The following is a 56,849-nucleotide window of genomic DNA, read 5'->3' on the forward strand; positions in this document are numbered from 1 at the left end:
CGGGCAAGGTGCAAGTGGTCGGCTACGACAACATCAATGCGATCAAGCCCATGCTCAAGGACGGTCGTGTGCTGGCGACGGCTGACCAGTTCGCCGCCAAACAAGCAGTATTTGGTATCGAGACGGCGCTGAAGATCCTCAAGAAAGAAAAAGTCGACAACGGTGCCAATGGCGTTATCGAAACTCCGGTCGAGCTGGTGACCAAGTAGTTATCCTGGCGACACAACGGTGCTCGCCCATTCGGGCGAGCGCATGGAGAGTTTTTTTATGTCCGTTTGCGACCCGAACGCTGTCCTGTCTGTCAGCGGCATCGGCAAGACCTATGCCCAGCCAGTACTGACCGGCATCGACCTGACGTTGATGCGCGGGGAAGTGCTGGCGCTGACCGGCGAAAATGGTGCCGGCAAAAGCACGCTGTCCAAGATCATCGGTGGGCTGGTGACGCCGACGACCGGGCAGATGCAATTTCAAGGTCAGGATTATCGTCCTGGCAGCCGTACCCAGGCGGAAGAACTGGGCGTGCGCATGGTGATGCAAGAGCTCAACCTGTTGCCGACCCTTTCCGTGGCCGAGAACCTGTTTCTCGACAACCTGCCCAGTCACGGCGGCTGGATCAGCCGCAAGCAGTTGCGCAAGGCGGCGATCGAGGCCATGGCCCAGGTTGGGCTCGATGCGATCGATCCCGACACCCTGGTGGGTGAACTGGGTATCGGTCATCAGCAGATGGTCGAGATCGCCCGCAACCTGATTGGCGATTGTCATGTGCTGATTCTCGACGAGCCGACCGCCATGCTGACGGCCCGCGAAGTCGAGATGCTCTTCGAACAGATCACCCGCCTGCAGGCTCGGGGCGTGTCGATCATCTACATTTCCCATCGCCTCGAAGAATTGGCGCGGGTGGCCCAACGCATTGCGGTACTGCGCGACGGCAACCTGGTCTGCGTCGAGCCGATGGCCAACTACAACAGCGAGCAACTGGTGACGCTGATGGTCGGCCGGGAGCTGGGCGAGCACATCGACCTTGGCCCGCGCCAGATCGGCGCGCCGGCCCTGACCGTTAAAGGCCTGAGCCGTTCTGACAAGGTCCGCGATGTGTCCTTCGAAGTGCGCAGCGGTGAAATCTTTGGTATCTCCGGCCTGATCGGGGCAGGGCGCACTGAACTGCTGCGGCTGATCTTCGGCGCCGATGCGGCCGACAGTGGCACCGTGGCGCTGGGCTCGCCGGCCAATGTCGTGAGCATTCGCTCCCCGGCCGATGCGGTGGCCCACGGTATCGCGTTGATTACCGAGGACCGCAAGGGCGAAGGCCTGCTGCTGACGCAATCCATCGCGGCTAACATTGCCCTGGGCAACATGCCGGAGATTTCCAATGCCGGTTTCGTCAATGGCAGCCAGGAGCATGCGTTGGCGCAGCGGCAGATCGACGCCATGCGCATCCGTAGCTCCAGCCCGACCCAATTGGTGTCCGAGCTGTCGGGCGGCAACCAACAGAAAGTCGTGATCGGTCGCTGGCTCGAACGCGATTGCTCGGTACTGCTGTTCGACGAGCCGACCCGTGGCATCGACGTTGGCGCCAAATTCGACATTTATGCGCTGCTCGGTGAGTTGACTCGCCAGGGCAAGGCGCTGGTCGTGGTGTCCAGTGACCTGCGCGAATTGATGTTGATCTGTGACCGGATCGGCGTGCTGTCTGCCGGGCGCCTAATCGACACTTTCGAGCGCGACAGCTGGACCCAGGATGACTTGCTTGCCGCCGCATTCGCCGGCTACCAGAAACGTGATGCGTTGCTCAACGAAGCAGCGCCTAGGGATCTTCCATGAAAACCGCATCTGCCGTCGCTAAATCGAATGGCAACTTCTATGGCTTGGGCACTTACCTGGGCCTGGCTGGCGCGCTGCTGGCGATGGTCGCGCTGTTCTCGGTCCTGAGCAGCCATTTCCTTTCCTACGACACGTTCAGCACCTTGGCCAACCAGATTCCAGACCTCATGGTGCTGGCGGTCGGCATGACCTTCATCCTGATCATCGGCGGCATCGATCTGTCGGTAGGGTCGGTGCTGGCGCTCGCGGCGTCGACCGTCAGCGTTGCCATCCTCGGCTGGGGCTGGAGCGTCTGGCCGTCGGCCTTGCTCGGCATGGCCGTGGCGGCGCTGGCAGGTACCGTCACCGGTTCGATTACCGTGGCGTGGCGGATTCCCTCGTTCATCGTTTCCCTCGGCGTGCTGGAAATGGCCCGAGGCCTGGCGTACCAGATGACCGGCTCGCGCACGGCCTACATCGGCGACTCCTTCGCCTGGTTGTCCAATCCGATCGCCTTCGGCATTTCGCCCTCGTTCATCATTGCCTTGCTGGTGATCTTCATTGCCCAGGCGGTGCTGACCCGTACGGTGTTTGGCCGCTACTTGATCGGCATTGGCACCAACGAAGAGGCCGTGCGTCTGGCGGGTATCAACCCCAAGCCCTACAAGATCCTGGTCTTCAGTCTGATGGGGTTGCTGGCGGGTGTGGCGGCGCTGTTTCAGATTTCCCGCCTGGAGGCGGCGGATCCGAACGCCGGCTCGGGACTCGAACTGCAAGTCATCGCGGCCGTGGTGATCGGCGGCACCAGCCTGATGGGTGGGCGCGGTTCGGTCATCAGCACTTTCTTTGGCGTGCTGATCATCTCGGTGCTGGCGGCCGGCCTGGCGCAGATCGGCGCCACCGAACCGACCAAGCGCATCATTACCGGCGCGGTGATCGTGGTGGCAGTCGTACTCGATACCTATCGCAGCCAGCGCGCCAGTCGGCGGGCCTGAATCATGGCGACGATCAAGGATGTGGCGGCGCTTGCGGGGATTTCCTACACGACCGTGTCCCATGTGGTGAACAAGACGCGGCCGGTGAGCGAAGAAGTGCGGCTCAAGGTCGAGGCCGCGATCAAGCGCCTGGACTACGTGCCCAGCGCCGTGGCCCGCTCGCTCAAGGCCAAGACCACGGCGACCATCGGCCTGCTGGTGCCCAACAGCCTCAACCCCTACTTTGCCGAGTTGGCCCGGGGGATCGAGGATCACTGTGAGCGCAACGGCTATTGCGTGATCCTGTGCAACTCCGATGACAACCCGGACAAGCAGCGCAGTTATCTGCGAGTGCTGCTGGAAAAGCGCATCGACGGCCTGATCGTTGCCTCCGCCGGTGGCGACGTCGGCCTGGCCGAGGGGTTGGCCAATGTGCGCACGCCCATGGTCATCGTCGACCGCGGGCTCGACGGCGTTGATGCGGACCTGGTGCGCATCGACCATGAGTACGGCGCGTACCTGGCGACCCAGCACCTGCTGGAGCTGGGTCATCGCGATATCGCCTTTATCGGTGGTCCGGCCGACACCAGCGTGGCGCAAATGCGCTTGGCCGGTTATTGCCGCGCGCTGAAAGAGTCGGGGATCGAATTGCCCGTCGAGCGCATGCTCGAGAGCGATTTCACCAGTACTGGCGGTTACCGCGCAGCCGCCCAATTGCTTGAGCATCAGCCGCCCACGGCCATTTTTGCCGCCAACGACATGATCGGCATCGGTGTGCTGCGGGCCGCCGCCGAGCGCAACGTGCGGGTGCCCAGCGAACTGTCGGTCATTGGTTTCGATGACATTCAAATGAGCCGTTATGTCTACCCGGCGTTGACCACGGTGGGGCAATCGATCCTGCAGTTGGGCGAGATGGCGGCGCAAGTGCTGCTGCGGCGTATTGCTACGCCGGGGCTTGCCACCGACCAGCGCATCGTGACGCCCAGCATTGTCTTGCGAGAGTCGACTGCGCCGCTGTCCGGTGCATTCGCCCAATACCGCTGAACCGAATTGAAGAGTAGTGATGTATGCCAGCAAAAGTAGTGGTAGTAGGCAGCTTGAACATGGATCTGGTGACCCGGGCGCCGCGTCTGCCCCGGGGCGGTGAAACGCTGATCGGCCAGTCGTTCTCGACCATTCCTGGGGGCAAGGGTGCCAACCAGGCCGTGGCCGCCGCGCGCCTGGGCGCGCAGGTGTCCATGGTCGGCTGCGTGGGCAGTGATGCCTATGGCCAGGAATTGCGCGGGGCGCTGCTGGCCGAGGGCATCGATTGCCAGGCGGTCGGCATTGTGGACGGCTCCAGCGGCGTGGCGCTGATCGTCGTCGATGACAACAGCCAGAATGCGATCGTTATCGTCGCCGGTGCCAATGGTGCGCTGACCCCTGATGTCCTCGACAGTGTCGATGAAGTGCTGCAAAGCGCCGATGTCATCATCTGTCAGCTTGAAGTGCCGGACGCCACCGTCGGCCACGCCCTCAAGCGAGGCCGTGAGTTGGGCAAGACCGTCATCCTCAACCCGGCACCAGCCTCCCATGCGTTGCCGGCCGACTGGTACGCCTACGTCGACTATCTGATTCCCAATGAAAGCGAGGCGGCGGTCCTCAGCGGGTTGGCGGTAGATTCCCTGGAAACCGCCGAAGCCGCCGCGACTCACTTGATCGCCGCCGGTGCCAGCAAGGTGATCGTGACGTTGGGTGCCCAGGGGCTGATATTCGCCAACGGATCGAGCTTCGAACACTTCCCGGCCCCGCGGGTCAAGGCTGTGGACACCACGGCGGCCGGGGATACCTTTGTCGGCGGCTTCGCGGCCGCCCTGGCCAGTGGTCAAAACGAGGTCGACGCGATTCGTTTCGGTCAGGTCGCCGCCGCCTTGTCGGTTACCCGTGCGGGGGCGCAGCCCTCCATTCCCACCTTGCTCGAAGTACAGGCTTTCAAATCATGAAAAAGACGCCGTTGTTGAACGTGGCACTGTCGCGGCTGATCGCCTCCCTCGGCCATGGCGACAAAGTGGTCATTGGTGATGCGGGCCTGCCGGTGCCGCCCCAGGTCGAGTTGATCGACCTGGCCCTGACCCAGGGCATTCCCGATTTTGTCAGCACCTTGAAGGTGGTACTCAGCGAAATGCAGGTGGAAAGCCATGTGCTGGCGGAGGAAATCTTCGATAAACAACCGTCGGCCCTGACGACGCTGGAGGCGCTGCATGCCGACGGTGCCCTGGGGACGCGGGAGTTGGTCAGCCACGAGCAATTCAAGCGGCTTAGCCGTGAAGCCCGGGCGATTATTCGCACAGGAGAGTGCTCGCCGTACTGCAACATCGTGCTGATCGCTGGAGTTACGTTCTAACCCTGTCAACCTTGCACAAGGAGTGCGCCATGCACCGCTATGCTCAGAAAATGCATCAACTGGTCCGGAGTCTGCTGCTTTTGTCCTTGATCACCGCTACGAGCGCCCAGGCGGCGGAAAAAATCGACCTGATCATCGACACCGATCCAGGGGCCGACGACGTGGTTGCCTTGCTGTTTGCCCTGGCGTCCCCTGAAGAGCTGCATATCCGTGCGCTGACCACCGTCGCTGGGAATGTGCGCCTGGACAAGACCTCCCGCAATGCTCGCCTGGCGCGGGAATGGGCGGGGCGCGAAGAGGTGCCGGTATACGCCGGTGCGCCGAAACCGCTGATGCGCACACCCATCTACGCCGAGAACATCCATGGCAAGGAAGGCCTGTCGGGTGTCACCGTGCACGAGCCAAAGAAGGGGCTGGCCGAGGGCAATGCCGTCAACTACCTGATTGATACCCTCAAGGCCGCCAAGCCCCACAGCATCACCATTGCGATGCTCGGCCCGCAGACCAACCTGGCCCTGGCGTTGATCCAGGAACCTGAGATTGTCCAGGGCATCAAGGAAGTGGTGATCATGGGCGGCGCGCACTTCAACGGTGGCAACATCACGCCGGTGGCGGAATTCAATCTGTTTGCCGATCCGCAAGCGGCCGAGATCGTCGCCAAAAGCGGCCTGAAGCTGACGTATCTGCCCTTGGATGTGACTCACAAGGTCCTCACCAGCGAAGCGCGCCTGAAGCAGATTGCCGCCGTGAACAACAATGCCAGCAAGCTGGTGGGCGATATCCTCAACGAGTACGTCAAGGGCGATATGGAACACTACGGCATGACGGGCGGGCCGGTGCACGACGCGACGGTGATCGCTTACCTGCTCAAGCCGCAACTGTTTACCGGGCGTTCGGTCAACGTCGTGGTGGACAGTCGCGAGGGCCCGACTTTCGGCCAGACCATCGTTGATTGGTACGACGGCCTGAAGGCGCCGAAGAACGCCTTCTGGGTGGAAAACGGTGATGCCCAGGGCTTCTTTGACCTGTTGACCGAGCGGCTGGCACGCCTCAAGTAATCGGCCTTGCTGCGCGCTCGCAGGTTGGCCTGCGGGCGCGTTAGCTTCAATCCACAGTGTCAATGATGCTCGGGTACCGTTCGAATGCCTGCTGGATGAAGTTGCGGGCGACCTCTGTTCCCAACTCTTTGACCAACAGTTCTATGCCGATGATCGCCAGTTCCTCCGGGCTGCCCGGGCTGTAGGAGCTGTGGCCCTCCGACCATTTGGCATTGATGGTGGCTTCGATGCTGACGGTGCTCATGGTGGGGCTCGCGAGTTGGAGGTCTGTGGGCTGAGTTAACCATTTTTGCCAAGGTTTTGGCACTGCGACTTAGGCATCAGGGAAGGGCTGTGCGACACTTGTTTTTTTGGATTTTCTGAAGGAGCCCTTGCCGTGCAGATCGATTTGAACGCGCCTGACGGGCTGACCTTGGAAGCGGTTCGTCAGTTGCTGGCGTCGGCCAGTGATGACGAGCACACCCAATTGCGGGTGACCAAGGGAGGGATCGCCTACTTGTCTTCGGGGGTGGTAGGAGGTGTCGACATTGACGGCTTGCTGTTTCGGCTTGAAACGTGGGCCAAGGGCTCGGGTTATGTCGGACGGGTCGCTGCCAGTGATGAGGTCTGGGTCACGCAGATCTACAATGCGTTGAAAGAGAACTGGCCGAATCCGCCCTTTGATTACATTGACGTTTACTGACTGTTATTCATATTCAGTCACGATTCATGTCTGAACACGGCTGTCGCGCTCAGGCAAACTGCCGGTTTTCCGGATGAAAGGCAGGCCGATAGCCACGGTGTTGAAACCTGGCGCTGTTTGGGCTGTCGCACGCTCTCTGTTTATTTATCAAGAAAAGGAGGCTTCATGCCTTGGAAGCTCGCGTCATTGAGTACTTTGCTGGCCGCCGCGTTCTTGAGCGGTTGCAGCAGCGGCCCCTCTGAGTCGACCCCTGACCCCGTGGCAACCGAGACCGGTAGTGGTCGTTGCGAAGCAAAGGCCGCCGAGTTCGCCATTGGCAAGCAGGCCTCGCCGCAATTGCTGGAACAGGCTCGCGCCCGCGCTGGCGCGCAGAATGCCCGGATCCTCAAGCCCAACGACATGGTGACGCTTGAGTACCGCTCTGACCGCTTGAATCTCAGTACCGATGCCAACCTGGTGGTCAATCGCGTGAACTGCGGCTGATCGTCGGTTTTCAATCGCCCATAAAAAACCCCGTCACATGGACGGGGTTTTTTTAGTGCGCCGAGAAATTACTCAGGGCGAACTTGTGCAGCTTGCATACCCTTTTGGCCTTTCTCAGCCACGAAGGAAACGGTCTGGCCTTCTTTCAGGCTTTTGAAACCGTCGCTTTCGATAGCTTTGAAGTGTACGAACAGGTCGTCACCGCCACCTTGAGGAGTGATGAAGCCGAAGCCTTTTTCATCGTTGAACCATTTAACGGTGCCGGTTTGGCGATTAGACATGGTGTATCTCCAAGAAACATATATTTTCAGTGTACTGTGCTGCTCAGGCCAACTGGGCACACCCGGGTATCATAGTCGAAATGTTCGATTTGGGAGCCCCCCGGACGCACTGTTTGCCAATCAGTCGTGTTTTCTTTACCGCCTTGACCGGCTGAAAGGCCCGGTTTTAAAGGCTTTCAGCGTAAAGTAAAGACGATAAAAAAAGCTGTAAAACCTGCATAAATTGTTTGAAAAAGCCCTTTTCAGGCGCTTTTTATGGGGTGAAAAGGAGGCAGTTGCCTCGGCCTGTCACTGTTTTTTCGCGTCGGGGTTGGCCTTGCACGTGGAGATCTGAGTCAGTGCCTTTCTCTGCAGATCCTCGCTGGCCTTATTGTCCATCAATGCCTGGATGTCCTTGGCTGGGTAGGACTTGATTGCATCGGCGCCACAGGCGCAATGGGCTTTGGCCGCCGCCGCGCCGATCTGGGGCGTTGCCGCCTGGGTGCACTGGGCCATGTATTTGTCACGCTCCCCCTTGGGCCAATCGGCATGGGCGGAAAGCGGAAGCAGCAGGGCGAGGGGGGCGACTACTGCGAACAATGTATTCAGACGCATGCGAAGATGCTCCTTTCGGGTCAATGTCTTGTTATCTGAGGCGTTGCGCTCGCTTCAGTTCAGCACTCTGGCATAAAAACCCTGGATTTACGCCCGCGGCAATCCGGACGCGGCGATGACCGTTCATCTGTGCTAGCATGCCGGGCTCGGGTATTTCCAGGCTCCGGAGGACGACAGGTCCCGGTAGCGGCAAATGCTCGAATAACCCTGATTTGAATCCCAGTCACTCTGGTTCGGTTTCCCGGTTGGCCGCAAGGCTCCTGCCGCTGTAAGGCAGGCGTTCGTCATTGAATGGCCTGGACTGGATCTTGTACTGGCTCATCCCAACCCACGTGACCTTTGGTAGGGGTCACCACTAGGAGAGGAGGCGCCATGCCAACTATTACTCTTCCCGACGGCAGTCAACGTTCATTCGATCACCCGGTTTCCGTAGCCGAGGTCGCCGCATCCATCGGCGCGGGCCTGGCCAAGGCCACCCTGGCCGGCAAGGTCAACGGCAAACTGGTCGACGCCAGTGACGTCATCGACAGCGACGCCACGCTGCAAATCATCACGCCCAAGGATGAAGAGGGGCTGGAGATCATTCGCCACTCTTGCGCACACCTGGTCGGCCACGCGGTCAAGCAGCTGTACCCGAGCGCGAAGATGGTCATCGGGCCGGTCATCGATGAAGGCTTCTATTACGACATCGCCTTCGAGCGTCCTTTCACGCCGGACGACATGGCCGCCATCGAACAGCGCATGCAGCAGCTGATCGAGAAAGATTACGACGTCATCAAGAAAGTCACCCCGCGCGCCGAAGTCATCGAAGTGTTCAAGGCTCGTGGCGAGGACTACAAGTTGCGTCTGGTGGAAGACATGCCGGACGAGCAGGCCATGGGCCTGTATTACCACGAAGAATACGTCGACATGTGCCGTGGCCCGCACGTGCCGAACACGCGTTTCCTGAAATCCTTCAAGCTGACCAAGTTGTCCGGCGCCTACTGGCGTGGCGATGCGAAGAACGAGCAGCTGCAGCGCGTCTATGGCACCGCCTGGGCCGACAAGAAGCAGCTGGCGGCCTACATCCAGCGCATCGAGGAAGCCGAGAAGCGCGATCACCGCAAGATCGGCAAGCGCCTGGGCTTGTTCCACACCCAGGAAGAGTCCCCGGGCATGGTGTTCTGGCACCCGAACGGCTGGACCCTGTACCAGGTGCTCGAGCAATACATGCGCCAGGTCCAGCGTGAAAACGGCTACCTCGAGATCAAGACGCCACAAGTGGTGGACCGCAGCCTGTGGGAGAAATCCGGGCACTGGGCCAACTACGCCGACAATATGTTCACCACCCAGTCGGAAAACCGCGACTACGCCATCAAGCCGATGAACTGCCCTTGCCACGTGCAGGTGTTCAACCAGGGCCTGAAAAGCTACCGCGAGCTGCCGATGCGCCTGGCCGAGTTCGGTGCCTGCCACCGTAACGAGCCGTCGGGTGCGCTGCACGGCATCATGCGCGTGCGTGCGTTCACCCAGGACGATGCGCACATTTTCTGCACTGAAGAGCAGATGCAGGCCGAATCCGCCGCCTTCATCAAGCTGACCATGGACGTCTATCGGGACTTCGGCTTCACCGAAGTCGAGATGAAGCTGTCCACTCGTCCGGAAAAGCGTGTCGGCTCCGACGAGCTGTGGGATCGCGCCGAAGCGGCGCTGGCCGCTGCCCTTGATAGCGCGGGCCTGGCGTACGACCTGCAACCGGGCGAGGGGGCCTTCTACGGTCCGAAAATTGAATTCTCGCTGAAAGATTGCCTCGGTCGTGTGTGGCAGTGTGGTACCTTGCAGCTCGATTTCAACCTGCCGATCCGTCTGGGCGCCGAATACGTGTCCGAAGACAACAGCCGCAAGCACCCGGTCATGCTTCACCGCGCGATCCTCGGTTCCTTCGAGCGTTTCGTCGGGATTCTGATCGAACACTACGAGGGTGCGTTCCCCGCGTGGCTGGCGCCGACCCAGGCAGTGATCATGAATATCACTGATAAACAGGCAGATTTTGCCGCTGAAGTCGAAAAAACTCTCAATCAAAGCGGATTTCGTGCCAAGTCCGACTTGAGAAATGAAAAGATCGGCTTTAAAATCCGCGAGCATACTTTGCTCAAGGTTCCCTTTCTCTTGGTTATTGGAGATCGGGAGGTCGAGATGCAGACTGTCGCTGTGCGTACTCGTGAAGGTGCTGACCTGGGCTCGATGCCCGTCGCCGAATTCGCTGAGTTTCTCGCGCAAGCGGTTTCCCGGCGTGGTCGCCCAGATTTGGAGTAATTATTATTAAGCGTGAAATGAGACAAGATAAACGAGCTGCACCGAAAGCCCCGATCAACGAGAATATCTCGGCACGCGAGGTTCGGTTAATTGGCGCTGACGGCGAGCAGATTGGCATCGTCTCGATTGATGAAGCGCTTCGTATTGCTGAAGAAGCCAAGCTTGATCTGGTAGAAATTTCCGCAGACGCAGTCCCACCGGTATGCCGGGTGATGGACTACGGCAAGTCGATCTTCGAAAAGAAGAAGCAGATTGCCGCGGCGAAGAAGAACCAGAAGCAGATTCAGGTAAAAGAAATCAAGTTTCGTCCAGGGACGGAGGAAGGGGATTACCAGGTAAAACTGCGCAACCTGGTACGTTTCCTGAGTGACGGGGACAGGGCCAAGGTATCCTTGCGATTCCGCGGCCGTGAGATGGCCCACCAGGAGCTGGGGATGGAACTCCTCAAGCGGGTTGAACAAGACCTGCTCGAGTACGGTTCGGTCGAACAGCATCCTAAGATGGAAGGACGCCAGCTGATCATGGTCATCGCCCCGAAAAAGAAGAAGTAATCAACAGGGCACGGCAGGCCTTGCGATTATGTTTATCAACTGAATGCGGAGTATCCGAACATGCCAAAGATGAAAACCAAAAGTGGTGCTGCTAAGCGGTTTCTGAAAACTGCTAACGGTATCAAGCACAAGCACGCTTTCAAGAGCCACATCTTGACCAAAATGTCGACCAAGCGTAAGCGTCAACTGCGCGGTAGCAGCTTGCTGCATCCGTCTGACGTGGCAAAAGTCGAGCGCATGCTGCGCCTTCGTTAATTTTTGGATCAAGAATAGAGGAAGTAACTCATGGCTCGTGTAAAGCGTGGCGTCATTGCCCGTAAGCGTCACAAAAAAATTCTGAAACTTGCTAAAGGCTACTACGGCGCGCGTTCCCGCGTATTCCGTGTTGCCAAGCAAGCGGTAATCAAGGCAGGCCAATACGCCTACCGTGACCGTCGTCAGAAAAAACGTCAGTTCCGCGCTCTGTGGATCGCTCGTATCAACGCTGGTGCTCGTGTTAACGGTCTGTCCTACAGCCGTTTCATTGCCGGCCTGAAAAAAGCGTCCATCGAGATCGACCGTAAGGTTCTGGCTGATCTGGCAGTGAACGAAAAAGCGGCGTTTGCTGCGATTGTCGAGAAAGCTAAAGCCACCTTGGCTTAAGTACCCCCGACAGTCACCAGGGCTCACCTCTGTGGGCTCGGGTGTTAAACGTCATAAATAGGGGAAGAGCCTTAAAGCTCTTCCCCTATTTTGTATCTGGAGTCTGTACATGGAAAACCTGGATGCGCTGGTCGCTCAAGCACTAGAGGCTGTGCAAAGCGCTGAAGATATCAATGCCCTGGAGCAAATCCGGGTTCTGTACCTTGGCAAAAAGGGCGAGTTGACCCAGGTGATGAAGACCCTGGGGAACCTGCCGGCCGAAGAGCGTCCGCAGGTCGGTGCGCTGATCAACGTTGCCAAGGAACGTGTCACAGAGGTCCTTAACGCGCGCAAGGCGTTGTTCGAGGAAGCGGATCTGGCTGCCAAACTCGCCGCCGAGTCCATCGATGTGACCCTGCCTGGCCGTGGCCAGACTTCCGGCGGCCTGCATCCGGTGACCCGTACCCTGGAACGCATCGAGCAGTTCTTCACCCACATCGGCTACGGCATTGCCGAAGGCCCTGAGGTCGAAGACGACTACCACAACTTCGAAGCGCTCAACATCCCAGGCCATCACCCGGCCCGGTCGATGCATGACACCTTCTATTTCAATGCGAACATGCTGTTGCGCACCCATACCTCGCCGGTACAGGTCCGCACCATGGAATCGCAGCAGCCGCCGATCCGCATCGTCTGCCCAGGCCGCGTGTACCGCAGCGACTCCGATATCACCCACTCGCCGATGTTCCACCAGGTCGAAGGCCTGCTGGTTGATCGCGACATCAATTTCGCCGACCTGAAAGGCACGATCGAAGAGTTCCTGCGGGTGTTCTTCGAGAAAGAACTGGCGGTGCGTTTCCGCCCTTCGTACTTCCCGTTCACCGAGCCCTCCGCTGAAGTCGACATGGAGTGCGTGATGTGCAGCGGTAAAGGCTGCCGTGTCTGCAAGCAGACTGGCTGGCTGGAAGTGATGGGCTGCGGCATGGTTCACCCGAACGTGCTGCGTATGTCCGGTATCGATCCGGAAGAATTCTCGGGTTTTGCTTTCGGCATGGGCGTCGAGCGCCTGGCCATGCTGCGTTACGGTGTGAATGACTTGCGCCTGTTCTTCGACAACGACTTGCGGTTCCTTGCGCAATTTCGCTAGGTCGCAGGCCCGTAACGAATCTATTAGGAGAGCAGGATGAAATTCAGTGAACAATGGCTGCGCGGCTGGGTAAGCCCGCAGGTAAGTCGGGACGAGCTGGTTGCTCGCCTGTCGATGGCCGGTCTTGAGGTCGATAGCGTCACGCCGGCCGCCGGGGAATTCAGCGGTGTGGTGGTGGGCGAGGTGCTGAGCACCGAGCAGCACCCGGATGCCGATAAACTGCGGGTGTGCCAGGTCAGCAATGGTCCGGAGACCTTCCAGGTGGTCTGCGGCGCACCCAACGTGCGCCCAGGCCTGAAGATCCCGTTCGCCATGATCGGTGCCGAGCTGCCGGGCGACTTCAAGATCAAGAAAGCCAAGCTGCGTGGCGTCGAATCCAACGGCATGCTGTGCTCCCAGGTCGAACTGCAGGTCGGTGAAGGCAACGATGGCCTGATGGAGCTACCGGCCGATGCGCCGGTGGGCCAGGACATCCGTGAGTACCTGGGCCTGGACGATGCGAGCATCGAAGTCGACCTGACGCCGAACCGTGGCGATTGCCTGTCCCTGGCCGGTCTGGCCCGCGAAGTCGGCGCGCTGTATGCCGCTGCGGTGACGCGTCCAGTGGTCGCGACCGTGCCGGCTGTGCATGATGAAGTGCGTTCGGTGGAAGTCCTCGCGCCGGCGGCGTGCCCGCGTTACCTGGGCCGCGTGATCCGTAACGTCGACCTGTCGAAGCCGACGCCGCTGTGGATGGTCGAGCGCCTGCGCCGTGCCGACGTGCGCAGCATCGACGCTGCCGTCGACATCACCAACTACGTGATGCTGGAGCTGGGTCAACCGCTGCATGCGTTCGATCTTGCCGAAATCAACGGCGGCATCCGCGTGCGCATGGCCGAAGAGGGTGAGAAGCTGGTCCTGCTCGACGGCCAGGAAGTGACCCTGCGCAGCGATACACTGGTGATTGCCGACCATTCCCGCGCCTTGGCGATTGCCGGCGTAATGGGTGGCGAGCACAGCGGTGTTTCGACCACGACCCGTGACGTATTCCTTGAAAGCGCGTTCTTCGACCAGATTGCAGTCGCTGGCAAGGCTCGCTCCTATGGTCTGCACACCGATGCCTCGCACCGTTACGAGCGTGGCGTGGACTGGCAACTGGCCCGTGAAGCCATGGAGCGCGCCACTGGCCTGCTGCTGGACATCACCGGTGGCGAAGCCGGCCCGATCATCGAAACCGTCAGCGAACAGCACCTGCCGAAGATCGCTCCGATCACTCTGCGTGCCCAACGCATCACTCAGATGCTGGGCATGGAAATGGACGCTGTCGAAGTCGAGCGCCTGCTCAGCGCCCTTGGCCTGGGTATCAGCGCTGATGGAGCAGGGCAGTGGCGCGTCGAAGTGCCAAGCCATCGCTTCGACATCAGCCTGGAAGTCGACCTGATCGAAGAACTTGCCCGCCTGTACGGTTACAACCGCTTGCCGGTTCGCTACCCGCAAGCGCGCCTGGCCCCACAGGCCAAGGCTGAAGCCCGTAGCGACCTGCCGGAACTGCGCCGCCTGCTGGTGGCCCGCGGTTATCAGGAAGCGATCACCTACAGCTTCATCGATCCGCGCCAATTCGAGCTATTCAATCCAGGTGTCGAGCCGCTGTTGCTGGCCAACCCAATTTCCAACGACATGGCGGCCATGCGCTCGTCGCTGTGGCCGGGCCTGGTCAAGTCGCTGCAGCACAACCTGAACCGTCAGCAGGATCGCGTGCGTCTGTTCGAAAGCGGCCTGCGCTTCGTCGGTCAACTGGACGGCTTGAAGCAAGAGCCGATGCTGTCCGGTGTCGTCTGCGGCAGTCGCTTGCCGGAAGGCTGGGCGCAAGGTCGCGATGTCGTCGACTTCTTCGACGTCAAGGCTGACGTGGAAGCGGTACTCGGCTTCGCCGGTGCGCTCGACGCGTTCACTTTCGTGCCGGGCAAGCATCCAGCGCTGCATCCAGGACAGACCGCACGGATTGAGCGAGACGGGCGAGAAGTCGGTTATGTCGGTGCCATTCACCCTGAATTGTCGAAAACCTTGGGCCTTGATCGTCCGGTCTTCGTTTTCGAGCTGGTTCTGGCTGAGGTCGCCCTGGGGAAAATGCCGAAATTCCAGGAGTTATCGCGCTTTCCTGAAGTGCGTCGTGACCTGGCGTTGCTGGCTGATCTCGACGTTGCATCCAGCGCTGTGCTGGAGGTAATCCGTGAAAATGCAGGCGAATGGCTCACGGACCTCAGGCTATTTGACGTGTATCAGGGTAAAGGCATTGATCCGCATAGAAAAAGCCTTGCAGTCGGCTTGACCTGGCAGCATCCATCGCGCACTCTTAATGACGATGAGGTGAATACCGCAACGCAGAACATCCTCACCTCGCTCGAAAACAGGTTGAACGCCACGTTAAGGAAGTGACGTATGGGGGCTCTGACGAAAGCTGAGATGGCGGAACGTCTGTATGAGGAGTTGGGCCTGAATAAACGGGAGGCCAAAGAATTGGTCGAACTGTTTTTTGAAGAAATCAGGCACGCTCTGGAAGACAACGAACAGGTCAAATTGTCCGGTTTCGGCAATTTCGACCTTCGGGACAAACGCCAGCGGCCTGGCCGCAATCCGAAAACGGGAGAAGAAATCCCGATCACGGCTCGCCGTGTGGTCACCTTTCGTCCAGGGCAGAAGTTGAAGGCCCGAGTTGAGGCTTATGCTGGAACCAAGTCATAACGACGAACTACCCGTCATCCCGGGCAAACGCTACTTCACCATCGGTGAAGTCAGCGAGCTGTGTGCGGTAAAACCACACGTGCTGCGCTATTGGGAGCAGGAGTTTCCTCAACTCAACCCGGTCAAGCGCCGCGGAAACCGCCGGTATTATCAGCGCCAAGACGTGCTGATGATCCGGCAGATCCGCGCGCTGCTGTACGACCAGGGGTTCACCATCGGCGGCGCGCGTCTGCGTCTCTCTGGTGATGAAGCCAAAGACGACACAACCCAGTACAAACAAATGATCCGCCAGATGATCGCTGAGCTTGAAGATGTACTGGTGGTGCTCAAGAAATAAATTTCTGCTTTTAAATACTTCCAGTTTTCAAAAGCTTGCGATATATTCCTGAGCGTTCCGTTGAGAAGCGGAACAAGATTCACGCCTAGTCGGGGCGTAGCGCAGTCCGGTAGCGCACTAGCATGGGGTGCTAGGGGTCGAGTGTTCGAATCACTCCGTCCCGACCATATAATTCAAAGGGTTGCGAGATTTTATCTCGCGACCCTTTTTTATTTTCTCGGCTTTACCCTATAAATCCTCAGATTGATCGACTAATGCCTAGCCCTCGCGGCGTTGCCGCTGCACCAGGTCGATCAGGGTGAGCACCATCATCCTGCAACAGCCGACCGCTACCGATTCACGGCCTCAGGCACCAGCAGCAACCCCGAAGCCAACGCGACAAAACTCTCCACCACTTGCTCAGACGCCCTGTGCGGATCATCGGCATTGGCGATCCACAAGGACGCGCCGAGCAGGGCGCCCATGATCAGGCGTGCCGTCGCTTCTGTGTTGACCGGGCGAATCGTCCCTTCGTCGATCAGCCGTTGGATGCTGCGTTGGGTGCTGCGGATACATGCGTTCTGGCTGGGCCATTGCGAGGGATCGCCCAGCACTGACGGCCCATCGAGGAACACGATGCGTTGGATTTCAGGTTCCAGGGACATCTTGATGTACGCGATGGATTCATCGATGAAGCCGTCCCAGATCGTGGCCGCCTCATCGATGATGACCGACAGGCGCGCCATCATTTCTTCGTCGATCTGGGTGATGACGGCCTGCAGCAACCCTTTCTTGTCACCGAAGTGATGGTATAGCGCGCCCCGGGTGAGCCCCGCTTGCGCGGTCAGATCGTCCATCGAACTGTCCGCATAGCCTTTCGTCGCGAAGGCTTTCCGTGCTGCCTTGATCAGCTTGCCGCGGGTCTCCGAAATCATGTCCGCACGCTTCTGCGCCATCGAGCGTTTTCCTCATCAAAAATTTAACATGCATTGCGTATGTCAGTTGACATACGTCGCGTATGTCGTATTGTTGCTCACATACGAGGCGTATGCAATCGACATGAAGATCTGTTTCTTCAGTGCCGATGACGCCGCTCTTCAGCACAGGATACCGAGCAATGTGTGAGCAGCGCGATCCCGAGAGTTCAGTCACCAGCGTCGGCCAGGGCAAAACCCTCGGGCTGATCGTCAATCCTGTTGCGGGCATGGGCGGTCCGGTGGGTTTGAAGGGCACCGACGGCCCCTACGTCCTGCTAGAGGCGCGACGGCGTGGTGCGCGGCCGGTCTCCAGCGAGCGCGCCGTGCTTGCGCTCAAACGCCTGGCTGCCTCGACCATACCTTTTCGCTTGCTCACCGGCTCTGGCGCGTTGGGCGAAGACGTTGCACGCGCCGCTGGTCTCGATCCTATCGTCGTCTACCGCTCAACCTCCGAATCGAGTCAAGCCGATGACACGCGGAGCGCGGCGATTGTCATGGCCTACGCCAATGTTGATCTACTGCTTTTCGCCGGTGGTGATGGCACGGCGCGGGATGTGCTGGGAATGGTCGGTGACCGGGTGCCGATCCTCGGTATCCCGACGGGCGTGAAAATGTATTCCGCCGTCTTCGGTACCAATCCCGAAAACGCTGGAAACGTTGCTGCACGCTTTGTTGCCGGCGAGCCTTCGGTGCGCTTTCGCGAGGCCGAGGTGATGGACATCGATGAAGCGGCCACGCGAAATGACCAGGTGTCGGCGCAGCTCTATGGCTACGCACGCAGCCCTTATGAACGTCTCCTCGTACAAAACGCCAAGTCCGGCTCTATCTCCAGTGACAACCTGGCGCTGGACGCTGCCTGTCGGCAGGTCGTTCGAGAGATGCAGCCGGGCTGCCTGTACCTGTTGGGGCCCGGCACCACCACGCGGCGCGTGATGACCGAACTCGGCCTGCCATCGACGCTGCTGGGTGTCGATGCCGTGCTGAACCGCGCGCTGGTGGGTTCTGACCTCAACGAGCACCAGTTGATCCGGCTGATGGAGGGCTATGAGGCCCGCATCATCGTCGGCGTCCTTGGTGGGCATGGCAGCTTGTTCGGCCGTGGCAATCAGCAGATCAGCGCCGAGGTCATCCGCCGGGCAGGGCGCGAGCACCTCATCGTGATCGCCTCGATGGACAAGCTGCTCTCCCTCGACGCCGGTTGCTTGCGCGTCGACACCGGCGACGCTCAAGTCGACGCCGCGCTCAGCGGCCATATACGCGTACACACAGGACCTGACCGGTCCGTCGTCTTCAGGGTTCGATCCTGACCATTTGTTCCATCCGAAAACCGAGGATAACCCCATGAGCAATCATGTCGCCCACCCCTACATGGCGAACTCCGTACCCGCCCTCAAGCAGGAGATGCTGGACTCCATTGGTGTCGACAGCATTGAGGCACTGTTCCAGCAAATCCCCGAGGAACATCGCCTGCAACGGCCGATCAACCTGCCGCCGGCACTGAACGAAAGTGAGCTGCGCCGACACTTGGTCAGTACGTTGTCGAAGAACAAGACCTGCGAGCAGAACCTCAACTTCCTTGGCGCCGGCTGTTGGCAGCACCACGTTCCGGCGGCCTGCGACGAGGTGGTACGGCGCAATGAATGGCTGACGTCGGTGTTCGGTGAGCCGAGTTCCGACCACGGGCGCAACCAGGCTTGGTTCGAGTTCTGCAGCCAGCTCGGCGAGCTACTGAATATGGACCTGGTCGGCCTGCCCGTGCGCAGTTGGGGTTGTGCCGCCGGCCACGCCATCCGCATGGCCACACGCATCACCGGGCGCAACGAAGTGGCGGTGGTCCGTGCCATCGACCCGGAGCGACTGTCGATCATTCGCAATTACTGCGAACCGGTCGACATGCCGAGCCACATCGTCGTACGCCTCGTCGACTATGACCCGAACACCGGTTTGCTCGACCTCGATCACCTGCGCGCCTCGATCGGTGCACAAACCGCCGCCGTCTATTTCGAAACCCCGTCCTACTTCGGGGTGATCGAACAACAAGGCGGCGAGATTGCGGCGATTGCCCATGCGGCGGGCGCCGAAGTGATCGTCGGTGTCGACCCTATCTCTTTGGGCGTGCTGGCGGCACCCATCGATTTCGGCGCGGACATCGTGGTCGGTACCACGCAGCCGCTCGGCGTGCACATGAATTGCGGCGGCGGCGTCAGCGGCTTCATTGCAACCCGCGACGAAGCACTCTATGCGCATCAGTATCCGACGCTGTTCATCAGCATCGCCGAGACCACCAAGCCCGGCGAATACGGTTTTGGCCTGAGCCTGTTCGAGCAATCGTCCTATGGCTTGCGTGACAAGGGTAACGACTGGACCGGCCACTCGGTGTACATGTGGGCCATCGCCAACGCCGTGTACATGGCGATGATGGGGCCGCAGGGCTTTGAAGACGTGGGCAAGGCGATCCTGCAACGGGCTCACTACGCCGCCAAATTGCTGGCTGAAATTCCAGGGGTAGGCGTGACATTCCCGTCCGGTTTCTTCAAGGAGTTCGTGGTCAATTTCGAGGCCACCGGGCTCAGCGTGAAAGACATCAACAAGCAGCTGCTCGCACTCGGGATCTTCGGCGGCAAAGACCTGACGCAGGACTTCCCGGAGCTGGGCGCCAGTGCCCTGTATTGCGTCACCGAGATTCACACCCAGGCAGATATCGAGCGTCTGACCGCTGCACTCAAAAAGGTAATCGCACAATGAACACCACACTCAAGGAATACCACGCCCCCGTCTGGAGCGAACCGGTCATTATGGAAATGGGCTATCCCGGCCGCCGCGGTGTGATTTTTTCCGATGTCGAAGCCGACGTTCAAACAGCGGTCGGCAGCGCCGCTGATTTGATTCCCGCGACCATGCGCCGCTCGCGCAAACCGGCGTTGCCGGAAATGTCCGAGCCCGAAGTGCTGTATCACTACTTGCGCCTGTCGCAGCAGACCCTGGGGATGATGAACATCAGCCTGTTCGGCACTTGCACCATGAAGTACAACGCGCAGATCAACGAGGCCATGGCCTGGCGTCCGGAAATCACCCACGTGCATCCCTATCAGGATGAAGACACCCTGCAAGGCGCGCTGGAAGTGGTGCATGGCATGGACACCATCCTGCGCGAGTTGTCCGGGATGGATCAGTTCATCTTCCAGGCCGGCGGCGGTGCCGACGCGGCCTACACCAGTTGCGCCGTGACCCGGGCCTACCATGCGTCCCGTGGGGAACTGGCCCAGCGTGACGAGATCATTACCACCATCCAGACACACCCCAGCAGTGCCGCGACGGCTGCGGCGGCGGGGTTCAAGGTCATCACGCTGATGATCGAGGAAAACGGCTATCCGTCGCTCGAATCGCTGAAGGCTGCCGTGTCCAACCGCACTGCCGCGTTGATGGTGAACAACCCCGACGACATGGGCGTCTACAACCCCGAGATGCGCGAATGGGTGCGCGTGGTGCATGAGGCCGGAGGCCTGTGCTTCTACGATCACGCCAACTTCAATGGCGCGATGACCAAAATCCGCGCCCGCGAACTCGGGTTCGATGCCTGCATGTTCATGCTGCACAAGACCTTCGGCGCGCCCAAGAGTGGCGTCGGCGGCCCCGCTGTGGGGGCTTATGGCTGCTCGGCGGAACTCGCCCCGTTCTTGCCTGCGCCCGTGGTCGCCTTTGACGGTGAGCGCTATCGCCTCGACCATGACCGTCCACAAAGCTGCGGCAAGATCCGCGAGTTCTGGGGCAATGTCCCGGTGATTCTCAAGGCCTACGCCTGGTCCCGCGCCATGGGGGCGGCGGGTATGGCCGAGGCCTCGGACATTTCCGTGCTGGCCAACAACTACATGGAAAAAGGCCTGCTGGCCATTCGCGGCGTCACCCGTTCCCATCCCGAGGCCACGAGTCCGCGGATGGAAATGACGCGCTACAGCCTTGAGCAACTCAAGGAAGACACCGGGGTGGATGTCCACGATGTGCAGAACCGCATGAGTGATTTCGGTATTGATCCGATGTGGAGCAGCCACCACCCGTGGCTGGTGCCCGAGCCGTTCACCCCGGAACCGGGCGAAATGTATGGCAAGGAAGCGCTGGACACCTGGATCGCGGTGCTCGCGCGAATCTCCGACGAGGCCTACTCTAATCCCGAGATCGTCAAAACCTCGCCGCATAACCAGGCGATCCACCGGCTCAAGAGCGCGCCACTGGAAGACCCGCAACACTGGGCCATGACCTGGCGCTCGTACGTGCGCAAGAACGATAAACGTACGGCTTGAACCAGCGGTTCACCGATGCAACGCCCCGTTGATCAGGCGGGGCCGTGATCCACACCTGTTCAGAGCCAACAATCAGCCATTGGAAGTGCCCCAGGCGTGCTACGCGGCTAGGGACTTCCCCACAGGAAAACCTCATGTCGATTTTCGAAACGGGCCTGGCGCCCTCGCCAGTCAATCATGTCGCGCTCTCGCCCCTGAGCTTCATCGAGCGCACGGCCTCGGTCTACGGTGAGTATCCGGCGGTGATCCACGGCGCGGTACGGCGCAACTGGCAACAGACTTATGAGCGCTGCCGGCGCCTGGCCGGCGCGCTCAGTGGGCGGGGTATCGGCAAGGGGGATACGGTCGCGGTGATGCTGCCCAACATCCCGGCCATGCTTGAAGCGCACTTTGCTGTGCCAATGATTGGCGCCGTTCTCAACACCCTCAATGTACGGCTGGATGCGCCCGCCATTGCCTTCATGCTGGAGCACGGTGAAGCCAAGGTGTTGATCACCGACCGTGAATTCCACGAGGTGATCCGTGAGGCCCTGAGCCTGCTGTCCAAGCCGCCTCTGGTGGTCGATGTGGACGACCCCGAGTATGGCGAAGGCCAAGCGCTCAGCGATCTGGACTATGAAGGCTTCCTCGCTGAAGGCGACCCGCAATTCGCCTGGCAATGGCCTGAGGACGAATGGCAAGCCATCGCCCTCAACTACACGTCCGGCACCACCGGCAACCCGAAAGGCGTGATTTATCACCACCGTGGCGCCTATCTCAATTCGCTGGGCAATCAGATGACCTGGGCCATGGGCAATCATCCGGTGTACCTCTGGACGCTGCCAATGTTCCATTGCAATGGCTGGTGCTACCCATGGACCGTTACCGCACTGGCCGGCACCCATGTGTTTTTGCGCCGCGTGGAGCCTGAGAAAATCCTCATCCTGATCAATCAACACCAGGTCAGCCACCTGTGCGGCGCGCCCATTGTGCTCAACGCGCTGGTCAACCTGCCGGACTCGGCCAAGGTCACTATCGATCACCCGGTAAACGCCATGGTGGCGGGCGCCGCGCCGCCGGCCAAGGTCATCGGTGCGGTGGAGGAAATGGGCATCAAGATTACCCACGTGTATGGTTTGACCGAGGTTTACGGCCCCGTGACCGTTTGTGCCTGGCACGCGCAATGGGATGAGCAACCGCTCGATGAGCGGGCGAAGATCAAGTCACGCCAAGGCGTGCGCTATCCGACGCTGGAAGGCCTGATGGTCGCTGATCCGCAGACCCTGGAGCCGGTGCCTTGCGATGGGATCAGCGTCGGCGAAGTCTTCATGCGCGGCAACACGGTGATGAAGGGTTACCTGAAGAACCCCGAGGCCACCCGTGAGGCATTCCAGGGTGGCTGGTTTCATACCGGCGACCTGGCGGTTCGTCACCCGGACGGCTATGTCGAAATCAAGGATCGTCTCAAGGACATAATCATCTCGGGCGGAGAGAATATTTCCACCATCGAGGTTGAGGGCGTTCTGTATCGTCACCCGGCGGTACTGGAAGCGGCGGTGGTCGCCCGTCCGGACGAAAAATGGGGTGAAACCCCATGCGCCTACATCACCCTCAAAGCCGACTGCCAGGATATTCGGGAAGCCGACATCATCCGCTTCTGTCGTGAGCATCTGGCAGGGTTCAAGCTGCCGAAAACCGTGGTGTTCAGCGAGTTGCCAAAAACCTCGACGGGCAAGATCCAGAAGTACGTGTTGCGCGACTGGGCCAAGGCACTCTGAAAAGGAACCCACTTGACCGATGACCGGCACTTTTCGCAATCGGGACACGCACATGGCTCGCCGCTCAGCGATGGACGGATTCATTACACCGCATCACAAATGAAGTTCCCCGCCACACCTTTATCCCCCGCCATGTAACTTCTTACCATCCACTCCATGTCGCCGCCCCGCCATTCCGGCGGGGGGCTCACTGGAGACTGTCCCATGCCTTTCATCAGCGTTCGTATCACCCGCGATGGCGTTACCCAGGAGCAGAAGGCCCAGGTGATCGCCGAGATCACCCGGACCATGCAGACGGTGCTCGACAAGGATCCGCGCCTGACCCACATCGTCATTGACGAGGTCGACACCGATAGCTGGGGCTATGCCGGTATGACCACCACGCAGTACCGCAAGCAGCTGGCGGAGTCGAAATCATGACGCGTACGGTCAGTATCGATTTCGTGTCGGACGTGGTGTGCCCTTGGTGCGCGCTGGCGGTAACGGCGCTGGATCAGGCGATTGGCAATCTCGCCGGCCAGGTTGCTGTCGAGCTGACGTTCAAGCCCTTCGAGCTGAACCCGGACATGCCCGCCGAGGGTGAAAACGCGGTCACGCACATGATGCGCAAGTACGGCCGCAGCGCCGAGCAGGTCGCTTCTCGCAATGAAATGATCATCGCTCGCGGCAAGGCCATTGGTTTCAAGTTCGATCTGGAAAAACGCAGCCACTTCTACAACACCTTCGATGCCCATCGCTTGTTGTTGTGGGCGGTGGAAGAGCGGCTTCAAGTCGCGCTGAACAAGGTTCTGACCAGGGCGTATTTCACCGACGGCCAGGACATCAGCGAACGGGAAACCCTGGTGCGCCTGGCCGGTGAGGCGGGGCTTTCCACGGCTGGCGCACGCAAGGTGTTGGCAGAGGGCACGTACGCCGTCGAAGTGCGGGAGCTGGAGCGTTTCTACCATCAGCGGGGAATCGATTCGGTGCCGGCAATGGTGGTGAACGGGCGCCAGCTGATTACAGGGTCACAGTCGGTCGAGCATTACGAAGAGGTCCTCCGGCAGCTTGCACAAGAGCCCGCCGAGGCCTGATTAAACAACTTATCCATCCATTTTTACTGAGCGAGAAATCATCATGAGTCATGCAAAAAAAGTCGTTGTTGTTACCGGTGCTTCCCAAGGCCTCGGCGCTGGCATTGTCGAGGGATTCCGTAAACTGGGCTATCAGGTGGTTGCGACTTCCCGGTCGATCAAGCCATCGAGCGATCCGGACATCCTTACCGTGGCCGGTGACATCGCCGATCCCGCCACTGCCGAGCGCATCATCCGCGAAGGCGTGGCCCGCTTCGGTCGCATCGATACGCTGGTCAACAATGCCGGGGTGTTCCTTGCCAAGCCTTTCACCGATTACACCCTCGAAGACTATGTAAACGTCGTGGCCACCAACATGGGCAGTTTCTTCCACATGTCGCAACAGGCCATCGCGCAAATGGAAAAACAAGGCGACGGCGGTCATGTGGTCAGCATCACCACCACGCTGGTCGACCACGCGGTGCAAGGCGTGCCCTCGGTGCTGGCCTCGCTGACGAAGGGTGGCATGAACGCTGCCACCAAGTCGCTGGCCATTGAGTACGCCAAGCGCGGGATTCGGGTCAACGCCGTTTCGCCCGGCATCATCAAGACCCCGATGCACAGCGAGGAAACCCATGCTGCACTGGGCAGTTTGCACCCGGTCGGCCACATGGGTGAAGTCGAGGACATCGTGGGCGCGGTCCTGTATCTGGACAGCGCGGCTTTCGTCACCGGGGAAATCCTCCACGTTGACGGTGGACAAAGCGCCGGTCATTGATCACGACAGAGTCGTTTCGCCACCCGGCAGGCGGCGCTTGGACATGTTTCAGGGTAAACCTGAGGCAGCCAAGGGTCGCCTGCACCAATCGTAAGAAGCCCCTACGAAAAAAACAAAGAGGCGCTGATCATCGATGGCTGAGGGATTCCCGATACTGCGCTTCATCGACTTCGGTCAGCGTTGCATAACCGTCGTAATGGTAGATTCGGTGCCTGTCACGGGCGTAGCGGTCATTCAGGAATTCGAGGGTGGCCAGGTCGATACGTTTGGCGCTCAGCGGACGTCGATGACAGAACAACTTGCGCGTACCCAGTTGCAGGAAATCGGGATGTGGTACGCGGACCTCATCAGGATCGAACGCCAGATCCAGCAGCTTGCCCTCCGAGAAGATCAATGTAGGACTGACCGCATAAGTACCAAGCATTCGAGTATTCGAGGGGTGGAGACGTTTTTTCGCCTCGCCGTAGTAATACACGGTGTCTCGATCCTTGGCCCAGCCATGCCCGCAGGACTCGAAAGAGGCCGCTTGTGCCTTACGAATCGGTTCCGGGGGATGGTAAAAAACCCGGTGACAGAACACGGTCTTGCCGTCGGTCAGGTAGGGTGAGCCGAGTGAGCGAAAATGCTCCGCCGATTCCGGGGAAAACCGTTCGGGTACTTCAGTGTCGGCATTATGGTATGGGATCAGATACAAGCCGTTGGCGTCGCCACACAGGTGCGTGTCCAATACTCTGAAACTCGCCGCGTCCAGCCCGCTGATAACGCGACCGTGGAAATACACCTGGCGGCCCAGCTCGAAACCGAGGCCGATGGCGCGTAAGGGCGCCGATTCTGCGTGCACTTGCGGCTCTTCAGGCAGTGCCTGTAAGCGGTGCCACCAATAGTCCTCCAACTGCGGATGTGCCTCGAAGTAAGGAGCCCATGCCTGTTGCATGGCCGCATCGATGACGCCGCCAGAGCCCAGCGGGCCGTGCTTGTCACCGACCAGCACGGGCGAGTAATCCTGCTCATTCTGATAGAGCTGGGTTACTACGAAGCTCTCTACGTCGACATCGAGGCGTTTTTGACGCCGGTAGACGTGCTGGTGATCACGGTAATAGTCGAACCCCAGGTGACGAAAACTCGGGCCATGGGCATCACGCAGACGGGTCCCGGCTGCGTAGACGTACTTGTCGTCCACGGCAAAATACTCATCCTCGCGTTCGCTGGCGCTGACCACGCGACCGCAGGCATCGAACGCCGGCTGCCAGCACTTGAGCAGGTGAAAATCGCCCACGTAGCGAATGGTTTTTCCGGTCAGATAATAGGCCCGTTGGTGGTCTTTGGCGTAGCGTTCGTTAAGCACGCTGAAGGTTGCCAGGTCGACATTGTCGATGCGGTAGAAGTATTCGTATGAAACGCTCGAGCCTTGCTGCGCTTGCACGATGATCGACTGTCCATCCGTTCCCCAGCGGCGGGCGAGCATCTGGAAGTCGTGCGGGTTGGCGATAGGCAGCGGCGAGCCGTCTTTCTGGTGCAAAGGCTTGAAGCCCTTGTAGACCTGATCGTCGATCACTCGATAGGACGGGTGATTGCAATAACGAACCCGGGCCGTGGCGCTGGCGATCCATTGCCCATGCAAAAAGATATTCTCGCCATCACTGAACAGCGCGCAAGCGGCAGTTACCGATGCCGGCGATGATTCCAACAGGGCAAGACTGTCGGGTCTTGCCTGTGGGATTTCAGTGATCGAGTATTCGCCCAACCAATAGGCGCCGGTTCTATCCCGCCAGTATTGGTAGCCCAGACTTTCCAGGCCCTTGTCGAAACGAAACGGTAGTGCATGAAGCACGTGGTAACCGTGGCGCTCCAGGTAAGCGGGAAGCAGGTAGTAATCCCGCAGCGTATCGCGCAGGACTTGAGGATTGCGTCGATGCCGCCAGACCGGCTGGCCGGCGAGCAAGGGGGAGGGCGGATAGTGCCCATCGCTGGCGCACTGGGCTAGCTCGCGGGGTTGCATGCCTTCAGGGTTGAGCAGGATGTACACATCAGGCACTTGCCCGTCGCCCAGCAGCGCACCGTCCATGAAGGCGAAGCCTTGATGCCATTCAAGGTTCAGCGGTTCCCAGTCAGCAATAGCCGTTTCTATGCTTGTCATGTTATTGCGACCTGAACGTCTGGTGGTTGGCCGAAGACGGCCTGACCAGTGTAAACAAATCCATGATCGCAATAGCTTGGCCCAATCTAAAAAGATTGGGCCTTTTCACGCCTGAGACAATGAAGCACCAGGCCAGTGGTCGACGCTGCCGTGATCAGAAGATGAACTTGAACAGCGCAATGACCACGATCAGGCCGATGATGAAAATGATGCCTACGGTACCGCCAAGGAATTTCAACATAACAGTGCTCTCATCAGGGGGGCTCAATCTTCTAGACCACCCTCGACAACGCTCGTTTCGTTGGATATTCACTCATGGGTAAATCAATGCACCGCCCAGGACCTTGGCACCGGAACATGCTCGAACTTTGAAATGGTCTTGATCCAATAGCGGCGATACTCAGTCTGGTCTGGCGCCAAGGGTTTGTGGGTTGACCAAGGATGTTCGGCCTTCAAACTGGCGCGGTAGGCCTCCCATTCTTTTTGCTCGGCCACTTCCCTGGCTTTGGCTCTGTCATCGAACCAACCCAGGACGTAGGCTTCGCCCTGATCCGTGCCGTGCGCTATCAGCAGATAAATGTCAGTCATTACGGGCCCTGCCTTCCAATCCTGAAACCCAGTCACTGGGGTCTTATCAGGGGTATCGGCCGCTGCTTGGTGTTTTTGAGATTTATTGATGAGTGGCGTGTCTGCGGACCAGGACGAGTCGGCAGGTTTAGAAGGTCTGCCCCATGGAAAACTGAAACACCTGTGTATCCGCGTTTTCAGGTGTGCGCACTGGAAAGGCCAGGTTGGCACTCAACGGTCCCAGCGGACTGTACCAAGTCACCCCAACCCCGACTGAACTGGCCATCTGGTCGAGGTCGACCCCGTCGCAACCCTGGGTGGTGCTCAGGTAACACTTGTTGGAGTACACGCTGCCGACGTCCCAGAAGACCGAGGTGCGCACGGATTTGTTGTCTTTGATGAACGGCATCGGAAACAGGTATTCCACGCCGCCAGTGATGAGGATGTTGCCGCCCAGTGATTCGGTGTCCCGGTCGGAATAATACTGCTGTCCTTCACTGGCGTAGGTGCCGGTGGCCGGGGTGCTGTGGGGGCCGAGGGTGCCGCTTTCGAAGCCACGCACCGAGCCCTCGCCACCGGCGGTGTAGTTCTCGTAGAACGGCAGGCCGTCGGTCGAGCCGTAGCTGTTGCCATAACCGAGCTTGGTATGGAAACGCAGTGAGGTGGCGTCGGTGACCGGCACAAAGGTCTGCCCGGTGTAGTCGAGCTTGTAGAAGCTCAGGTCGCTGCCCGGCACAGTCATCATCAGGTTGAGGTTTTGCGAGTGGCCGCGGCTCGCCAGCACGCCGCGGTTCAGGGTCGATTCCGACCAGCCGATAGTGGCCTTGAGGTTGGTGAACTCGCTGCCTTCACGTTGGATAAAGTCGTAGATCTCATCAGAGCTGTAGGTGCCTGCTTCGATGCTGTCATGTTGCGCCGTCACGCCGAAGCTCAAGCGTGAGGTTTCATTGATCGGGTAGCCCACTGTGGTCCCGGCACCAAAGCTATTGATGGAGTAGTACGAATTGTCGTCATCGTAGTACTCGTTGTAGTCGGTGGCGCTGTAGAACGCGTTGTAGCCCAGGCTCACGCCGTCTGGCGTGAAATAGGGGTCGGTAAAGCCGATGTTGTACTTGCTTTGATAAGACGAGCGGGTCAGGCCCAGGCTGGCATAGTTGCCAGTGCCGAGGAAGTTGTTCTGGGTGATCGAGCCGCCTAGGATCAGGCCGGAGCTCTGGGAGAAGCCGACGCTGGCGGTGATCGAGCCGGAGGCTTGCTCTTGGACGCTGTAGTTCACATCGACCTGGTCATCGATGCCCGGTACTGCCGGGGTCTCGACGTTGACTTCCTTGAAGAAGCCCAGGCGTTCCAGGCGGGTCTTGGACTGGTCGATCAGGTAAGTCGATGCCCAGCCACCTTCCATCTGGCGCATTTCACGGCGCAGCACTTCGTCCTCGGTCTTGGTATTTCCCCGGAAGTTGATACGGTTGACGTAGGCACGCTTGCCCGGATCCACGGCGAAGATGATGTCGACGCTATGGTCTTCAGTGTGTGGGGTTGGCACGCCGTTGACGTTGGCGAAGGTGTAGCCCTCGTTACCCAGGCGACGGGTGATCAAGTCCGAGGTCGTGGTCATGACTTTGCGCGAGAACACTTGGCCCTTCTGCACCAACAACAGTGACTTGATCTGCTCTTCAGGCACTTTCAGGTCACCGCTGAGCTTGACGTCGCGAACGGTGTATTTCTCGCCTTCAGTGATGTTGACGGTGATGTAGACGTGCTTCTTGTCCGGGGTGATGGACACCTGGGTCGAAGCGATGTCCATGTTGATGTAGCCGCGGTCCAGGTAGTAGGAACGCAAGCGCTCCAGGTCACCGGAGAGTTTTTCACGGGCGTACTTGTCGTCGTTCTTGAAGAATGACAGCCAGTTGGTGGTCTTGAGGGTGAATTGATCGATCAGCTCCTCATCGGGGAAAACTGTGCTGCCGACCACGTTGATGTGCTGGATGGCCGCGACAGTGCCTTCATCTATCTTGATTTTCAGGCCCACACGGTTACGGGGCTGCGCGATGACTTCGGCATCGACCGTGGCCGAGTAGCGCCCCTGGGCGACGTATTGACGCTGCAGCTCGTTACGCACACCTTCGAGGGTCGCGCGCTGGAAGATCTCGCCTTCGGCCAGGCCGGATTGCTTGAGGCCTTTCATCAGGTCTTCGGTGGAGATCGCCTTGTTGCCTTCGATCTCGATACTGGCCACTGACGGGCGCTCCACGACGGTGATGACCAGGACATCACCGTCGTGCCCCAGTTGGATATCCTGGAAGAAACCGGTCTTGAACAATGCGCGGGTGGACTCCACCAGGCGCCGCTCATCGGCGTCATCCCCCACGTTCAAGGGCAAGGCCCCGAATACGCTGCCGGCGGAAACACGCTGAAGACCGTTGATACGTATGTCGGAAATTTTGAAGCCTTGAGCGTGTGCAAGTGTGGCATTGAGCAGCAGTGCAGCCGAGCAGAGCAGGCGCGAAAATTTCATCAAGATCTTTATCCAGGACACATCGACAGGCAGCGTAGGCGGGCGCGGATATCTCACAGCGAGACGAGTAGCCGCGCAGCGAGCCGGCTGGTGGAAGTGCAGCATAAAAGCTCGGTGCGTTTGGTGCGGTTAACCCAGTGTCAAGTTAGGTAAAGGTTGGCTCACGGCGATGACGCTGTGCCATGCAAGGGCGATAATGCAGCCCCTCCACTCAAGAGCGTCCCATGATCCGCGTATTGCTTGTCGACGATGACCAGGAACTGACCGGAATGCTCAGCCAATACCTGGAGCGTGAAGGTTTTGAGGCGACGGCCGTGCATACCGGCGAGGAGGGCGAGGTCCAGGCGCTGTCCGGTCGCTACAGCATCGTGGTGTTGGATGTGATGTTGCCCGGGTTGTCGGGCATCGAAGTGCTCAGGCGCATTCGGGCGGTGAATCAGGTGCCGGTGGTGTTGCTCACGGCCCGTGGCGACAACATCGACAAGATCACCGGTCTGGAGCTGGGTGCCGATGATTATGTGCCCAAGCCCAGCTCGCCGGGGGAGCTGGTGGCGCGTCTGCGGGCCATCATGCGCCGGGTACAGCCGACGGATCAGCCCACCTGCGAAGTGATCAGGACCGGCCCGTTGGTCATGTGGCCCGGCAAGCGCCAGGCTCAATGGCATGGACGCGAACTGGCGGTGACCAGTACCGAATTCAGCTTGCTTGAAGAACTGGCCCGCTGTGCCGGGCAGGTAGTGAGTAAGCAGGATCTGTCCCTCAATGCCTTGGGGTGTCCCTTGACCCGTTACGACCGGCGCATCGACGTGCACATCAGCAGCATTCGCCACAAGCTGGGGCCACGCCCCGATACCAAAGCCTGGATTCAAAGCGTGCGCGGCCTTGGTTATTTGATGATCGCCGAACGATGAAACCCAGCCGGCTGTTCTGGAAATTGTTCCTGGCGTTCTGGCTCTCTACCAGCTTGACGTTTTTGGTCGGTTTGGGCTTGCTGGTAATGGGCAGTGCCAAGCCTGGGGATCCTCATCTGGAAACCATCCTGGCCAGTGAAGAACAGCTCCTGCGTCAGTTTGGTGTCGAGTCGGGTCGCCAACTCCTGGCGGTCTGGGAGCACCCTGATGACCAGGCCATTGGCGTATATGACCGAGCCGGTCAACTGTTGGCCGGGGAGGCGATTGCGCAACCGGCCTATGAGCGAGCGGTCGTCGGCAAGGACGGAGTCACGTTGTCGCTCAAATCTACCCATCCCCCGGGGCAGAAACGTGACAAAGGGCCGAGCCCCTGGACGCCTTTGATCATCGGCACGGTCATGAGTGCGCTGTTCAGCGGGTATATGGCGTTCTACCTGGCATGGCCGTTGGCGTATCTGCGGCGGGCCATGAGCGATGTGGCCCAAGGGCGCTTCGAAGCCCGGGTCAAGCCGATGATGGGCGCGCGCCGCGACGAAATCGTCGATCTGGCCGAGGACTGCGACCGAATGGCCAATCAGTTGAAACTGCTGGTAGAAGCCCAGCAACACCTGTTGCACGACATCTCCCATGAATTGCGCTCGCCGTTGACGCGCATGCAAGCGGCGATCGGGCTGCTGCAGCAGGATCCGGCGCGCCTGGAAATGGTGGAACGCATCGATCGCGAATCGCTGCGCATGGATACGCTGATCGAGGCCTTGTTGACCCTGGCGCGTATGCAGGGACGGCCTGAGAGTATCGAGCGCGAGCCCATCGACATCACCGAATTGCTGTCGGTGATCGTCGAGGACGCGCAATTCGAAGCAGGAATGAAAGGTTGCCGCGTCAGCCTGCAGGCGTGTCCGGCATTTGTCAGCCATGTCAGCGGTGAGTTGTTGTACCGTTGCTTCGAGAACGTCATTCGAAACGCGGTGCGCCATACCCGGCCGAATACGACGGTGCTGGTCGTGGCTGAGGCGAACCCCGAGGCAGGCTGCCTGACGGTGCAGATTACCGATCAGGGGCCGGGGGTTGAGAACGAACGATTGCAGGGCATTTTCCATCCGTTCGAGCGTGGCCTGAACGAGGCCAGTACCGGTTTCGGCCTGGGCCTGGCCATCGCTTCAAGGGCCGTGGAAATACATGGCGGCACGATCGTGGCGCGCAACGAGCCGACCGGCGGGCTGACCGTGGCAATCAGCTTGCCCCGTCGAGCGTGATCTTTACACGATATTACATTGGCTTGACGGCTCTGTACGCCTCGCCTCAGTAGACTTCCCGCTCAAACTTACTCAGCGTTTGCTGATGTTTTAGCGTGGAGGTGGTCATGTTTCTGGTTCATAAGAAGGGCTTCGTTCCCGGCAAGAGAATGGTCGACGGTCTGGTGCCTTATGACTTCTTCTGCGAAGACAATCCGGGCCTTAACCTGTTTGTCTTCACGGGCTCCGCCACTGCGGGCAAGGTGGTCGAGGAGCAGACACTTTGGGGGTTTACCCGCTTGGAGCGTTTTGAAGCACTGAGCGGCACCCTGGTATCGAACAAGAAGCATGCTGGCTGGTTCCAGAAGGTCAATGTGCTTACCGGCCCCGCCCACAACGGTACGCAAGGGGTGAAGTTCCAGCGGGTGCTGAAGATCATCAAGCACACTGATGCATCGGGCCGGACCGCCAGCAAGGCCGACTATGAGATCCAGACAGACGAAGGCGATACCTACTTCACCCGTCGGTCTGCTGGGGGCGACAGCGCGCAAACCGTTATCTATGCGGCAGAACAATAAGCTCGATTTCGAAGCGATGCTTCAGGATTCGCCGAGCTGAAACCGATAACCCACCCCATACAACGACTCGATCGGCTGGTCTCCTGGGCAAGCCTGTTCGAGCTTGCGCCGCAGATTACGGATATGGCTGTCGACGGTACGATCAGTGACCACCCGATGATCGGAATAGATCCTGTCGAGCAACTGATCCCGGGAAAACACCCGCCCCGGGGAACGGGCGAGGGTGCTGAGCAGACGCAGTTCCAGGGGGGTAAGGTCCAGTGCGATGCCATCGAGGGACGCCTGATACTGCTCTTCGTCAATGAGCAGGCGCGGCGTCGCAGAGGTCAGGAAATTCGGGCTGCGCCGCAGGATCGCCTTGACCCTGGCCACCACTTCGCGGGGGCTGAAGGGTTTGCAGATGTAGTCGTCGGCCCCCAGGTCCAACCCGAGCAGGCGATCCACTTCCTCGACGCGGGCGGTGATCATGATGATTGGTACGGCGCTAAAGCTCCGCAGCTCCCTGCACACGTGCAGGCCGTCGCACCCCGGCAGCATCAGGTCGAGCAGGATCAACCGAGGCTCGTTGGCACGCACCGCCGGCACGACTTGAAGCCCATTATCCAGACACTGGGTCACATAGCCGGCGGCGATCAGGTAGTCGCGCATCAACGCCGCCAGCTTGGGTTCGTCTTCGACGATCAGGATCGGGCTGTCGTTGGCCATGGTTCAGGCGTTCCTTGGCAGGCGCAGGGTCAGCCAAAGGCCGCCCAATGGCGAGTGATCGGCACTGAGACTGCCGCCATGGGCCAGGGCGATGCTGTGGCAAATGGCGAGCCCCAGGCCGGCGCCGCCGCTGGCGCGATTACGTGAGGTTTCGCCGCGGTAGAAACGCTCGAACAACCGCGGCAATTGGTCCGTCTCGACCCCGGGGCCGGAATCAAGGAAGTCGACGCGCACGATGTCGCCCTCGCTGGCGGCACGCACGCGCAGCACACCGCTTTCATCGGTGTAGCGCACGGCATTTTCCAGCAGATTGCCGAACAGTTGCTGCAAACGCTTGGGGTCGGCCTCGACCCGTAGCGGTGATGTCGGCAACTCCAGCTCTAACCGCAAGTGCCGGGCGTTGCAACGCTCCTGGAACATTGCCGCGCAGCCGTCCAGCAGTTCGTTGAGATCGCATTCGCGCTTGCGGTAAGTCAGCGCACCCACGTCGGCCAGGGACAATTCATACAGGTCATCCACCAGTTTGCTGAGCATGCCGACTTCGTTTTGCAGCGATTTCATCGAGGATTGATCGAGGGTACGTACGCCGTCTTCGATGGCTTCCAGTTCACCGCGCAGCACTGACAACGGGGTGCGCAGTTCATGGGACACATCGGCCATGAACTCCCGGCGCATTTTTTCATTGCGCTCCAGGGTATACGCCAGTTGATTGAAGTCACGGGCTAACTGGCCGACTTCGTCATTGGAAGACACCGATACCCGGTTGTTGTATTCCCCGGCGGCCAACCGGTGCGTGGCGGCCGCCACCCGCTTGACCGGGTCGAGTAGGGTGCGGGCGATCCACCAGGCGATCAGCATCGCCAACAGCAGCGAGAACACGCCCACGGCCAGGCTGGTGCGCACCAGGTACTGGCGAAAGCGTTCGCCCCCGGCTTCGGTCACGTTCTGGAACGGGGTCACCGCCAACCAGCCGACGGTTTTGCCGGCGACCTCGATCGGGCGCATCAGGGCGTCGTCGGCAATCGCCGAATAGCCCATCACCAGTTGCTTTTGTGGGTCCAGCAAGGCAATGCGAAACACCGCGCCGGTCAGGTCGGACATGGGCATGGGTGGCCGCTGAGGATCAGTGGCGTTTTCGCCCGGTTCCGGGCGCAGCAGCTCGAACCACCGATCCGGCTGGTTGCGCAGGAATTCCCAGTTGCCTTCGCGCTCGTAGGCGTTGGCCAGGCGCGGCAGTACCGGCGTCATGCGCACCAGGGCTTGTTCGTTGAGGTAGTCCAGGAAGCCTTTGCCGAAGCTCCAGCCGTTGGCCACGCCCATGCTCAGGATGACAAACAGCACGCTGGCCATTACGGCAATAAACAGCTTGGTGGAGATGCTCAGTTTCATAGGCTCGGGCAGGTCGAGGAATGGCCCATCCATTTAGGCCCTGGTGCGATGAAGATTCAAGGGCGGCGGACAATCTTCAATTTTCCTGCACATTTGCCTCGCAGTATGGCGCCTGGCTTGAACCATCCGTCTTGTAGAGGCATTTATGTCGACCAAATTATTCGCCAAATCCCTGGTGACCGCCGCCTTCCTGGTGTCCTTGATCGTTTTGTTCCTGTTGGGCGGTTGCTCTGGCGAATCCGCCCCCGTCCAGGAACCGCCCAAGGTTTCAGTGATCACCGTACAGCCGCAAAGCCAGGCGCTGACCACGGAACTGGCCGGGCGGACCCAGGCGTTCATGGTTGCTGAAATTCGTCCGCAGGTCGGCGGTATCGTCCAGCAACGGCTGTTTGTCGAAGGGGCCGAGGTCAAGGCCGGGCAGGCGCTGTACCAACTGGACGCTTCCTCTTATAAGGCCGCGTTGGCTGAAGCACAGGCGAACCTCGCCAAGGCGCGAGCCACGTTGAAGTCGGCGCAGGCCACCGCCAAGCGTGACGCACAGTTGGCGAAGATCGATGCCATCAGCCAGCAGGACAACGAAGATGCCCAGGCCAGCTTGTTGACCGCCGAAGCGGAACTGCAAGTGGCCCAGGCCGATGTCGACACCGCGCGCATCAACCTGGCGTATACCCGCATCAGCTCGCCGGTCAGCGGGCGCATCGAAACCTCGACGGTCACGCCTGGCGCGCTGGTGGTCGCCAACCAGGACAGCGCACTGACCACGGTGCAGCAGCTGGACCCGATGTATGTCGACGTCACCCAATCGACCACCGAGCTGTTGCGCCTCAAGCGCGACCTGGCCAGCGGTGCGTTGCAGAGTAATAGCGAAGGCGAGGCGCGGATCCGCCTCAAGCTCGATGACGGCACCACCTACGCCCAGGAAGGTCGCTTGAAATTCAGTGGGGTCAGCGTCAATGAGGGCACCGGCACCGTGACCTTGCGGGCGCAAATCGCCAACCCGGACCGGCTGTTGCTGCCGGGCATGTACGTGCGGGCGGTGCTGGAACAGGCTCGGGACGATAAAGCCATCCTGATTCCACAGAAGGCGGTGACCCGCAGCGCCAGTGGCGCGACCTCGGTGCTGGTGGTGGTCAATGGCAAGGTCGAGCAGCGCGTGCTGACTATCGACCGCGCCGTGGACAACCAGTGGTGGGTCACGGCTGGGCTGAACGCGGGAGACCAGGTGATTGTCGAGGGCGGGCAGAAAGTCCGGGTCGGTGACTCCGTCGTGGCGCAGAACGCCGGCACGCGCAGCCGTACGCAGACAGCAACGCCTGTTGCCATTGCGCAGGAGGGTTGAGCATGGCGCGCTTCTTTATCGACCGACCGATTTTTGCCTGGGTCATCGCCATCGTCATCATGCTTGCTGGTGCCTTGTCCATCAGCCAGTTGCCCCTCGAGCAGTATCCGGACATCGCGCCGCCGACGGTGCGCATTTCCGCAACCTACACCGGCGCCTCGGCCAAGACCGTGGAAGACTCCGTGACCCAGGTCATCGAGCAGCAAATGAAGGGCCTGGATAACCTGACCTACATGTCGGCCTCCAGCAGCTCGGACGGCAGTGCCAGCATCAGCCTGACCTTCACGGCCGGCACCAACCCGGACGTGGCCCAGATGCAGGTGCAGAACAAGCTGCAACAGGCGGAGTCGAGACTGCCGCAATCGGTGCAAAGCGAGGGCCTGACGGTGACCAAGGGCGGCTCCGATTTCCTGATGATTGCCGCCTTGGCGTCCGACAATCCGAGCGTCACCGGCACTCAGATCGGCGATTACATTTCCAGCACCGTGCTCGATTCCATCAGCCGTGTCGACGGCGTCGGCGATGTGCAGACATTGGGTTCGGGCTATGCCATGCGCATCTGGCTAGATCCGGCCCTGTTGGAAAAATACACGCTGATACCGTCGGATATCAGCAGTGCCCTGGAGGCGCAGAACACCGAGGTGTCCGCCGGTCAGCTCGGCGCCATGCCGGCGGTGAAGGGCCAGCAGTTGAACGCCACGATCAGCGCCCGCAGCAAGCTGCAAACCGTCGAAGAATTTCGCAATGTCGTGGTCAAGTCCACCAGCAACGGCGCCGTGGTGCTGCTGGGGGATGTGGCGCGGGTTGAATTGGGCAGCGAAAGCTACGACGTCAGTTCCGCCCTTAACGGTAAGCCCGCTGCCGCCATGGGTGTACAGCTCGCCGCCGGGGCCAATGCCCTGAATGTGGGGGAGGCGGTGAAGGCCAAGCTCAAGGCGCTGGAGCCGTTCTATCCCACGGAAATGCAACTCAAGAACGTGATCGCCTACGACACGACACCCTTTGTCAGCCTGTCCATTGAGGAGGTGGTCAAGTCCTTGGGCGAGGCCATCGTCCTGGTGGTGCTGATCATGTTCCTCTTCTTGCAGAACCTGCGGGCCACGTTGATCCCGGCGATCACTGTGCCGGTGGTGCTGCTCGGGACGTTCGGTGTGCTGGCGCTGTTCGGCTATTCGATCAACACCTTGACCATGTTCGCCATGGTCCTGGCCATCGGCTTGTTGGTGGACGACGCCATCGTGGTGGTGGAGAACGTCGAGCGCGTGATGGGCGAGCAGGGGCTGTCGGCCCTGGACGCCACGCGCCAGTCGATGGCCGAGATCACCAGCGCCCTGGTTGGCATCGCCTTGGTGCTCAGCGCAGTGTTCATTCCCATGGCGTTTTTTGGTGGCTCGACGGGGATCATCTACCGGCAGTTTTCGGTCACGATCGTCTCGGCCATGGTGCTCTCGGTGTTGGTGGCGATGACGCTGACACCAGCCTTGTGCGCGACCCTGCTCAAGCCGTCCGATGGCAAGGGCCACGGCGCTCAAGGCGGGTTCTTCGGCGGGTTCAATCGCGCCTTCGAACGTGCTGCCGAGGCCTATAAAACACGGGTGGGCGCTATTGTGCAGCGTGGGCGCCTCAGTTGGCTGGTGTATGGGTTGGTGCTGCTGGTGATGGCGGTTGGTTATATGAGCCTGCCGACGTCGTTTCTGCCTGATGAAGACCAGGGCATTCTCATGGCCCAGGTGCAATTGCCGGTGGGGGCCACGGACAGTCGCACTCAAGCGGTGGTCAAGCAGTTCGAAAGCTATCTGCTCGAGCAACCGGAAGTCGAAGCGTTGATCAGCATTTCCGGCCTGGGCATGAACGGCAACAGCCAGAACAGTGCACGCGCCTTTATCCGGCTCAAGGACTGGAGCGAGCGGACCGGGGCAGGGCAGGATGCGGCATCCATCGCCCAGCGGGCGACCATGGCGCTGTCGAGCATCGGCGATGCCAATGTGTTCGTCATGCAACCACCGGCGATACGGGGCCTGGGACAGAGCTCCGGCTTCGACCTGCAACTCAAGGACCTCGGTGGCCTGGGGCACGACGCGCTGGTGACCGCGCGGGAGAAGCTTATCGAGCTGGCCAACCAGGACCCGCGCTTGCTCGGGGTACGCAGCAATGGCCTGGACGACGCACCGCAGCTCAAGGTCAGCATCGATGATCGCAAGGCCGGTGCCTTGGGCCTGAGCACCAGCGACATCAACGCCACTTTGTCTACGGCGTTGGGCGGCACTTACGTCAATGACTTCCTCAACCAGGGCCGGGTGAAGAAAGTCTACGTTCAGGGCGAAGCTTCCTCGCGGATGCAAGCGGCCGACCTGGAGCATTGGTTCGTGCGCAACAGCAACGACCAGATGGTGCCCTTTTCTTCGTTCGCCAGCAGTTCGTGGAGCTATGGTTCGCCGTTACTGGAACGCTACAACGGCAATGCTTCGCTGGAGGTGGTCGGCGATCCGGCGCCTGGGGTCAGTTCCGGGGACGCCATGGATGCGGTGGAAGCGATTATCCAGCAACTGCCCGAAGGCATCGGTTACGAGTGGACCGGACAGTCTTATCAGTTGCGCCTTTCCGGTTCGCAGGCGCCGTTGCTGTACGGGATCTCCGTATTGTTTGTGTTCCTCTGCCTGGCCGCGCTCTATGAGAGTTGGTCAGTGCCGTTCTCGGTGATGCTGGTGGTACCGCTGGGGGTGGTGGGCGCGGTGCTGGCTACCCGTCTAAGCGGTTTGAGCAACGACGTGTATTTCCAGGTCGGGCTGTTGACCACCGTGGGCTTGGCGGCCAAAAACGCGATCCTGATCGTCGAGTTCGCCAAGCATTTGCAAGAACAGGGCAATAGCTTGCGGGAGGCGACGTTGATCGCCGTGCGTCAACGCCTGCGGCCGATTCTCATGACGTCCCTGGCGTTCATGTTCGGCGTGCTGCCCCTGGCCCTGAGCACCGGTGCCGGTTCCGCCGGGCGTCAAGCCATTGGTACCGGTGTGCTGGGAGGCATGTTCTCGGCCACGCTGCTGGGGATCTTCTTCGTCCCACTGTTCTTCGTGCAGATTCGCCGGCGTTTTGCCCGCGTTTCCACGGCTTCCACCTCCGTCCCAACCACCCAGTCAGGTGACGCATGATCAAGTTCCACTGGCCGCTGCTGGCCGCCCTCGCGCTGCTCGGTGGCTGTATCAACCTGGCGCCGCAGTATGAGCGCCCCGAGGCGCCCGTCTCCGAGCAATGGCTACCGCCCGCCAGCACGCCCAAGGGCGAGGTGGCCGTTGATATCGAGTGGCAACATTTTTTCACTGACAGCCGCCTGGCGCGCTTGCAGTCCCTGGCGTTGAACAACAATCGCGACCTGCGCCTGGCAGCCCTGAATGTTGAAAAGGCCCAGGCGCAATACCGTATCCAGCGCGCCGAATCGCTGCCGTCGATCGATGCCAGCGTCAGTGGCACCCACAGTCGTACGCCCGGCTCGTTGTCCAACAGTGGTTCGGCGGCCACCACCCATGACTACAGCGCGCAACTGGGGCTGAGCAGTTATGAAGTGGATCTGTTCGGACGGGTACAGAACCTTCAGGATGAGGCGCTGGAAGACTATCTGGCCCTGACCGAAACCCGGCGCAGCACGCAGATCAGCCTGGTGGCGGAAGTGGCCACGGCCTGGCTGACCCTGGCGGCGGACAACCAGCGGCTGCATCTGGCCCAGGAGACCTTGCGCAGTCAGCAGGCGACCTACGAATTGACCCAGCGCAGCCACGCCTTGGGCGGCTCTTCCGGTCTGTCGGTGGCCCAGGCGCAAACCACCGTGGAGTCGGCCCGGGCCGACGCGGCGGCGTATGAAAGCCAGATTCTCCAGGACCGCAACGCGCTGCGTCTGTTGGTGGGCAGTGATATTCCCGAGGAACTGTTGCCTGGTGCGAACCTGGAGTCGGCGGCGGCGCTGGTGCAAGTGCCAGCCGAGCTTCCGTCCAGCCTGCTGCAACGGCGTCCGGATGTATTGGCAGCCGAACACACGCTCAAATCGGCCAATATCGACATCGGTGCGGCCCGTGCGGCGTTTTTTCCAAGCATCAGCCTGACGGCCAGTGCCGGTTCCTCCAGCTCGGCTTTGTCTGGCCTATTCAAGTCCGGCAGCGGTGCCTGGTCGTTTGCCCCGAGCGTCAGCCTACCGATCTTCGACGGTGGCAGTAACCGCGCGACGCTGGACGCCGCCAAGACCGAGCGCGAGATTCAAGTGCAGACTTACCAGCAGACGCTGCAAAGCGCCTTCAAGGAAGTGGCCGACGCCCTGGCGGTGCGCAGCACCCTGGATCGACGTATCGAGGCCCAGCAGGCATTGACCGACGCCAGCCGCAAAAGCTTCGAGCTGTCCGATGCCTTGTACCGGGGCGGTTCCCAGAGTTATCTCGAGGCCCTGGATGCCCAGCGTTCGCTGTACAGCGCGCAGCAGGACCTGATCAGCTTGCGCCTGACCGAACAGAGCAACCGCGTGACGTTGTACAAGGTGATGGGGGGTGGCTGGAATTGAGTCGAGTTGAGCGTGTGGAGCTCCTCAAGAGAGGGGCCACGGTGGCGTTCAGGTGTGTTGTTCGGCTACCAGCAGCAATGACTGCGGCACCGGGCTTTGCGGGTGCTGCGGCTCTTGCAGGCCGGCCAGTCGAAAGCCGGCCATCTCCAAGGCATTGAGCCAACTGGACAAGGTGCGAAAGTACCAGGGCATGGGCCGCCACTGGCCCTGGAATCCGGCGAAGGTTTCTTCCCGCCACCCATCCTGATAGTTGCCCGCCGCCACGCTCCATGGATGCAGGGTCTGGATCACCAGCGCGCCGCCTGGGGCGAGCAGGGCGTTCATGGCCGCCAGCAGCGGGATGATGTCCTGGTGGAGCAAGGCGAAGTTGGCACAGATCAGGTCGTAGTCGCGGCCGATGTCCACCTTGGCCTGGGCCAATGCTTCGTAGTTCGCCACATGCACCTGGGAAGAGCCCGCCGCCCGCGCAGCATCGACCAGCGTTGCATCGCCGTCCACGCCGACCGCTTCGATGGCCCGCTCAGCCAGGGCCCGCAACAGCCAGCCCTCGCCGCAACCCAGGTCGAGTACACGCTTGGGTTGGCGGCCTAGCACTGCCAGCAGGATGGCCTGGTCGGTGACCTTGATGCGGCTTTCGAGGGCGCCGCTGCGCACGGCTTCGATCCAGGATTGGGCATTGTGCTGCCAGCTTTGCAGAAGGACGGATTCGGGAGTGGGCATCGTCATGTCCGGATGCTTGGGTTGGATACAAGGATAGGACAAATGCGGCTGGACACCCAACGGTGGGCCTGGGTGTCTAGGTGGCGACGATCTCGTCCTCGATCCGCACAAGCCTGCTTAGGCCGCCGTCGATTTCATCCTGCTGTCGCTCGCGGTATCCCGGAACAGGCGAGGTGACATGCCGAACGTCGATTTGAAATGCCGGCTGAAGTGCGAGCTGCTGCCATAGCCCCAGGCATACGCGATCTCGGTAAGCGAGCGATGGGCATGTTCCCGGCTGCGCAGGTCTTCGGCACAACGGGCCAGACGCCGTTGCCAGATGTACTCGCTGACGCTGCACCCCAGCTCATCCTGAAACGCGCGGTGCAGGCTTCGTACCGAGCACTGTTCGGCGTTGGCGATGCGTTCGATGGTCAGGTCGCGGTCGGCCAGGTGGCGCTCGATATAGGCCTTCAGGCGGTTCTGCTTGAAGAAGCGGAAGTCGTGTTCGAGTTGCTTTTCTTCCTGTTTGTTCTTCAGCGCGTTATCCAGTAGCCCGGTGATGCTGTCGCCGATCAACCCGGCCGAGTTGTTGTTGAGCAAGGGGTATTGGTTGTACGCATCACCAATCAGATGCATCAGCATGCGGCCCAGTCCGTTGCGACCGTTAAGGTGCATGTTGCCGGTTTGCGTAAGCTGTCCGGGCGCACCCTGGAACAGCAGGATGAAGTGTTCGCAGCCTTGGGTGCTGGTCACGTCAAAGGGTTTGCCACAGTCGACCAGGAGCATTTCGTCAGGTGCCAGTACGCTGCGTTGTTGACCCTGTTCGAAATGGCTGACACCGGCAATCTGCAGGATCAACATGCGCGGCGTATCGAGCGAGTCGATCGCTTTGCTCAGATGGCGTGAATATCGATGGGCGCTGGCGGTCATGCGACAGAAGCGCAACTGACCCAGGTCGCCATACTCCAGCCGGCCCTGAAAGTTGCTGTCGTGCAACGGGTCGATGAACGTCGACTCCAGGCGCTTGATATAGTCCGGCGTGCGCCCCAGGTGATCGCTCATGAACTCTTTCCACTTCATCAGCCGGTCGGAACGCACAACCTGATCGGTGGACACACAGGCTAGATTGCTCATTTTTCGCCTCTATTTTTTTATTGTTTTTGTTGATTGGGCAAAGAGGTCAACTTGCCCAATCCTGGCTGCGTCCTTGCGGGTTACTGATCAAAAGGGATAGTGATGGCTTCCGGGCTGCCAAGTGACCCAATGGGCGCGGGTGAATTCGTCCAAGGCGTAGTGACCATTGAAGCGTCCAAGGCCGGAATTCTTTTCACCGCCGAAGGGAGCATTGGGTTGGTCATCGACCGTGATGTCGTTGATGTGGGTCATGCCTGCCACAATGCCACGGGCGAAGTTCAAGCCACGGGCCATGTCGCGGGTGAACACCGCGCTGGACAGGCCATATTCACTGGCGTTCGCCAACGCCAGGGCATGATCTTCGTTCTCTGCGATCAGCAGCGGCAACAAGGGGCCGAACGTTTCATCGCGGGCCAGTTCCTGATCGGCCCCCACTTCACCGAACACATGGGCAGGCAGCACCAGCCCGGCTGCCTGGCCGCCACACAGCTGGTTGAGGCCGGCGCTTGCGGCTGCATCGATTTTACGCAGCAGGCCGTCGAGCTGGCTCTGATTGACCACCGGCCCGATCACCGTGTCGGCCTTGGCCGGGTCGCCGGTCTTGAGATTGCGCACGCGCTCCACCACCAATGCCGCGAAATCGGCATACAGCGAGCGGTCGACGATCACCCGGTTGACGCTCATGCAGATCTGCCCTTGGTGCAGGAAGCGTCCGACCACCGCGGCATGGGCGGCAATTTCGATATCCGCATCATCCAGGACCACCAGCGGAGCGTTGCCACCCAGCTCGAGCGCGACGCGCTTGATGTGTTTGCCGCCGGTTGCAATGCGCCCGACATTACGTCCCACATCCGTCGAACCGGTGAAGGAAATCAGGCTCGGTACGGGATGCGCGACGAAGGCGTCGCCAATCTCCGAACCTGCGCCTACCACGACATTGAGCGAACCCTGCGGGAAGCCGGCTTCTTCGAACAGATGGGCTATCAGCAGGCCGCCGGTCACCGCCGTGTCGCTGGCAGGCTTGAGCACGATTGTATTGCCCAGCGCGAGGGCCGGTACGACCGAGCGCATGCTCAGGTAGAGCGGGAAGTTCCACGGGCTGATCACGCCCACTACACCCAGCGGTTCGCGAAAGACAAAACTCTGTTCTCCGGGCTTGTAGCTCGTGAGGATCCGTCCCTCGACCTGCATCGGCATGGCTGCGCACTCGCGCACCAGGTTCAGCGTGAATTGCCATTCCATGCTGGCCTTGATCCGGGTGCTGCCAGACTCTCGAATCAGCCAGCCGATGATTTCCTCACGGCGGTGCTGGATGACGTGGGCGAGTTTCTCCAGTTGCGTGCTGCGCTGTGTTGGATGCAGGCGAGCCCACGCCGTTTGCGCTTGGTGGGCAGCCTGATAGGCGTCATCGAGATCGGCAATCGAGGCCAGCGGCATTTCCAGCAGTTGTTCGCCATTGAACGGGTTGCGGTCGTCCAGGCGTCGCGCGGAACGCCCGGCACGCCAGGCGCCGTTAATGTATTGGTCGCCGTTGATGGCGTAGGGGGTGAGCTGTTGAGTGGTCATGGTCTTACCTTTGGCGGCAGGTGATTGCGTCGTTCAGGAAGTGGAGGGTGCCAACACTGCAAGTGCTCAGCTCCTGATCCAGGCCCGTCCCCAGGAGTTGAGCGTGTATTCCTCCTGGGGCCAGACGCCGGGTTGACGCGAGGCATCGGTGACTTCGAGCTCGGCCGAGAACTCCAGGCGGTTGCGATCGGCATCGACCACCATGAAGAACAAGTTGTTGCCCGGCCCATGTCGGCCAGGGCCGAAGAAGAGGGTGATGCGTTCCCTGGCGAAGCGATCGCCCCAGTCACGGATGTCGTTCCATTCGTTGGTTTCGTAACAGTGGTGATCCCACTCGTTTTTCGAACCGCGGAAAAACGCCAACGTATGATGTTCATCGTCCGAGCGCAGGAAACACGTCATGAGCTGGCCAGTCTGCTCATCCACGACATTGTCCGAAACAGTAAAGCCCACCGTGTTGACGTAGAAATCGATCATGGCCTCCAGCTCGGTGGTCTGGAACACCACGTGCTGCAGACGGCCGGGCATGCCTTGGTGGGGATGGCGTTCGGTGTGAGATACGCCAAATATCGTCTGCCGCCCTTGAGGGTCACGGACCACGAAAGCCCCCGGTTCGAGCAACGGCGAGTCGATGTCTTCGACAGCGCAGCCGCTCTCGATCAGACGCGCTCGCAACGCGCCCAGTCGAGACGGGTTACCCAGGTCAAAGGCCGCCGCGAGCAGGCCGCTATGATCGGCGGGAGACACGAGCATGGCGCGTTGCGGGCCGCTGAGTATCCAGCTGCCATCGGCCTGCGCCAGGCTGTCCATGTCCAGCATCCGCCGATAGAAATCGATTTGCCGTTGCGCATCCTTGCTTGCCAGGTGCAGGTAGCACAGGCGTGCAGGTGTGGACGTCTGGAGTGTTTGCATAACCACCTCTGTGCTTGAAGGTTCAGTGAAAGACGGGCGCGATGACCGACTCGATTCCGCTGCCTCTCGTCGCGGCAATACCGAACAGCGACTGCAGCGATTCGGCGGCCTCTGTCTCGGTGGCCTTGTCGAAAATGGCGGCGATGTAGCGATCAGGGCGCAGCAGCAAAAACCTGTTTGAATCGCCCAGTATTTCCTTGAGCAAACCCTGCCGGTCCTGGAGCACCGTGCAACCCGAAATCGAAGGCATGGCCGGGATGTTCCCGGGAAGAACCAGGATGCGTTTGGCTTCAAGGTGGCTCCAAAAACCATGCTTGAGCTCATCGACACGTTGGCGGGCAGGATCGCCGTATTGAATCAAGGCGAAGCCGGCGCCGAGGGCTTCGTCGAGCAGGCATTCATGGCCATGGGCATCGGTGAGCAGCGGTTGCGGGAACATCTGTCCGCAGGACAATTTCCCTGCTTCGCCCTTGGCCAATACCAGGCCCTTGGTGAAGCGAGGTTTAGGCTTGAAACGCATGTGCAGGAAATAGTCTCGCAACGGTGGCAACAGGCCGATCACGGCGAATGCGGCGCTGATCAGGCGTGCACGAAGGACGGTGGCCGGGGCCATGACCACACCGAGGTTCAAGGCTAACTTGATCAAGGCCCACGCATGATCGCGACGTTCGCTTTCGTACGACAGCAGGGCGGTTGCGGCCATTTTTCCCTTCAATACGCCGATCAGCTTCCAGCCCAGGTTATGGGCATCGCGAACACCGCTGTTCATGCCCTGTCCGGCGTAGGGCGGGGTCAAGTGCGCGGCATCGCCGGCGAGAAACACGCGGTCTACCTGCCACCGCTCGGCGACCCGGGCGTGGAAGGTGTAGACGGTCTTGCGCACGATGGACACCGGCGTGTCACCCTTGAACGGGCGTAGCAGCGCCTGCAGGCACGTGTCGCTGAGCACGTGCTCATCGGTTTCGTCCGGCTTGAGGAGAAACTCGAACCGGCGAGTACGGTGAGGGCCAGGCACTTCAACCACGGGGCGCCTGGCATCGCAATACACACGGGTTTGCCAGAACGGGTCGTCATCCTGGTCGGTGTCGACCACCAGCCAGCGCGAGGAGAAGCTCGAACCGACCATCTCGATCCCGAGTTGCTTGCGCACCGGGCTGCGGCCGCCGTCGCAGGCCACGAGGTAGGTGGCGTTGACTTCCATCAGTTCGCCATCGGCGTCACGTATCAGCGCGCGCACACCGTGGTGGTCTTGATGAAACTCCAACAACTCGTGGCAAAAGCGTGCCTTGAGACTGGCAAAGCGTTCCAGGCCGGTCTTGAGCGTGGCCTCGAAAAGCGGCTGGCGAAACGCGTTACGCTTGGGGAACCCGTACAGCTTGCCGGTCGGCTCGACTTTGCCAAAGCAGCGGCCGCCGGGCCGGGTGAAATAGTGCACGCCGTAGCCGGGCACCACGTCCTTGAGGACGGCCTGGTCCAGACCGATGGCCTGCATGGTGCGCAAGGATTCGTCATCGATCGAAACGGCCCGGGGCTCGGCCACGGTGCTCGGTTTGCGATCGATGATCAGGGTGTCCACGCCGGCCTGGCCGAGCAGGTTGGCCAGGGTCAGTCCGGTAGGTCCGGCACCGATGATCAATACCTGGGTGCTGATACTGTTGAGGGTTGTCATTGTTATTCCCTTGCGGATGGCTCAGCCCAGTGGCTTGGGGCGGTTGGCGAGCGCAGCCATGCGCTGTGACAGGTCCTGCGCCAGGGCAAGGATCTGCTGTCCTTGTTCCTCTTCCTGGGCACTGTCACGTTCTCCAATCGGGCGAACGCAACTGATGCTGCCGACGACCTTGCCGTCGCCGTCGAAGATCGGCGCGGCGAGGCCATAGACGCCGGGGTCGACTTCGCCTGCACTGGCCACATAGCCCTGGCGCCGCAACTGCTGCAGCGCGCGACGAAACTGCTCCCAGGTCTGGCCAAGGCTGCTGGCGCGCACCTCATCGGGGTGGTCCAGGAACAGTTGGCTGTGTTGGCGCGAGGTCATGTTGGCGAGGATTGCCTTGGACGTCGCCCCCAGGAACAAAGGCCTGGGTGAGCCGCGGGAGTAACTGACCTCACGGAACAAATCGCCGTGCTGATGAATGCACACGACCTGGTCCTTGAACAGTCGGCAGATCAGCCAGACCTGCTGCTCGCTCCACTGCGGCAGATTCGGCTCCAGCGATTGCGCGGCGCGCACGAGGGGGTCGCTCAGGCGCAACTGGCGGTCCCAGGTGATGATCCGGGCGCCCAGGGCATAACGACCGGCTTCGACCTGGAACAACAGGTTGGCCTCGGCCAGTTCACGCACGTAGCGGTAGATCGTCGAGCGGGTAAAACCCAAGGCACCGCCCATGTCGTCGACGGCCCAGATCGGGTTCTCTTCGGTGAACAGGTCGAGTACCCGCAGCATGCGCTCCAGGCTCGAGCCTTTGCTGTCGGCTTCCTGTTCTGGCAGTTGTTCAGAGGCGTGTAGATTGTCCATGGTTTATCGCTCGTCCACGATGCTGTTGCGCAGGGTGCCAATGCGAGCAATCTCGATCTCGACTTCATCACCTGGCTTCATCCACACCGGCGGCTCACGGAACGCGCCGACGCCGCCAGTGGTACCGGTCACAATGACGTCTCCAGGGGCCAGTTCGGTAAAGGTGGAGCAGTACTCGATCAGCTGGCGCACATCGAAAATCATGTCGCTGGTGCGGGTGTGCTGCATCACTTCGCCATTCAGGCGGGTGGTCAGTTCCAGGTCCTGCGGGTCGCCTATTTCATCGGCGGTCACCAGCCAAGGGCCGAAGCCACCGGTGTTCGGGAAGTTCTTGCCCGGTACGAACTGAATGGTGTGCTTCTGCCAGTCGCGGACACTGCCGTCGTTGTAGCAGGCGTAACCGGCGACATAGTCCAGCGCGTCGGCGTGTTTGACGTGACGCGCCGTTTTACCGATCACCACCGCCAGCTCGCCTTCGAAATCAAGTTTGTGGGAAGCCTTGGGGCGGACGATGGGTTGCAGGTGCGCCGTCTGGCTGTCGGCGAAGCGGGTAAAGATCATGGGGTAGGTCGGCATCTCACGACCGGTTTCGCGCACGTGAGTGGCGTAGTTGATGCCGATGCACAGCACTTTGCCCGGGTTCGGGATCACCGGCAGGAATGTCACTTCAGCCAACGGGATGCGCGGCAGGTTCGCCAGGATCACCGGGGTCAGTTCGCCCAGGCGGTGGTTGGCGACGGCTTGCTTGAGATCGTTGCCAACGGTTGGCTTGATCGATTCCAGATCAATCACGTGTTCGCCTTCGATGACGCCGTAGGTGCTACGACCTTGAACAATAAAGCTGGCGAGTTTCATGGAGTCTCCTTGGTAGAGAGGGTGCATGCGCACGGGATGCAATGAGGATTAATCTAGTCTTGCAATTAAATCCTGTAAAGTAGGATTTATACAAAAATCCTAAAATACGGAATTTATGTTTATTTCGGCATGGCGGGATCTTTAGTGAATCATTTGGCATGAGGAACGAGTGAGGATGACGCAGGCGGCCATCCGCACGGGGCGCGGATGGCTATGGGGTGTCAGAAGTGGGAAAGGGAGGGATTTGTGCCTGTCAGGAACCCGGCGCCCAGCATCCATGCAGCGACATGCGCATCCGGAAGGGAATCCTGATTCGGGCAATGGGACCACTCGCCATGTCCCGAGAGTCCAGCACTACGAGTTCACTGCGCTCCTCTGCGATGAGGTTGAGCAGTGCAACGACATAGCCATCGGCTTCCTCGGCGTCAGCAGAGCGCGGAATGAAGATAGGTTCCTGGAAGCAGCCGCTGTCGCCCGGAAACCAGGCGTCCGAGAGGCCTGTCTTCAGGTTCAAGTGGACCAGCAGGTTGAAAAACTGAAAGGGTATCGGCCCATTCGCCGGGTTATAGGGACGCTCCGGGTCAAAGGCGAGCAGGAAACCGTGCGCGTACTGTCGACCGATGTAGCGGTCATCGCACCTTGGAAACTCGCAGGGGTAGTCCGTCAGTGGCTGCGGTTCGACCTCGTCCCTGCCACTGTTCAGGTCGAAGGTCCAGCGCATCAGGCAGGCCGCCAGGGTTTCCGGCGGTGGTACATGACCATCCGCCTGGGGGAAGAAATAGAAGATGTTCCCACCGGTAACCGGCATGTCGACGTAAACCTTGCCGTCCTCATCGAACGCATTGAGCGTGTGCCCCTGGAAACCGTCCATGGGCCCTTTGAACCAACGCACGTCTTGCGCCCGCCCGTTACGGGGCACAACGGCGAAAAGCTGAGGCAGATCGGGTTGCCATTGGAAATGCGGCCCGCCGTTTTTCATGCGCTCGACGTCAACCGTCAGCGGAATCAGCGGGAATACGACGTACCGTTCGGTCGCCGCGAAATCATGCACCATGGCCGCATAAGGGGCCTGGAACCAGATCTCGTGCAGCAGCTTTCCGTCCGGCGAGAGCTCGAAATACACCAGGTCAGGCGTGCCGTCGCCCTTGGCCTCATAGCTGAAGGCCAAGAGGTTGCCCGTTGCCGGGTCAAGCTTGGGGTGAGCGGTGAACGTCGCTGATTTGATCTGCCCGTCAAATGTCCATTCGCCGAGGGTCTCCAGGGTTTCGAGGTCCATCGCCCAGGGCAGGGCATCTTCCTTGAGTGCCAGCAGGACGCCGTTGTGAGGGATGACGGAGGTGTTGGCGGTGGTGTTGTTCTTCGCCGCGAGCGAGTCGTTGGTGAAGGCATTTCGATAGACGCCATTGAGCGAGCGACCCTCCCGGCGTTGGGCCAGCAAGCGATCCGTCTGCACGTAGCGGCGTCGCAGCGAGACCTTGCCGTTGGCAAAGTGGAAGCCGCTGACCATGCCGTCACCGTTGAAGAAGATATCGGTGCCCAGCATGGGCGGGTACTGCGGGTCCGGTGCGACCTGATAAAAAGTGCCATGGATCGAGGCGGGAAGAACGCCTTCAATCTCGAGGTCGAACACCTCTGCTTCTATGCGGCTGGGTTTGTAGAGCGCGCCGGAAAACTCAGGGGTTTGTGGAAAAGGAATACTCATCGGGTTATCTCATCACTGTGCGGTTTCGTTCATGTTCACGCCGATTGCGGGGACATTGCCGGCCCGGAAGGCTTCACGCCACGGCGAAAGCGGGTCACCACCAGGCACGAGATAATCAAGGCTAGCAAATAGGCTGAAGCGGCCAGCCAGCCGACCGCGCGGAAGTGCCCCTCACCGACGACCAGTGCGGCGCCAAACGGGCCGAGCCCTTGGCCGATGAAAATGGCAGCGTTACCCAGGCCCGCCAGGCGGCCGGAAGGGTCCATTTCGGCAGCCATGGAAAGCAGGTATGGCAGGCTGAAAAACCAGACCATATGGATCAGGCAGGCCGTGGTGACAAAAGCGATGGGGCTGGTGCCATAGACCATGATCAAGGTCGCCAGCAATGCGGTGCCGAAGCTCAACAGTTGCGGAAACAGCAAGCCCAGGCGCCGTCCGATCAGCCCGGCCAGGCCTGCGCCAAGGGCGCCGGCAAGGATGCTGCCCCCCAGGATGCCACCAATCTGCTGCGGCTCCAGGCCGATACTCTTGCCGATGCGTTCCTGATAGACCCACAAGGCGGAGTGCCCGAAAAACAGCAGCGCAAACAGCAGGATCAACAGCAAGGCCGTGAGGCCGAACGGCGGGATCGAACCGGCAGCGTTGCGATGTGCTTCAGGGTAGCGCTTGGGTACCCTCCAGCAACCCAGCGCCGCGAGCACGCTGGTGATCGCCAGGAGGGAAAACGCACCATTCACACCGAACGCTTGAAGGATCAACGGCATCGAGGTCACCAGCAGCATGCCCCACAGCAGGTTGCCGATGTTGATGACTGCGAAGGTTGCATCCTTGGACGTGCGCAGGGCGGCAGTGGCGTAGACGACCGCCATGACCGCGCCGCCGCTGGCGCCGCAGACCATTCTGGAAATGACCAGCCCGGCCTGGCTGTGCAGTTGTGTGCTGACCAGGTTGCCCACGGCCAGGATCAACAAGGCCACCAAGGCGAAGCGGCGCCGGTCGACATTCACCATGAACAGCGCGCAGACACCGCAAGCGATGGCCATCGCCATGAGTTCGGCGGCGAAAATGGCGCCTATCGCATTGAGCGGCAGGCCGAGTTGGTCGATCAAGGCACCGCCCAGGATTGGCTGGATCTGTAGGGTTCCCAGGGAAATGACCATCATCAGGCAGATGGCGCCCAGTGATTTTTTGCTGTCGATGGCGTCGAGCGCGTTCATGAAGCATCACCTCGAGTAAAGGGGCCCGCTCATGCGTGAGCAGGCGCACACGTCAATCAGAATTTGTGAACGTAACGGACCTGCACCTGGTAATCCGCCCGGGAGCGATTTTCGACGCTGGTTTCCTTATAGGTGTTCAGCCAGAAGGCTTTGTCTTCGGTGATTTTCCAGAACAGGCCCGGGCCAATGCCCAGGACCTTTTCCCGGGAGTGGGTCATGGTGTTTCCGTTCACCTTGTCATCCGAGATCTGCCTGAAGTAGTAGCCGTTGAGGCCCACCGAGACGTTCGGGAATACCTCGTACGAGGCGGTGAAGTTGGCCCACGCCGACTGCCCTGATTGGGTGTCGCGTACGGATTGTCCTTCAAAGAACTGCGCCGAACTGCTCGCGGGATCGTCGTTCTTGAAGTTGTACAGGTAATTCAGTCTCCAACTCACCTCCCAGCGAGGTGCCGGCATCCAGGTCGCTGCCCAGTAGGGGTTCAGGGAGAAGTAATTGGAGCCTGGGTTCAGGTCTTTATGTTTGTCGTATTTACCCGTCGGCAGGATGGTGTCGAAAGCCATGCGCTGCACGAAAATCGGCCTGCCGGTAGCGTCGACAATCGGATCGAACTGGACCTGAGGTCCAACCGTGACGTCGCCCAGGCCGGTGGCGTTATCCTTGAGCTTGACGCCGTTGTCACCGAAGTCGCCGTCCAGGGAAACGACCGGCACCAGTAGACTCCAGCCCAGGTGTGCGCCCCCTCCGATAGTGTCCGCTGAGTAATAGCTCAGTTGATTGATCATCGTGATGACGTTGATCTTCGGATCATCAAAGGCGCCGTTTTTCTTACCCCCGTTGGTCCTGATGCTGCTGGCGGTGCTGAATTTCAAATAGGTCTGATGAGTCAGTCCGGGCGGCCCCGCAAAACCGTCGTAGAAGCTGGTGCCGCCCAGGTTGATACCACTGGGCTGACTCACCGAAGGTGGAGGCGGGCCATCGGCTGCATGGACGGCAAATGAGGCGAAACTGAGTGCCAGGCACGCTGGCAGGGATTTGGTCAGACTCATCGAAGTGGCTCTATTCTTGGAATTGTGAGCGGGGTAGCTTCCCCTGGCACTTCGACTTTAGTTCCCGCGGGTGGGTGATGCTTGAGCGCAGCGGCCAGAGTTGACTGGGAGCGCCAGGAGGAGGGAGCGGTGACGCATCGTCTGACTGGACCCCGACCTTGGGCTCCAGTGACACCCAAGTTAAAGATCAAGGACCAGGTCAGACGTGGGCTTGCTGCAGCACAGCAGGCGCAGGCCTTTGTCGATTTCCCGCTGGCGGATACCACCGTTGTGATTCATCTCTACCGTCCCGTGCAGCAGGGCGGTCTTGCAGGTGCCACACACCCCTTGGCTGCAGGAGGAGGGCACGATTGCGCCGGCTTTCCTGGCGGCGGCCAGCACGGTCTGGTTGCCCGCCATGCTGAACGTCTTGCCCGAGCGCGACAGGGTCACCGTGAACACGTCCTGTCGGGCGAGGGATGGGACTGGCTCAATCAACGGCTCCTCATTCAGTGCAGCAATGTCGAAGCTTTCCTGATGATAACGGTCGAAATCGAACGCAGCTTCCCGGAGCAGTGACTGGATGGCCGCCATGTACCCCTGAGGCCCGCAGGTAAAAACTTCGCGCTCCTGGAAGTCGGGCACTTGCTGGCTCAACAAGGACACATCGAGCCGACCTATCGGTTGCGCCCATTGGGCGGTTTCGCCTAGCCCTTCGCAAATACTGATGACCCGCAGCCCCGGCATCGTGGCCTGCATGCGTTGCAGTTCGTCGTGGAAGATGATGTCGGCCGGTGTACGGGCGCTGTGGACAAACACGATGTCGAGGTTGCCGGCCATGTCGCAGGCGGCCCGGGTCATCGACATCAAGGGCGTCACGCCAGAGCCGGCGGATAGGTACAACAGTTTTTTGGCCGGAAGACCAACCGGGGTGAAGCTGCCCGCCGGGCCGCTGGCGCGCAGGCTGTCTCCCGGTTTGAGGTGGTCATGCAGCCAGTTCGACACCGGTCCCCCTGGCACTCGCTTGACGGTAATGGAAATCGCGAAGGGGCGCGTGGGTGAGGACGACAGGGTGTAGCAGCGAGCGACGGTCTGCCCCGCGATGATCGGCGAAACAGTGATGAATTGACCCGGCTCGAAACTCAGGGCGCTGAAGTCCGCACAGCGAAAGATGAACGTCTTTACATCGTGGGTTTCCTGATGCACAGCGCAACATTGCAGGGTTTTCTGTTCAGCGCTGCTCCATTGCGTGCCGAACGCGCCCCAGGTCATCGGGTCGGTAAACCGCCGGGCGGCGTTCGTGTTGTCCGGGCATGTCAGCTCTTCATAGCGGCTCATGTTCATTCCTCACACACCGTGGGCGGCCAGACGTGCGGCGTACCAGCGCGAGAACTGGTCGACATAGGTTTCGGTGAAAGCCGAGAACGGCCCCGGTGTGTAAGCCGGGTCTTGCGTCCCGCTATGGGTAATGCCGACGAGGCTGGCGTCCTGGAGGTTGGTCGCGGCCCAGACTTCGGTCAGTTTATCGATCTGGTAATCAACGCCCTCGATGGCATCGGCGTGCACCAGCCATTTGGTCCGTACCAGGGTTTTGTCCGGCGCCAGAGGGATGATGTAGGAGACTACGGCATGGTCACTCATGACGTGCGTCCACGAGTTGTGGGTCCACAGATGCATGTCGCCCAAATCGCGGCGGGTGAGGTCGCCAAACAACCGGGTGCAGGCCACGCGGGTATCCAGGGTCTGGGATTCACCGTTGCCGGCAATGGCCAGGCGCTGGGAGCGAAATTGCGTCACCGCGTCCTCACCCAGGTGTTCGACGGCGTCGCAGATATAACCTTCGCGCTCCCAGTTGGCCTTGGTCTCGGCGTTGTGGCGGTGATATTCCTCCAGTGCCAGCAGTGAATCCTCCCCGAGCCCATCGGTGCAGAATCCGAAATCTTCGGGCAGGAACGAAGCGGTCAGTTCAGGGTGAGTGGCGGCGCAGTGGTAACACTCGCGATTGTTCTCGATCACCAACTTCCAATTGCCGTTCTCGATGATCTCCGACTCGTGGGCGATCTTTGAATGGGTGATGTCATATTGTGCGAAACGCGGTGTCATGACCTGATCCAGGTACAGGACGTCTGCGGGCGGTTCGTCCCCCAGGCAGACAAAGACATGGGTGCCGATGACGCGGGTATGAACAGGGATCAGGCTTTTGCAGGTGGGATCGAAGTGTTGCCCCATGTGTGCCGCATGCTTCAGGCTGCCAGCCAGGTCGTAGGTCCATTGATGATAGGGGCAGACCAGCATGCCCACCGTTGACTTGCCGGGCTGTTTCAAACGCGCCCCGCGGTGACGGCAGACATTATGAAAAGCCTGCACCTGCTCGTCGTCATCGCGGACCAGGAAGATAGAGGACTTGCCGATATCGAGAGTAGAAACATCACCGGGTTCGGGAATATCGGAAGTCACGCCGACCAGAATCCAATGTTTGCTGAAAAAGATATCCAGGTCAGTTTCAAAAATATCTTGTCGACCAAACAAGCCGCCCGGCATGCCATGTCCGGGTGTGCGATCGGCCAGCAGTTCACGATGGGTTTTCACGGTACGGGTCATTATTGATCTCGTTCAACTGATCGCCGGCAAGGGGCGGCAGAGACAGTATTGAAAGGTCAAATAATCCCGTCAACGCGCTTTATTTTCACCCTCGCATAACTCTTTGTTATGCGAAAAATTGAGCAATTAACCCGATAACTATCAGTGGGTTAGATAACTGTCGTCGCGCAGCCAATCCACTAATGCATCAGACAAGGCCTCAGGTTTTCGACCCGTTGGAATGACCATGTAATAGGCGTCTTTTGGCTTGATGGAGTAGGGCGTTATTCGGATTAACTCACCGCTATTGAGGCGGTGCGCGATCAACCGACTCCACCCCAGTGCAATGCCATGGCCTTGGATGGCCGCCTGGATTGCATCGTTGTAAGAACTGCAGCGAAAGGAGTAAGTCAGTTTGGGGCGCAGATCACCAAGTTCTCGACACCAACGATTCCAGGTCATCCAGCCTTCCAGGGTTGAATCCGAGTCAATCAGCGCGGTGTCCAGAAAATCATTGATCGATGAAGGGGCTGGGTTGGCGGCGAGCCAGGCTGGCGAGCAAACGGGAAAGACCTCTTCATCGAACAGGAAAAGCGAACGTCCGTCCTCCCATTTTCCATCACCAAAACGGATACCTAGGTCGATATCGTCCCGGTATGAGCCCGGCGAGGGCTGCTGCGTCATCAGTCGCAACTTCAGTTTCGGTTGAAGGGTGCGTAGCGCGCTCAACCTGGGAAGAATCCGCAAATGTGAAAACGCTTCCGTGCACGCAATGGTGATCTCTTGTTCACCGATGCCCTCGCAAATCCTGTCGAACACACTGGCCATTCGATGAATGGATTCGGCGACGACCAAGTGGAGGATGTAGCCCTCGTGAGTGAGCTTGATTGATCGATGGAGCCGGTGAAACAGCTTGGTCTCCAGGGTATCTTCCAGCAACCGGATCTGCTTGCTGACGGCCGCCTGGGTCACGCCCAGCTCCTGGGCGGCCAGGGTAAAACTGGCCAGCCGCGCCACGGCTTCAAATTCCAGCAAAGCCGTCATGGACGGTATCAACCGGCGATAGCCTTTGACCTTTTTGTCGATATCGCCGGATTGCATCGGTGCGCTCCAAGGCTTTGGGTGAATCAATCAAGCCACCGAGGTCTGCCGGAGGAGCGGTTGATCCAGGCACACCTTGCTGACACACTCTTTTGTGCTTTCGGTTCAGGCGTTGTTGTCATCCATAAGCGCTTTCCCGATCAATAGAAGGTGGCGTCTAGGTTTAGGGTGCTCGGTCAGGACACGCAAGTCAACGAAATGTACTCTGATGTACATTAAAGGTTCGTAGGCGTACATTAAAGCCAGGTTTTTGAGAAGGTGAAGCGAGATGTCCCAGTTAGGGAAGGCACGTGGTAAGGCCCAGGACACGGGTTGGCGTGGGTCGCCGGAGGGTTGGCTGGAGGCCGCCTATGATGCCCTGAAGGAGTCGGGTATCGATGCCGTCCGGGTCATGCCGCTTGCCAAGCGCCTGGGCTTGTCCCGTACCAGCTTCTACTGGTTCTTCGAGGATCGCGAACAACTGCTGGCGGCCTTGCTTTCACGCTGGCGGGAGACCAACACGGGAGGCTTGATCCGCCAAAGCGAAAGCTATGCCGAAAGCATCTCCGAGGCGATCCTGAATGTGTTCGAGTGCTGGCTCAATCCGCAGCTGTTCGACTCGCAATTTGAATTCGCGGTACGCAGTTGGGCGTTGCAGTCGGCTGAGGTCGCTCAAGAGGTTGCGACCGTGGACGAACAGCGGATGACCGCTCTGGCGAACATGTTCAAGCGTTTTGGCTACGACAGCCCGAGTGCCGATACGCGGGCCCGGACGATCTATCTGACCCAGATCGGCTACATCACCATGAACACCACCGAGTTGATCACCGTGCGCTTCCAGCGCATTCCCCATTACGTGAGCATTTTCACCGGG

Annotated in this window: 53 protein-coding genes and 1 tRNA gene (2 of these 54 running past the window's edge); 32 read left to right on the plus strand and 22 right to left on the minus strand. The window is 60.1% G+C overall.

Translation table 11 applies throughout. From position 1 onward, the window contains the following. The 7 genes in view from CD58_RS10200 to CD58_RS10230 are tightly spaced (at most 58 nt apart) and all read left to right on the plus strand, a layout consistent with a single transcriptional unit that may run on beyond the window. On the plus strand, nt 1–209 hold the final stretch of the coding sequence (locus CD58_RS10200) for a sugar ABC transporter substrate-binding protein (protein WP_025212912.1). The gene continues 748 nt to the left of window position 1, outside the view; 209 of the gene's 957 nt are visible here — the last part of the coding sequence; its start codon lies beyond the left edge, outside the window; it ends in the stop codon at nt 207–209. A 58-nt stretch (nt 210–267) separates the two neighbouring features. Continuing rightward, complete coding sequence (locus tag CD58_RS10205; protein WP_025212913.1) at nt 268–1,821, plus strand: sugar ABC transporter ATP-binding protein; 1,554 nt, start codon at nt 268–270, stop codon at nt 1,819–1,821. Next, the gene (locus CD58_RS10210; protein WP_025212914.1) at nt 1,818–2,795 is read left to right on the plus strand and encodes an ABC transporter permease; all 978 of its coding nucleotides are present in this window, start codon (nt 1,818–1,820) and stop codon (nt 2,793–2,795) included. The genes CD58_RS10205 and CD58_RS10210 overlap by 4 nt, the downstream gene beginning before the upstream one ends. A gap of 3 nt (nt 2,796–2,798) precedes the next feature. Beyond that, nucleotides 2,799–3,818 (plus strand): LacI family DNA-binding transcriptional regulator, encoded by a 1,020-nt coding sequence (locus CD58_RS10215; RefSeq protein ID WP_025212915.1) that lies wholly within the window; start codon nt 2,799–2,801, stop codon nt 3,816–3,818. A 23-nt stretch (nt 3,819–3,841) separates the two neighbouring features. After that, nucleotides 3,842–4,756, plus strand: a complete 915-nt coding sequence (gene rbsK / locus CD58_RS10220; protein ID WP_025212916.1) for a ribokinase — start codon at nt 3,842–3,844, stop codon at nt 4,754–4,756. Next, a complete protein-coding gene (gene rbsD / locus CD58_RS10225; protein WP_025212917.1) occupies nt 4,753–5,157 on the plus strand; it encodes a D-ribose pyranase in 405 nt (134 codons plus the stop codon). The genes rbsK and rbsD overlap by 4 nt, the downstream gene beginning before the upstream one ends. A gap of 29 nt (nt 5,158–5,186) precedes the next feature. Then, nucleotides 5,187–6,215: a nucleoside hydrolase gene (locus CD58_RS10230; protein ID WP_025212918.1), complete on the plus strand. Its 1,029-nt coding sequence runs from the start codon at nt 5,187–5,189 to the stop codon at nt 6,213–6,215. A 46-nt stretch (nt 6,216–6,261) separates the two neighbouring features. Here the strand turns inward: CD58_RS10230 and CD58_RS10235 are convergent, their stop codons facing one another. Further along, the gene (locus tag CD58_RS10235; protein ID WP_025212919.1) at nt 6,262–6,459 is read right to left on the minus strand and encodes a hypothetical protein; all 198 of its coding nucleotides are present in this window, start codon (nt 6,457–6,459) and stop codon (nt 6,262–6,264) included. Between the two features lie 132 nt (nt 6,460–6,591). Between CD58_RS10235 and CD58_RS10240 the strand changes: the two genes are divergently transcribed. Together CD58_RS10240 and CD58_RS10245 are read left to right on the plus strand one after the other, a co-directional pair. Next, a complete protein-coding gene (locus CD58_RS10240; protein ID WP_025212920.1) occupies nt 6,592–6,897 on the plus strand; it encodes a hypothetical protein in 306 nt (101 codons plus the stop codon). Nucleotides 6,898–7,062: 165 nt separating this feature from the next. Continuing rightward, complete coding sequence (locus tag CD58_RS10245; protein ID WP_025212921.1) at nt 7,063–7,380, plus strand: I78 family peptidase inhibitor; 318 nt, start codon at nt 7,063–7,065, stop codon at nt 7,378–7,380. Nucleotides 7,381–7,448: 68 nt separating this feature from the next. Here the strand turns inward: CD58_RS10245 and CD58_RS10250 are convergent, their stop codons facing one another. Further along, a complete protein-coding gene (locus tag CD58_RS10250) occupies nt 7,449–7,661 on the minus strand; it encodes a cold-shock protein (protein WP_003179963.1) in 213 nt (70 codons plus the stop codon). A 288-nt stretch (nt 7,662–7,949) separates the two neighbouring features. After that, on the minus strand, nt 7,950–8,255 hold the full coding sequence (locus CD58_RS10255; RefSeq protein WP_025212922.1) for a hypothetical protein: 306 nt from the start codon (nt 8,253–8,255) through the stop codon (nt 7,950–7,952). 372 nt (nt 8,256–8,627) lie between these two features. Between CD58_RS10255 and thrS the strand changes: the two genes are divergently transcribed. The 9 genes from thrS to CD58_RS10300 all read left to right on the plus strand — a co-directional run bounded on the left by thrS (nt 8,628) and on the right by CD58_RS10300 (nt 16,094). Beyond that, complete coding sequence (gene thrS, locus CD58_RS10260; RefSeq protein ID WP_014337550.1) at nt 8,628–10,550, plus strand: threonine--tRNA ligase; 1,923 nt, start codon at nt 8,628–8,630, stop codon at nt 10,548–10,550. After that, nucleotides 10,550–11,101 (plus strand): translation initiation factor IF-3, encoded by a 552-nt coding sequence (infC, locus tag CD58_RS10265; RefSeq protein WP_169432615.1) that lies wholly within the window; start codon nt 10,550–10,552, stop codon nt 11,099–11,101. The genes thrS and infC overlap by 1 nt, the downstream gene beginning before the upstream one ends. Nucleotides 11,102–11,161: 60 nt before the next feature. Further along, entirely contained in the window at nt 11,162–11,356 is a 195-nt protein-coding gene (gene rpmI, locus CD58_RS10270) for a 50S ribosomal protein L35 (RefSeq protein WP_002553160.1), read from the plus strand. 30 nt (nt 11,357–11,386) lie between these two features. Further along, the gene (rplT, locus tag CD58_RS10275; RefSeq protein ID WP_002553161.1) at nt 11,387–11,743 is read left to right on the plus strand and encodes a 50S ribosomal protein L20; all 357 of its coding nucleotides are present in this window, start codon (nt 11,387–11,389) and stop codon (nt 11,741–11,743) included. A gap of 109 nt (nt 11,744–11,852) precedes the next feature. Further along, on the plus strand, nt 11,853–12,869 hold the full coding sequence (gene pheS / locus CD58_RS10280; protein ID WP_025212923.1) for a phenylalanine--tRNA ligase subunit alpha: 1,017 nt from the start codon (nt 11,853–11,855) through the stop codon (nt 12,867–12,869). Nucleotides 12,870–12,905: 36 nt separating this feature from the next. Continuing rightward, a complete protein-coding gene (pheT, locus tag CD58_RS10285; RefSeq protein ID WP_025212924.1) occupies nt 12,906–15,284 on the plus strand; it encodes a phenylalanine--tRNA ligase subunit beta in 2,379 nt (792 codons plus the stop codon). A 3-nt stretch (nt 15,285–15,287) separates the two neighbouring features. Then, nucleotides 15,288–15,590: an integration host factor subunit alpha gene (gene ihfA, locus CD58_RS10290; RefSeq protein ID WP_002553164.1), complete on the plus strand. Its 303-nt coding sequence runs from the start codon at nt 15,288–15,290 to the stop codon at nt 15,588–15,590. Next, entirely contained in the window at nt 15,571–15,927 is a 357-nt protein-coding gene (locus CD58_RS10295) for a MerR family transcriptional regulator (RefSeq protein WP_003179985.1), read from the plus strand. The genes ihfA and CD58_RS10295 overlap by 20 nt, the downstream gene beginning before the upstream one ends. Before the next feature lie 90 nt (nt 15,928–16,017). Further along, nucleotides 16,018–16,094: transfer RNA gene (locus CD58_RS10300), tRNA-Pro, on the plus strand. A gap of 162 nt (nt 16,095–16,256) precedes the next feature. Here CD58_RS10300 and CD58_RS10305 read toward each other — a convergent pair. Further along, the gene (locus tag CD58_RS10305) at nt 16,257–16,862 is read right to left on the minus strand and encodes a TetR/AcrR family transcriptional regulator (RefSeq protein WP_025212925.1); all 606 of its coding nucleotides are present in this window, start codon (nt 16,860–16,862) and stop codon (nt 16,257–16,259) included. A 161-nt stretch (nt 16,863–17,023) separates the two neighbouring features. Here CD58_RS10305 and CD58_RS10310 point away from each other — a divergent pair, with 161 nt between their 5' ends. From CD58_RS10310 to CD58_RS10340, 7 genes are all read left to right on the plus strand, one after another. Next, a complete protein-coding gene (locus tag CD58_RS10310) occupies nt 17,024–18,190 on the plus strand; it encodes an ATP-NAD kinase family protein (protein ID WP_025212926.1) in 1,167 nt (388 codons plus the stop codon). A 34-nt stretch (nt 18,191–18,224) separates the two neighbouring features. Then, nucleotides 18,225–19,628: an aminomethyl-transferring glycine dehydrogenase subunit GcvPA gene (gene gcvPA, locus CD58_RS10315; protein WP_025212927.1), complete on the plus strand. Its 1,404-nt coding sequence runs from the start codon at nt 18,225–18,227 to the stop codon at nt 19,626–19,628. Next, nucleotides 19,625–21,181, plus strand: a complete 1,557-nt coding sequence (gene gcvPB / locus CD58_RS10320) for an aminomethyl-transferring glycine dehydrogenase subunit GcvPB (protein WP_025212928.1) — start codon at nt 19,625–19,627, stop codon at nt 21,179–21,181. Before gcvPA ends, gcvPB begins: the two co-directional genes overlap by 4 nt. 134 nt (nt 21,182–21,315) lie before the next feature. Continuing rightward, nucleotides 21,316–22,938 carry an acyl-CoA synthetase gene (locus CD58_RS10325; protein ID WP_025212929.1) on the plus strand — a complete coding sequence of 541 codons (1,623 nt, stop codon included), beginning with the start codon at nt 21,316–21,318 and terminating at the stop codon, nt 22,936–22,938. Between the two features lie 204 nt (nt 22,939–23,142). Further along, complete coding sequence (locus CD58_RS10330) at nt 23,143–23,358, plus strand: tautomerase family protein (RefSeq protein ID WP_025212930.1); 216 nt, start codon at nt 23,143–23,145, stop codon at nt 23,356–23,358. Then, nucleotides 23,355–24,011 carry a DsbA family oxidoreductase gene (locus CD58_RS10335; RefSeq protein WP_025212931.1) on the plus strand — a complete coding sequence of 219 codons (657 nt, stop codon included), beginning with the start codon at nt 23,355–23,357 and terminating at the stop codon, nt 24,009–24,011. The genes CD58_RS10330 and CD58_RS10335 overlap by 4 nt, the downstream gene beginning before the upstream one ends. A gap of 43 nt (nt 24,012–24,054) precedes the next feature. Further along, complete coding sequence (locus CD58_RS10340) at nt 24,055–24,768, plus strand: SDR family NAD(P)-dependent oxidoreductase (RefSeq protein WP_025212932.1); 714 nt, start codon at nt 24,055–24,057, stop codon at nt 24,766–24,768. Nucleotides 24,769–24,895: 127 nt separating this feature from the next. On the opposite strand, the gene CD58_RS10345 is transcribed toward CD58_RS10340, so the two are convergent. From CD58_RS10345 to bamA, 3 genes are all read right to left on the minus strand, one after another. Then, nucleotides 24,896–26,905 (minus strand): DKNYY domain-containing protein, encoded by a 2,010-nt coding sequence (locus CD58_RS10345; RefSeq protein WP_025212933.1) that lies wholly within the window; start codon nt 26,903–26,905, stop codon nt 24,896–24,898. A gap of 324 nt (nt 26,906–27,229) precedes the next feature. Further along, nucleotides 27,230–27,493, minus strand: coding sequence for a hypothetical protein (locus CD58_RS10350; protein ID WP_025212934.1), 264 nt, complete (start codon nt 27,491–27,493; stop codon nt 27,230–27,232). 127 nt (nt 27,494–27,620) lie between these two features. After that, on the minus strand, nt 27,621–29,987 hold the full coding sequence (bamA, locus tag CD58_RS10355) for an outer membrane protein assembly factor BamA (protein ID WP_025212935.1): 2,367 nt from the start codon (nt 29,985–29,987) through the stop codon (nt 27,621–27,623). 224 nt (nt 29,988–30,211) lie between these two features. Between bamA and CD58_RS10360 the strand changes: the two genes are divergently transcribed. The 3 genes from CD58_RS10360 (at nt 30,212) to CD58_RS10370 (ending at nt 32,711) form a co-directional block, all read left to right on the plus strand. Next, nucleotides 30,212–30,898 carry a response regulator transcription factor gene (locus CD58_RS10360; protein WP_025212936.1) on the plus strand — a complete coding sequence of 229 codons (687 nt, stop codon included), beginning with the start codon at nt 30,212–30,214 and terminating at the stop codon, nt 30,896–30,898. Further along, complete coding sequence (locus CD58_RS10365) at nt 30,895–32,154, plus strand: HAMP domain-containing sensor histidine kinase (RefSeq protein WP_025212937.1); 1,260 nt, start codon at nt 30,895–30,897, stop codon at nt 32,152–32,154. Before CD58_RS10360 ends, CD58_RS10365 begins: the two co-directional genes overlap by 4 nt. A gap of 107 nt (nt 32,155–32,261) precedes the next feature. Next, nucleotides 32,262–32,711 carry a hypothetical protein gene (locus CD58_RS10370; protein WP_025212938.1) on the plus strand — a complete coding sequence of 150 codons (450 nt, stop codon included), beginning with the start codon at nt 32,262–32,264 and terminating at the stop codon, nt 32,709–32,711. A 21-nt stretch (nt 32,712–32,732) separates the two neighbouring features. On the opposite strand, the gene CD58_RS10375 is transcribed toward CD58_RS10370, so the two are convergent. Further along, nucleotides 32,733–33,416 carry a response regulator gene (locus CD58_RS10375; RefSeq protein ID WP_025212939.1) on the minus strand — a complete coding sequence of 228 codons (684 nt, stop codon included), beginning with the start codon at nt 33,414–33,416 and terminating at the stop codon, nt 32,733–32,735. Nucleotides 33,417–33,419: 3 nt separating this feature from the next. Continuing rightward, on the minus strand, nt 33,420–34,838 hold the full coding sequence (gene baeS / locus CD58_RS10380; RefSeq protein ID WP_025212940.1) for a sensor histidine kinase efflux regulator BaeS: 1,419 nt from the start codon (nt 34,836–34,838) through the stop codon (nt 33,420–33,422). 112 nt (nt 34,839–34,950) lie between these two features. On the opposite strand from baeS, the gene CD58_RS10385 reads away from it, so the two are divergent. From CD58_RS10385 to CD58_RS10395, 3 genes are read left to right on the plus strand one after another with little or no spacing between them, the layout of a single operon-like run. Further along, nucleotides 34,951–36,144, plus strand: a complete 1,194-nt coding sequence (locus tag CD58_RS10385; protein WP_025212941.1) for an efflux RND transporter periplasmic adaptor subunit — start codon at nt 34,951–34,953, stop codon at nt 36,142–36,144. A 2-nt stretch (nt 36,145–36,146) separates the two neighbouring features. Continuing rightward, the gene (locus CD58_RS10390) at nt 36,147–39,293 is read left to right on the plus strand and encodes an efflux RND transporter permease subunit (protein WP_025212942.1); all 3,147 of its coding nucleotides are present in this window, start codon (nt 36,147–36,149) and stop codon (nt 39,291–39,293) included. Then, nucleotides 39,290–40,687: an efflux transporter outer membrane subunit gene (locus tag CD58_RS10395; RefSeq protein WP_025212943.1), complete on the plus strand. Its 1,398-nt coding sequence runs from the start codon at nt 39,290–39,292 to the stop codon at nt 40,685–40,687. The genes CD58_RS10390 and CD58_RS10395 overlap by 4 nt, the downstream gene beginning before the upstream one ends. 48 nt (nt 40,688–40,735) lie before the next feature. On the opposite strand, the gene CD58_RS10400 is transcribed toward CD58_RS10395, so the two are convergent. From CD58_RS10400 to CD58_RS10460, 13 genes are all read right to left on the minus strand, one after another. Further along, nucleotides 40,736–41,407 carry a class I SAM-dependent methyltransferase gene (locus CD58_RS10400; protein ID WP_025212944.1) on the minus strand — a complete coding sequence of 224 codons (672 nt, stop codon included), beginning with the start codon at nt 41,405–41,407 and terminating at the stop codon, nt 40,736–40,738. Between the two features lie 117 nt (nt 41,408–41,524). Continuing rightward, nucleotides 41,525–42,523, minus strand: a complete 999-nt coding sequence (locus CD58_RS10405; RefSeq protein WP_025212945.1) for a helix-turn-helix domain-containing protein — start codon at nt 42,521–42,523, stop codon at nt 41,525–41,527. Nucleotides 42,524–42,610: 87 nt separating this feature from the next. Further along, nucleotides 42,611–44,089, minus strand: coding sequence for an aldehyde dehydrogenase family protein (locus tag CD58_RS10410; protein ID WP_025212946.1), 1,479 nt, complete (start codon nt 44,087–44,089; stop codon nt 42,611–42,613). Nucleotides 44,090–44,155: 66 nt separating this feature from the next. Beyond that, a complete protein-coding gene (locus CD58_RS10415) occupies nt 44,156–45,001 on the minus strand; it encodes a VOC family protein (RefSeq protein WP_025212947.1) in 846 nt (281 codons plus the stop codon). A 22-nt stretch (nt 45,002–45,023) separates the two neighbouring features. Beyond that, nucleotides 45,024–46,670 (minus strand): bifunctional 3-(3-hydroxy-phenyl)propionate/3-hydroxycinnamic acid hydroxylase, encoded by a 1,647-nt coding sequence (locus tag CD58_RS10420; RefSeq protein WP_025212948.1) that lies wholly within the window; start codon nt 46,668–46,670, stop codon nt 45,024–45,026. A 21-nt stretch (nt 46,671–46,691) separates the two neighbouring features. Beyond that, a complete protein-coding gene (locus CD58_RS10425) occupies nt 46,692–47,513 on the minus strand; it encodes an IclR family transcriptional regulator (protein WP_025212949.1) in 822 nt (273 codons plus the stop codon). 3 nt (nt 47,514–47,516) lie between these two features. Beyond that, on the minus strand, nt 47,517–48,368 hold the full coding sequence (locus CD58_RS10430) for a fumarylacetoacetate hydrolase family protein (protein WP_025212950.1): 852 nt from the start codon (nt 48,366–48,368) through the stop codon (nt 47,517–47,519). Between the two features lie 253 nt (nt 48,369–48,621). Further along, a complete protein-coding gene (locus CD58_RS10435) occupies nt 48,622–50,070 on the minus strand; it encodes a carotenoid oxygenase family protein (RefSeq protein ID WP_025212951.1) in 1,449 nt (482 codons plus the stop codon). Between the two features lie 35 nt (nt 50,071–50,105). Beyond that, complete coding sequence (locus CD58_RS10440) at nt 50,106–51,287, minus strand: MFS transporter (RefSeq protein ID WP_025212952.1); 1,182 nt, start codon at nt 51,285–51,287, stop codon at nt 50,106–50,108. 56 nt (nt 51,288–51,343) lie between these two features. Continuing rightward, nucleotides 51,344–52,336 (minus strand): SphA family protein, encoded by a 993-nt coding sequence (locus CD58_RS10445; protein WP_025212953.1) that lies wholly within the window; start codon nt 52,334–52,336, stop codon nt 51,344–51,346. A gap of 180 nt (nt 52,337–52,516) precedes the next feature. Then, nucleotides 52,517–53,653, minus strand: coding sequence for a hybrid-cluster NAD(P)-dependent oxidoreductase (locus CD58_RS10450; RefSeq protein WP_025212954.1), 1,137 nt, complete (start codon nt 53,651–53,653; stop codon nt 52,517–52,519). 9 nt (nt 53,654–53,662) lie between these two features. After that, nucleotides 53,663–54,916, minus strand: coding sequence for an aromatic ring-hydroxylating oxygenase subunit alpha (locus CD58_RS10455; protein WP_025212955.1), 1,254 nt, complete (start codon nt 54,914–54,916; stop codon nt 53,663–53,665). Between the two features lie 141 nt (nt 54,917–55,057). Continuing rightward, on the minus strand, nt 55,058–55,996 hold the full coding sequence (locus tag CD58_RS10460) for a LysR substrate-binding domain-containing protein (RefSeq protein ID WP_025212956.1): 939 nt from the start codon (nt 55,994–55,996) through the stop codon (nt 55,058–55,060). A 268-nt stretch (nt 55,997–56,264) separates the two neighbouring features. Between CD58_RS10460 and CD58_RS10465 the strand changes: the two genes are divergently transcribed. Beyond that, a protein-coding gene (locus CD58_RS10465; RefSeq protein ID WP_025212957.1) for a TetR/AcrR family transcriptional regulator crosses the window boundary here: on the plus strand, nt 56,265–56,849 show its 5' portion. It continues 120 nt past the right edge of the window; the window shows 585 of its 705 coding nt (coding positions 1–585); the start codon lies at nt 56,265–56,267; its stop codon lies beyond the right edge, outside the window.

Origin of the sequence: Pseudomonas brassicacearum (genome assembly GCF_000585995.1) — a bacterium.
Lineage (GTDB): Bacteria > Pseudomonadota > Gammaproteobacteria > Pseudomonadales > Pseudomonadaceae > Aquipseudomonas > Aquipseudomonas brassicacearum_A.

Bases quoted from the DNA above. Each gene is read 5' to 3' on its own strand.
- pheT (WP_025212924.1), top strand. From the start codon at position 12,906: ATGAAATTCAGTGAACAATGGCTGCGCGGCTGGGTAAGCCCGCAGGTA.
- ihfA (WP_002553164.1), top strand. From the start codon at position 15,288: ATGGGGGCTCTGACGAAAGCTGAGATGGCGGAACGTCTGTATGAGGAG.
- CD58_RS10255 (WP_025212922.1), bottom strand. From the start codon at position 8,255: ATGCGTCTGAATACATTGTTCGCAGTAGTCGCCCCCCTCGCCCTGCTG.
- CD58_RS10420 (WP_025212948.1), bottom strand. From the start codon at position 46,670: ATGACAACCCTCAACAGTATCAGCACCCAGGTATTGATCATCGGTGCC.
- CD58_RS10345 (WP_025212933.1), bottom strand. From the start codon at position 26,905: ATGACAAGCATAGAAACGGCTATTGCTGACTGGGAACCGCTGAACCTT.
- CD58_RS10325 (WP_025212929.1), top strand. From the start codon at position 21,316: ATGTCGATTTTCGAAACGGGCCTGGCGCCCTCGCCAGTCAATCATGTC.
- rpmI (WP_002553160.1), top strand. From the start codon at position 11,162: ATGCCAAAGATGAAAACCAAAAGTGGTGCTGCTAAGCGGTTTCTGAAA.
- CD58_RS10430 (WP_025212950.1), bottom strand. From the start codon at position 48,368: ATGAAACTCGCCAGCTTTATTGTTCAAGGTCGTAGCACCTACGGCGTC.
- CD58_RS10305 (WP_025212925.1), bottom strand. From the start codon at position 16,862: ATGGCGCAGAAGCGTGCGGACATGATTTCGGAGACCCGCGGCAAGCTG.
- CD58_RS10370 (WP_025212938.1), top strand. From the start codon at position 32,262: ATGTTTCTGGTTCATAAGAAGGGCTTCGTTCCCGGCAAGAGAATGGTC.
- gcvPB (WP_025212928.1), top strand. From the start codon at position 19,625: ATGAACACCACACTCAAGGAATACCACGCCCCCGTCTGGAGCGAACCG.
- CD58_RS10215 (WP_025212915.1), top strand. From the start codon at position 2,799: ATGGCGACGATCAAGGATGTGGCGGCGCTTGCGGGGATTTCCTACACG.
- CD58_RS10445 (WP_025212953.1), bottom strand. From the start codon at position 52,336: ATGAGTCTGACCAAATCCCTGCCAGCGTGCCTGGCACTCAGTTTCGCC.
- CD58_RS10460 (WP_025212956.1), bottom strand. From the start codon at position 55,996: ATGCAATCCGGCGATATCGACAAAAAGGTCAAAGGCTATCGCCGGTTG.
- CD58_RS10405 (WP_025212945.1), bottom strand. From the start codon at position 42,523: ATGAGCAATCTAGCCTGTGTGTCCACCGATCAGGTTGTGCGTTCCGAC.
- CD58_RS10205 (WP_025212913.1), top strand. From the start codon at position 268: ATGTCCGTTTGCGACCCGAACGCTGTCCTGTCTGTCAGCGGCATCGGC.
- CD58_RS10390 (WP_025212942.1), top strand. From the start codon at position 36,147: ATGGCGCGCTTCTTTATCGACCGACCGATTTTTGCCTGGGTCATCGCC.
- CD58_RS10350 (WP_025212934.1), bottom strand. From the start codon at position 27,493: ATGACTGACATTTATCTGCTGATAGCGCACGGCACGGATCAGGGCGAA.
- pheS (WP_025212923.1), top strand. From the start codon at position 11,853: ATGGAAAACCTGGATGCGCTGGTCGCTCAAGCACTAGAGGCTGTGCAA.
- rbsD (WP_025212917.1), top strand. From the start codon at position 4,753: ATGAAAAAGACGCCGTTGTTGAACGTGGCACTGTCGCGGCTGATCGCC.
- rbsK (WP_025212916.1), top strand. From the start codon at position 3,842: ATGCCAGCAAAAGTAGTGGTAGTAGGCAGCTTGAACATGGATCTGGTG.
- CD58_RS10450 (WP_025212954.1), bottom strand. From the start codon at position 53,653: ATGAGCCGCTATGAAGAGCTGACATGCCCGGACAACACGAACGCCGCC.
- CD58_RS10360 (WP_025212936.1), top strand. From the start codon at position 30,212: ATGATCCGCGTATTGCTTGTCGACGATGACCAGGAACTGACCGGAATG.
- CD58_RS10365 (WP_025212937.1), top strand. From the start codon at position 30,895: ATGAAACCCAGCCGGCTGTTCTGGAAATTGTTCCTGGCGTTCTGGCTC.
- CD58_RS10330 (WP_025212930.1), top strand. From the start codon at position 23,143: ATGCCTTTCATCAGCGTTCGTATCACCCGCGATGGCGTTACCCAGGAG.
- CD58_RS10395 (WP_025212943.1), top strand. From the start codon at position 39,290: ATGATCAAGTTCCACTGGCCGCTGCTGGCCGCCCTCGCGCTGCTCGGT.
- CD58_RS10440 (WP_025212952.1), bottom strand. From the start codon at position 51,287: ATGAACGCGCTCGACGCCATCGACAGCAAAAAATCACTGGGCGCCATC.
- rplT (WP_002553161.1), top strand. From the start codon at position 11,387: ATGGCTCGTGTAAAGCGTGGCGTCATTGCCCGTAAGCGTCACAAAAAA.
- CD58_RS10250 (WP_003179963.1), bottom strand. From the start codon at position 7,661: ATGTCTAATCGCCAAACCGGCACCGTTAAATGGTTCAACGATGAAAAA.
- CD58_RS10295 (WP_003179985.1), top strand. From the start codon at position 15,571: ATGCTGGAACCAAGTCATAACGACGAACTACCCGTCATCCCGGGCAAA.
- baeS (WP_025212940.1), bottom strand. From the start codon at position 34,838: ATGGATGGGCCATTCCTCGACCTGCCCGAGCCTATGAAACTGAGCATC.
- CD58_RS10310 (WP_025212926.1), top strand. From the start codon at position 17,024: ATGTGTGAGCAGCGCGATCCCGAGAGTTCAGTCACCAGCGTCGGCCAG.
- CD58_RS10375 (WP_025212939.1), bottom strand. From the start codon at position 33,416: ATGGCCAACGACAGCCCGATCCTGATCGTCGAAGACGAACCCAAGCTG.
- CD58_RS10335 (WP_025212931.1), top strand. From the start codon at position 23,355: ATGACGCGTACGGTCAGTATCGATTTCGTGTCGGACGTGGTGTGCCCT.
- gcvPA (WP_025212927.1), top strand. From the start codon at position 18,225: ATGAGCAATCATGTCGCCCACCCCTACATGGCGAACTCCGTACCCGCC.
- CD58_RS10245 (WP_025212921.1), top strand. From the start codon at position 7,063: ATGCCTTGGAAGCTCGCGTCATTGAGTACTTTGCTGGCCGCCGCGTTC.
- CD58_RS10415 (WP_025212947.1), bottom strand. From the start codon at position 45,001: ATGCAAACACTCCAGACGTCCACACCTGCACGCCTGTGCTACCTGCAC.
- CD58_RS10435 (WP_025212951.1), bottom strand. From the start codon at position 50,070: ATGAGTATTCCTTTTCCACAAACCCCTGAGTTTTCCGGCGCGCTCTAC.
- CD58_RS10385 (WP_025212941.1), top strand. From the start codon at position 34,951: ATGTCGACCAAATTATTCGCCAAATCCCTGGTGACCGCCGCCTTCCTG.
- CD58_RS10455 (WP_025212955.1), bottom strand. From the start codon at position 54,916: ATGACCCGTACCGTGAAAACCCATCGTGAACTGCTGGCCGATCGCACA.
- CD58_RS10235 (WP_025212919.1), bottom strand. From the start codon at position 6,459: ATGAGCACCGTCAGCATCGAAGCCACCATCAATGCCAAATGGTCGGAG.
- CD58_RS10400 (WP_025212944.1), bottom strand. From the start codon at position 41,407: ATGCCCACTCCCGAATCCGTCCTTCTGCAAAGCTGGCAGCACAATGCC.
- CD58_RS10230 (WP_025212918.1), top strand. From the start codon at position 5,187: ATGCACCGCTATGCTCAGAAAATGCATCAACTGGTCCGGAGTCTGCTG.
- thrS (WP_014337550.1), top strand. From the start codon at position 8,628: ATGCCAACTATTACTCTTCCCGACGGCAGTCAACGTTCATTCGATCAC.
- CD58_RS10210 (WP_025212914.1), top strand. From the start codon at position 1,818: ATGAAAACCGCATCTGCCGTCGCTAAATCGAATGGCAACTTCTATGGC.
- CD58_RS10340 (WP_025212932.1), top strand. From the start codon at position 24,055: ATGAGTCATGCAAAAAAAGTCGTTGTTGTTACCGGTGCTTCCCAAGGC.
- bamA (WP_025212935.1), bottom strand. From the start codon at position 29,987: ATGAAATTTTCGCGCCTGCTCTGCTCGGCTGCACTGCTGCTCAATGCC.
- CD58_RS10410 (WP_025212946.1), bottom strand. From the start codon at position 44,089: ATGACCACTCAACAGCTCACCCCCTACGCCATCAACGGCGACCAATAC.
- CD58_RS10425 (WP_025212949.1), bottom strand. From the start codon at position 47,513: ATGGACAATCTACACGCCTCTGAACAACTGCCAGAACAGGAAGCCGAC.